Consider the following 56,222-nt stretch of genomic DNA (forward strand, 5'->3'; position numbering starts at 1 on the left):
TGGACCAGTTCAGTTGGGGAGGCTCAGTGAGACGGTTTACGTCAACCAATTCTACATCACCCGTGGCGTCCCGACGGCGCGTAAGTATTATTTTGCAGGCGCGAAGCACGTGGCTTCGAAAATGGCGTCGCAGCCCTATGCGGCCAGCGCGGGCCCAACATCTGGCTCAATCACAGCCAATGGCACCTTAGCCCGGCCAATTTTGCCTATTTCTTCAAGGTAATTTACCGTTCATGACGCGCCAAAGGATTAATCGTGCTTGAGCGGGATCTGCGGCTAGAAACGAGTTTTAGCAGCAAGTACACGGCTGCGGCTGCGACAACCGTCGCATGAAAAGGCGCGAAGCTGACTTTCACTACGGCTGAAAATTGTTCTTCACAATGTGGGGAAGCCGTCATTCATAATTGATTAGGTGCGCGGGCTTTGGCGTTTGGCGGGCCTAGTTAACGCTCTGGCTGAAACATTAAACCCGACTTTACTCATGCACTCACTTTTATGCTGTGGTGATTTCCCTGATGATACCGTCCAATTGGTAACATCAAGGGTTTTTGTGATACAGGATCGACAATGATCTCGCTGTTAAGTGCGAAAACCTCGCGGATGGTTTCAACCGTCAGGACCGCCCCGGGTGCGCCGGTTGCGTGAACTTGCCCCTGCTTCATTGCGATCAGATGATCGGCGTAACGTGTCGCGAGGTTCAAATCATGCAACACCATGACGATCGTTGTCCCCAGATCGCGGTTCAGATCCGTTAATAAATCCAGTACCTCAACCTGATGGCTGACATCCAGAAAAGTCGTGGGTTCATCCAGCAGCAAAATGTCAGTTTCCTGGGCCAACGCCATGGCAATCCAGGCACGTTGCCGTTGACCACCCGATAGCTCATCCACCGAGGATTCGGACAAATTCGCGGTTTGTGTCACATCAAGGGCGCGCGCAACGGCCGCATCGTCGCTGCCCCCCCACCGGCTAAACAGTTGATGATAAGGGTGCCGGCCCCGCCCAACCAAATCGGCCACAGTGATACCGTCCGGAGCGATAGGCGATTGGGGTAATAGTCCAAGCGTTCTGGCCAATTCTTTGGATGGAATTTGATGAACCGCTTTGCCATCTAAAACAACCTGCCCCGACATTGGTGACAATAGTCGGGACATGGCCCGCAATAACGTTGATTTTCCACATGCATTTGCCCCGACAATCGCCGTGATCTGGCCCATCGGGATCTCTATGTTCAGGCCCTTGATCACGCGATGCCCATCATAGCCAACATCAAGGTTTTCGGATTTTAGGGTGTGATCTTGGGTCAAAACAGGCTTCCATTCTTTGCGGATCGGACAATTAAGAATACGAGGTATGGCGCGCCCATGGCCCCGGTGATCACCCCCACCGGATAGCGCGTATCAAAGCCGAACTGGCCGACAAAATCGCCTAAAACTACCAAAACTGCGCCGACCAAAGCCGCTGGTATCAGCAGCGAACCACGCGAGCCTATCAACTTGGCCGCGATCGGGCCAGACAAGAACGGCACAAACGCAATCGGCCCCGCAGCTGTCGTCGCAAAGGCAATCAGACCAACCGCGCAGGTGATTACAATCGCGCGGGTTCTACCGACAGAAACCCCTAGCCCCGCGGCGGTATCGTCTCCGAGCCGCAATATCTCTAGGGATCGTGTTTGCCCCAACAGTGGCATGCCAAAAACGGCGAGCGCAGCAGCCACTGGCGCAGCCTGATGCAGTTTGACGCCGTTCAGGCTTCCGGCTAACCAGCGCAATGCCTCTTGTAGATTCCAAACAAGCGCTTGCGTCAGCAAGTAGCTTGTGACGCTATCAAGCATCGCAGAAACGCCGATCCCGATCAAAATGATACGGGTTCCAACGGCGCCACCTTTCCGAGACAGCAGATAGATGGTGCCAGCAACCAACAAGCCCGCGATAACGGCAAAGGCCGAAACCTGTACGCCTGTCATCGACAAGACCACAATCGCAAAAACGGCTGCAGTTGTCGCGCCAGATGTGATCCCGATAATATCTGGGCTGGCGAGCGGGTTTCGCAACATGATTTGAAACGCAACGCCGCCCAACCCAAAACTCAGACCGGTCAGTATCGCCACTGTAACCCGCGGCAGGCGCAATTGCCCGACGACAAAGGATGCTCCGGCGACGTCTTCCCCCATGATGACGCGGATAACATCACCTAGCGGCGTGATCGATTGACCGACCATCAACGTCATTAAGAAAAGCCCAGCCACCAAAACCATCAACAGCCCAACACGCAATCGGTACCCTCGCTGTCGCGACATACGCCCTTGCGCAAGCGTCGCGCCGGTCATAGCGCGCGGACCTTTTGGCGCCGGACGATCCAGATAAAGAAGGGCGCACCAATAAGCGCCGTTATGATCCCGACCTCCATTTCCGTTGGCCGCACGACAATGCGACCAAGGATATCAGATCCGATCAACAAGCCTGCACCTGCAAGCCCCGAAACAGGCAACAGCCAGCGGTGATCAACACCCACCAGCAAACGACAAAAATGCGGTACAACAAGGCCAACAAAGCCAATTGGGCCGCAGATCGCCGTTGTTCCACCGCACAACATAATCGCACCGAGGGCTGAGAAACCACGCGATATCGCGATCCGTTCGCCCAATCCAGCGGCGGTCTCATCACCTAACGATAACACATTTATTTTACGTGCGGATATCAACGCGATCGCAGCGCCAACCGCCAAAAACGGAAGCACCTGCGCGATCCTTTCAAAGGATGCACCACCGACGCCGCCGATATGCCAGTCTCGTATGCCTCCGGCAATGTCGTTACGCGATAGAACGATCCCAGTGATCAACGATGAAAATGCGACAGAGGTAGCCGCGCCAGCCAATGCCAACTTTAATGGGGTTGCACCCCCAACACCCAACGACCCAATGGTGTATACGAATGTCGCGGTCACGGCGGCGCCACAAATGGCGACCCAAATAAATGCAGTGGCAGAGGTCATGTCAAAACTTGCGATGCCAATCACAACCGCCAGTGCGGCACCCGCATTCACGCCAAGGATCCCCGGATCTGCCAGTGGATTACGCGTGATACCCTGCATAATCACACCAGACAGCCCAAGCGCAGCCCCTGCTATGGCTGCAAGAACCGTACGCGGCACGCGGCGCGCAACAGCGGCCTGAGAGATTGTACCCGTTTCACCGCTGACACCCGCCACAATATCAGCCCAGGCAACCGACCGGTTCCCAATTGTGATAGAAAGAAAGCAAAGCACCGCGATCACAACGATCAAGGCAAGCATCCACATAGCGCGCAGGTTCCCCGGACCGCGAAAAACCACGATCCGGGATGGTCTTAAACCCATGACGGTTTACTTCGCTTTATCAGCGGCAGCGGCCAGGACCGACACATAATCGTCCAATGCGTATTCCAGCACCAAGGCCGTTGGATTGGCTGCGGCCCCCAGCGGGCTGTTGTTCAACAAGGCAAAAGCACCATTGGCCACGGCGGGCATTTTAGACACAAGTGGATCGTCCTGCATCGCATCAAGCATTTCCGAACCAGCATAAGTGACAACGAGTGTCACATCGTCAAACGTGTCAATTTGTTCAGCGCTGAATTCCCCCCTAAAGGTGTCATCGCCAACCGTTGCAGCAACCGCATTCGACAATTCCATACCCAGTTCTTTGAAGAACTGAACACGTGGGTCATTCCCAGAATAGAACCGGACCACGCTAAGATCCGATGCATCCGTGTGAGACACCAACATCGCCTTTTGGCCATTCAACTGCGGATAGTTCCCAGCAACCTCAGAGATCTTCGCTTCCAGTCTCTCGATCAAAGCGTCGCCTTCTTCGGCCATGCCCATTGCGGTACTGTTCATCTGGATGGTCGTACGCCAATCCGTGGTCCATCGCGATGTAGGATAAGCCACAACCGGTGCGATCTGGCTTAACGTGTCATAATCTTCTTGGCTGAGACCAGAATAGGCCGCAAGAATGACGTCGGGATTGCTCGCGGCAACCGCTTCAAAATCGATACCATCGCCTTCGTTAAACAACGTCGGCACCTCGGCTCCAAGTTCGTTCAGCTTGGTTTCGACCCACGGGTGAATGCCGTCGCCATTGTCATCACCCCATGACATAAACGCCATACCAACAGGTACAACGCCCAAGGCTAAGGGAACCTCATGATTCCCCCAAGTCACGGTTGCAACGCGGACCGGTTTGGCATCAATCACCGTCGTACCGAGGGCATGTTCGATTGTGATCGGATAGCTTTGTTCTGCATTGGAAAGCGTGGGTGACATGGCTGTCACAGCTAACACTATCGCGGTAGAACAAGATGTATTTCTAAATGGCATTACTGTGTTCCTCATTAGGTGCCAGTCTGACGCCACAAGGAATTCAGTCACAAAACGGTAGGGTTAAAGTTCGTCAATGATCACACGTGCCGACGGCAACATGCACACCGAAGGGTGTGCGAAACAGCCAGCGCAAAGCTCATTTGTCACTAATGTTCTACGTTTCTAACGTCGTTCCCTGTCGCTGATGACGTCGGTGGCTAGTGTAAGAAACGTGCTGCCTTGTCTTATGATCGCTTTCCTGATGCTTTTAATCAGAGAAGTCAAGATCGTTGCTACGCCCCACTGATCGTAGGGGGGCCAGTACCTGATCGGACGAGGCTATGCGTGAATTCCCGCTCAATAAAAGGGGTGTATTGAAAGGCGTGTCTAGCATCTACCCCCTTAACGTTGACCTCGCCGAACGGGATTTCTTGCCCTGCGCATTGATCTAACCCAAGCGCAAGCCGCTGCCGCCCGAACTGCCCCGGATTGATCAGGTTCTGACGCCTGGCGAAGCCTGCACGTGCGGCGGCCAGCTGCGGGCCATTGCCGAAGATGTGACGGAAGAGCTGGAATATCTGCCGGGCCGGTTCGTGGTGAACCGTATTGTCCGCCCGCGCATGCCCTGCCGGGATTGCGACCTGATCGTTCAATCAGCACTGCCATCACGCCCGATTGAGCGCGGCCGTCCTGGACCCGGCCTTTTGGCCTATGTGCCGGTCGGAAAATATGCGGACCACTGCCCTCTGTACCGGCAATCGCAAATCTACGGACGGGACGGGATCGATCTGGATCGGCCACATTTGCAGATTGGGTCGGTCACTCTGCGGCACTGCTGGAACCGCTGGCTGACGCGGTTGGCCGCCGCAGGATCGTGTCCAACTGCGCCAATCCCGGTCAAAGCCACTGCTTGATGATTTGGAGGCTTGGCTCGCATTCCGGGCAAATCCGAGCTGGCCAAAGCGATCCGCAATGCCCTGACGCGGATGAAAAAACTACGACCATATCTGGATCATGGCATCCTGGACATCGACAACAACACTGCGCAAAAAGCGATGAGGCCGATTGCCATAGGCCGCAAGAATTACTTTTTTGTCGCTCCGAAGGCGGCGAAAAAGCCGCTGCCATTGCATATACCCTGATCGAAACCGCCAAGATGAACCGCGTAGATCCCCAAGCCTGGCTCTCATGAGGCCTCGCCCAGACCGCCGACCACAAGATCACACGCCTGAACGAGCTCATACCCTGACGCGACGCTGCTAACGCAGCGTAGCTAGGAGCACCTTCACCAAACGGTCACGCAATTACACCGAAGCGGCACTGTCAGCGGTGACGCCACGATTGATGACCACACCTCCGGACATCCGATTACACATAGGCGTGTGCGATACAGTCTTGTTCGATGGTTCGAGCTTGCTGCCATAGCAGAATCCACGCCCAGTGGTGAAACATACCGAGTTGAAGCCAGACGCCACCTCTTGAGTGATTAGAGTGGAGACATACTCGGAGGGGTCAACAAATACGATACCCTTGGCCTTGACCTGCTCGCGTATTTTTAGCCCTCCTGATGGACTGAGATATTGGCTGGAGACGCACAAGCCTTCGCACATCTGTGAAGATAAAAAGTCTGCTTCAGTCGCAGAACTGGTCAGCTATCTTATCCCAAAGCGTGTTCAGAGCAGGGAAACCAGCGCTACTACGGCGGGCTGCGCAAATATTCCATGTCAGTTCTTCCACGCTCTGAATCTCTTTAAGCAAACCCATGCGTCGATACTGCTCGAAATCTTCTGGCATACCTCCGCAGATAAGGTCCGTGCTACAGGCAATGTCATTCAAGAGAGAATAGTCATCACTTTCAATTTGCGGCATCCTGCTCACGCGTTCATAGGCGTCTTGGTTATCCCCCAGAAGCCGTGCAATCAGGCTCCTCCAGTAATCTGGCAGGTATGGGGTTGCGACAGGGTAACTAAAAATCTCAGCAACTGTTGCCGGTGCTTTTCGGTGCAATGGGTGCTGCGGCCGGGCCCAAAAGGCAGTCTTGCGCTTTTTTAGAACCAGCACCTCAATACCACTGACGTCCGGTGTGTGTGTGAGGTCGCTAATAGCAACGTCCAAGATCCCGGTGCGCAAAGCGCTCAGCGGTTCTTTTGAAGCACGGACGGCAATGCGTGATCGGAACTCTGGATGTTCTTCCAGCATCTGGGAAACCAGCGGCGAAACCACCGCACGCGCTGCAAGGGGTCCACACCCAATTTTAAGGAGGTTGGCCCCGTCCTGCTGTAGACGCTCGGCACCTTCTTCAAACTGAGAAATTGAGTCTTCAAGCGTCACGAGCATTTTCAGGAATGCTTTTCCGGCAGGTGTTGGCAAAACCCCTAACCGACTACGCTCGAAGAGAGACTGCCCGGCATATTCTTCGGCTTGCTTGATGTATCGCGAAAAACTGGCCGCTGACGTTTCCATGACCTCTGCAGAAAGGCTGAAACTTCCATGTTGCGCCAAGATAAGAGCAGCTTTGGCAGCCTTTCGATCAATCACAGTTCGCATCCCCTTGGGTTGTTTTTTCGGTGAAAACTACAAACTTGTTATGGCAACTATATGGCAATTACCCTACATTATCAGACAGATACGCATATCAAAAGCAAAGAGATACCGCTGGAGATTTCACAATCTGGACAACCCGTTCCAACAACTGAAAGTTACGTAAAATTTTGTAGAACTGATTTCTTTTATGCTTCTACAAGGATCTCGACATATGTGCGCCTCAGGCGTGAATTGGACGATATGGCTCAATCACTGGGTGACCGGCCTCCTTGATCCCCCATCTTCAAGTGCGGGACAAACCCGTACGCTGGACGCCTGATGAGAAATCCGTATTGGCAGAGTATCAAGTGGTAGGTTTGTGATTAGAGCACCTCTGCCTGACGCACATTTGTCGCCTAAGCCTGGTGGCAGTCGAGAGGAAAAATGGCGTCAAACATCTAGAATAGCCCTCAAGTGTAGTTTGAGCGCATACCTGAGTATTGACTGAGGGAAAGCCCGGCAGAAGATCGGTCCGTGCACCCATCACAATTCGCCCCACGTATGCACGAGACATCAGTCGTACAAGCAACGGCGACCAGAAGCTCAAGTGGCGCATAGTCGGGCACATAGGCCGCAAGGTCGATCAATTCAAACGCTGCTGCAACCGTGGAACGTTTCCCGGAAAAGCTCGGAATTTGCATTTCCGGGTCGCGGCACAGCTATGCAAAATAGGGATTATTATTCATGGTTCAAATCAGCTTCCAGACATTGCTGGCAAATGGGTCGCAAACGATCACCGATGCGGATGGCGATGAGGTCACCGTAACCGCCACGTTTAACGGCGGGTTTATTCCTTCATCTTCAGGAAGTCATATTCTTTCGGATTGGAGCTGGCGAACCCGAGGTATTGATCTCGATCCTGACTCGTTCACCTTATCCTTCTCGAAGCCCGTAAAAGATTTTACTTTCGAAATTAACGATCTGAACTCCGGCTCATTTTGGCAGGATTCCTATGAAATTGAAGCGAACCTTGATGGAGCACCCGTCGTCACCGACGTAGCGCTTGGAACCAGCGGCACATCGGCCACTTATACTTCATCTGCGGGCAATTCGCCCGAGACAGAAAGCGTCACAGTTCAAGGGCCGTTTAATGAAATTACGGTTACAAGTGGGGCTGCTGGGGGGTATCATGGATACCTATTTTTCGACACCGCAGATATCGGTAACGTTGTATGCCTTACAGCAGGGACGCTTATTGAAACGAAAAATGGCCCGGTAGAAATCGAGCATCTGTCTTCAGGCGATCTTGTGGTCACAAAAGATAATGGGCTTCTGCCAATACGATGGATTGGTAAGAAAAAGCTCTCGAAACCGCAGCTCGAAAAGAACGAAAAGCTGCGACCCGTTCGGATTCAGGCGGGCGCTTTGGGGAACGATCAACCTCAGCGCGATCTGCTTGTTTCTCGCCAACATCGAATGCTTGTTGACTCCAAAGTTTCTGAGCGCATGTTTGGTCGACCAGAAGTACTGGTACCTGCTATCAAGTTGACGGCATTGCCAGGTGTTTTTGTCGACGACACTGTGGAAGAGATCGAGTATTTCCATATCCTCTTTGATACTCATGAAATCATCTACGCCGAAGGAACCCCGACTGAAAGCCTGTTCACAGGCGAAGAGGCCCTGCGATCACTTCCCCCAGAGTCCCGAGAAGAAATCCTGGCAATCTTTCCTGAGATCTCTGAAATCGATTACACCCCCCGCCTGTCTCGTTTTGTCCCAGAAGGTAAGCTTCAGAAACAGTTGGTCGCAAGGCACTTAAAAAATAATACTCCAGTTCTCAGGAGCTGCCGGGCGTGATCGCCGAACGCCTCTGATGATAAAATTGACCCTATGTGAGCTGGGTGAGGGTTAAGGGTGCCACCTTAGCTCACTATGGCAGATGGTTGGCATAGATAGCGATGCTCTGACGATGGCAATCAAGTCTTGAAGCTTAAGCGTTGGCGCCATCGGCCAAATGCCGCCCTGTATCTAGGCGGAGCTGTGTCTTTGATTGTCCAACCGATGTTCGAACACTCCGGCCAAGTTCCGTTCACATGATGTAAATCGAGATACCCGCCGAGTATCTGTCCACATCGCAGCGCGTCAAACGCCACCTTTGCCGTGAATTTCGGGGCTGACCATTGTGGCTGAGACGTTGCGCCCCATCAAATGCTTATCGAAACCCGTGGGCCAACTGTGCGTCCAAGATGCGATGACGCACGGCGCAGACACCAAAGGGTAACCACCCACAATACGACCGATCCATAGACTCGAAACCATACAAAAGGCCCTAAGAAATAGGCGCCAGTTTGTAGATAACTAACAATGTAAGATATCTGGTACAGGGCGAGAAAAGCAGCCAGTGGCGCAAACGCTCGCGCGACAGATACCGCTCTTTCATCCCGAGAAACTGCCAGTATCCAAGAATATAGCGCGATCCACGAGACATAAAACTGCACATGCCCTACTTTGTAGGTCATGAAGATCACCAAGATTCCAAATAGGCCAGTGATTTCCCATCCTTGGCGCGTAAGCCATCCCCAAACTGATACCACCGCTGCAGCAGAAACAACCGCCAGAGAATTCACGCTCAACAAGTAGTCGACATAGATCTCAATCGACAGCTTGTCCTCAAACGTATTCAGAAATTTTAGAATCGATAGCTGCTTCGGGCCACGTTCGTCTCCGAAAAGGAACGGCGTGAAGATGGAATCGCCCCACTTCAACCAAGCCAGCCCCATCCCAGACGCAAATGTCGCAGCAGCCGCAAACATAGTGCGCAGCTTGACCGTTCCGCTCCGGCTGACTGCAAAGAATGGTGTGAAAAGTATGGGGTAGAACTTCAAAAGTGCCGCGAGACCCAACATGACCCCCGTCCAACCATAAGCCCGCCGCACGCGCAGCAGGCAGGTAACTAGGAACAGAACGCCTACCAGCGCGTCATTGATTCCAAAGACAAAAACAGTCACGACAACCACGGGTGACAGCACATAAAGCCAAAGCAGTTTTGACGCCGCCTGACGCCGATCCCTAGTGGTTGCGTTCAGCCCAAACGGTATCCAAACGACACCTAACGTGAGGGCCGCCATGGCGAACTTCGGTAATAGCGGGTGAAGCGGAGCCAACTCGGCAAGCAAGGCATGGACTGGACCATAGGCATTTTCTGGAATTCTGCCAACCGCATCATATGTAGCATCCCAGGGATCAGCGCCGGTAAGAATGCTCTGCCACTGGCGCGAATAGGCGATGTAATCATGCATGCTGCCAGAGGTATAAACCAGCAGAAGAAGTACAACCGAAATTGCCGCAAAGATTGAAACACTGCTTTTTGCCATTCCGACAGTCCTGTCCTCCAGACATGGCCAACCGTTACATCTTCGACGCTCAGCTTTTCTAAGGCCGTAAACAAGGTGTTCTCATAACCTCTAGCGCATGTTAGTGCACAAATATAGTCACAGGGCAAACACGCGTAAGCACTCAATCATGTCATTCCACGAAGCGGCGCCGCTCGCGCGCATTTCAGTTACAGTTCCGATCAGTATTGTCGTACCAACCTATCGGGAATGCGAGAATATTCCGCACATTTTCAATAGGGTGCGCGCGCTCCGCGACAGCCAAAACATCGAGATTGAGCTCATCTTCATGGATGACAAAAGCAACGACGGAAGCGTCGAAGCTGTTGCCGCCATCGGGGAAGACTGGGTGCGCATCGTCGAGCGGAATGGCGAAAGAGGTTTAAGCCCCGCTGTCATCGACGGCTTCCAACTTGCGCAGCACCCGGTTCTTATCTGCATGGATTGCGACCTAAGCCATCCTCCGGAAGCCATTCCGCAGATGGTTCTGGCGCTGGCCAGTGGGCAGGAGTTTGTCTTAGGGTCGCGCTATGTGAAAGGTGGATCCACAGATGACGACTGGGGCTTCTTTCGCTGGTTGAACAGTCGCATTGCAACACTTCTGGCGGCCCCATTGACGTCAGCCCGCGACCCAATGTCAGGATTCTTCGCCCTCAGGAAAGAAAGCTTCGACCACGCACGTGATTTAAGCCCGGTGGGTTACAAGATAGCGCTAGAGCTGATCGTCAAATGCGATGTCGACAATGTTGCCGAGGTACCGATCCATTTCCAGGACAGGATGCACGGTGAAAGTAAGTTGACGCTGAAAGAACAACTCAACTACCTGAAGCATATCCGCCGCCTATATATTCACCGCTTTGCCAATGCGATGTACTTCCTGCAGTTCATGATAGTTGGTGCGTCTGGAGTCGTGGTCAATCTTCTGACTCTATCGCTTCTGCTGTGGCTTGGTGCTTCGGACTCTGTTGGGCTCGTGGGCGGGATTGCGGTAAGCGTGGTCTCAAACTTCCTGCTCAATCGACGCTTCACCTTCAGCTATGCACGCGACCGGAATCCTTGGAAACAGTTCGTGGGATTTGTGTCCGCGTCGGGCCTTGGGATGGCGGTCAATTACAGCGTGGCACTTTATCTTTCCAAATACGCCTTACCGGATGGCCAGGGCTCTATCTATCTCGCGGCCTTGGCTGGGATTGGGTCTGGAATGATATTCAACTTTTTGGGCAACCGTTTTGTTGTATTTCGGAAGCGATTTATCAAGGATAACGCCAAGAATATCTAAGGTATACGCCACTTAAATGGCAGAGGAAATGAGCATCGTTCCTACTGCCTGCGGCGAGATCTCCAATAAAAGGCAGCCTTACAACCGTTATGCCACGACTTTGCTGCAACATATTTCGTGCAAATTGTAGTGGTGCCGCTGATAGGACTTGAACCTACGACCCCATCATTACGAATGACGTGCTCTACCAGCTGAGCTACAGCGGCCCACATGTTGCTGGGCGGCATGCGCCCCGCAGCGTTGGGGGTTTTAGACCCGACATGATCATTGCGCAAGCGAAAATGGTGCGTTTCGCACCGGGGCCGGGTCATCAGGCGGCACCCTTGGATCACCGCCTGATGTGTTGGTTATGCAGCAGGTTTGTCGTCCGCTTCTTTCACGACTTCGCCATCCAGAATGGGGGCTTCGTCGCTGATGGGTTCTGCATCCTCGATCTCGGCCACAGGGGCGTCGCCAACCACCAAGGGCAGCATTTCCGCCCCTGAGGTGACCGCACCTTCAGCTTCGGGCGCCGAGGTCCAGGCCAGCGTGTCAAACCCATCACAGTTGTTACAGACGGGCAGCCATGCCGCGTGCACGTGGTTACAGCTTTCGCAAACCCATTGCGGCCCGCGCGGCGCGGTCACTGCGCGCGCCAGAACGGCCCGCACATCGTGATCCGATGCACCTTCGCCGCGTTCAATCGCCGCCAAAAGCGTCAGGGCCCGTTGCGTCGGCAATGCGTCGGGCAGATCGCCCAGCGCCTTACGGGCGGCGGGATAGTCCTCGGCTGCGACGTTCAGCTCGGCCAGAAGCATCCGGGTCTCGGGATTACCGTCCTGATGTTTGGTCAGCGCACGGAACCGCTTGATCCGCTCGGCCGGGCTTTCCTCCGGGGCGATATCCGCAAAAGCTGCAGCCAGATCCGGATGGGGTTGCGCCGACCACGCTTTGACCAATACACGCGCGGCATATTTCGGCTTGCCATCCGCAATATACCCACGCGCGGCCATCACCGCAGCAGGCACCAGATCCGGCGACAGGCGGTTGGCCTCGATCGCAGCTTCACGCGCCTCGACGGGGTTGCCGTCTTTCATCACGCCTTTGGCTTCGGACAAGGCCAGCACGGCATCGCGGCGCTTGTGCACGTCACGCGGCAGGGCGCCGTATTTCAGCTTGGCGCCCAAGGTCTTGCGCGCGCCAGCCCAATCATTGTTCTGCGCTTGAAGACCCAAAAGCACATCCTGCGTTTCCGTATGACGCGGCTTCAGCGCGAAGGCTTTCTCGGCCAACTTCATCGCGGTCTCGGTGTCACCCTCTTCCAGCTTCTGCTTCATGATGCCGCGCACGCCAACAAATTGCGTGCGCTCATCCTTCAGCAAACGCTTATAAACCTGAGCCGCCTTGCGCTTGTCCCCTGACATTTCCGCGGCCTGTGCCGTCAGCAAATTGGTCAACTCTGGGCGACGCAAATATTTCTCGGCACGGGCAGCTTTGGACATCGCGGTCGTGCTCTCACCCGAGGCAATCGCCATCATACCCTCGGCCAGCGCCTCGTAACCTTTGCGTTCCCGCGAGCGGTCGAAATAGCGCGAAATCGCCGTTTCATCGCCGTTCACAAAGCGCACAAAAGCGATAACCAAACCGATCACGATAATCGCCAGCCAGATCGCAGCCACCAGAAGCACCGCCGCGATAACAGCCTGCAAGGGCTGCATGTTCAGCTCGGTCCCACCGACGGCAATGCGCACCCCGCCATCCGTTTCCATAAGGACCCCGGCGCCGAGTGTCAGAAGCGCAATTCCGGCGATGAACAGGACAATCTTAATCAAAGACCAAAGCATCGGCGTATCCTCAGTTCGAATTCAGTTGCGTGGACAGGTCGGTGGCGGCGGCCAAAGCATCGCGACGCTGAGTCGCGCGTGCAATCCAATCAGCCAACGCTGGCTGTCCGGCGTCAGGCATTGCTGTCAGCTCGGTCAAAGCGGTGTTCACGTCGCCGGTTTTCAACGCTGCTTCGGCACGCGACAGGATGGCGTCAGGGTCGTCGCCCTCTTTTGGTTCCAACGACCGCGTACCCAACTGCGTTCGGAAGAATGCAGATACCCGATCCATTTCACCCGCTTCAACAGCCGCCCGTACGGATGCATCCAAGGCCGCGCGCGCAGCATCTGGGAAGCTTGCCTGCAACCCTTGTTGCGAAGCCACACCATCAGCGGCAATGGACGACAAAGCATCCGGTGCAGCGACGCCTGCATTCTCGGTCAGATCAAACAGCGCATCCCCAAAGGGCTGGCCGGTTTCAAGGGCTGCATGCACCCGCGCCATCGCGGCACGCGCCGCCGCCGCCTTGGCGGTTTCAGCGGCCGAGACCTGAAGCGTCTGGGCATCCTCTTTCTGGCTGGTGATCCGCGCAAGCTCGTCATCCAACATCGCGCGCATTTGCTGCAACTCACGCTCATAGGCCGCAGCCGCGGCAGCAGCAGCTTCCATTCCCGATCCCTGCGGCAGTTTTTCGACCGTCAGCAGGCGGCCCTCAAGCGTGGACAGTTTCACGTTCATCGCGTCAAACTGCGTGCGCAGCTGGTCCAGCGTCGCCGTCGTATCGCCGCGCAACTGATCGACCGACGTATCGGATTGCAGCGCCTTCAGCGCATCCGATTGGCTGGCCCCAATGCTTTCCAAAGACGACACGCGATCAAGCAGTGACAGCACCTCGGCCTCGATCGGATCATCGTCTGGGGCTTGAAGATCCACAAACCGCGCGGCACCGAACCCAAGCGCCGCCGCAACGGCTCCGCCCAGCAGCATCGGCACAAAGACCGACCCACTTTTCCGAGCAGGCGCAGGGGCCGGTTGGGCGGGTTCAACGTGCTGGGGTTCGTCTTCGGCCTCTGCGACATCATCAGTCGCCGCATCTTCGGCACCATCCGTGATCGCGTCTTCTTGGTCATCAGACGCGTCAGCGACAACCTCGGCTTCCGTCGGCAAATCTTCGCCAACATCGTCCTTGGCATCAGCAGCCGAGACATCATCCAGCTGTTTGACCAGCGGTTCAGAGCTTTCTTTCGGCGGTTCGTCCGGCGTTACCTCGGGTTCCTCATCCAGCTTGGGTTCTTCGACGATTTCGGCATCTTTCACCGGCTCAGTCTTTTCCTTGGCTGTTTTAGGGGTCTTGGCCAATGTCACGGACCTCTCGAATCTTGCTAAAAATGCTGCAGCTGCGTAACAGCCTACCGCCTGCCTTGTTGCCGCTCAAGCGGCGTAACCGCGCAACGCTGCGACAATCCCTCTCACCATCGCGTGACCCGTGGGTTGTTCGACAGCCTTGCATGGGGTGCCGGCAAAGGTCTGCCACTGGTCCGCAATCGCGTCGCTCATCGCCAAAACGGACAACTGTGATCCAGGAGACGTCAGCGCCCGGCCAATCAACCGTGCTGAGCGGGGCGAGAAAAGGGGAAGCAACGCGGGGTCTTCCCCTTCCAATGCTGCGCGGGCTTGATCCGAAAGCGGGCGGGCGACCTGAGAATAGGTCTGATGCTCGTCGCAATTATACCCCATATCCGAAAGGCGGGCGGCAATATCCACGGCCTTGTGCGACCCGCATATGTGAAGAAACCCCTTACCACGCGGACAATCGGTCAGCGCCTTGATCAGATCCTCTGCATCGACGCCCGTCGTGATGACGTTGGCACCTTTGGCAGCTGCAGCTTCGGCCGTACGTGTGCCGACACAGTGCACATGTATGCCCGACAGATCACCTCGCACCGCATGTTCCGAGGTCAAAATAACATCTGTTCCATCGGGAATGGCGGGCCAATCCCCCGCTTCGACAATCTGAAGCACGGGTGAAATCACCGACGCAACAGGCTGCCCCAAGGCTTGCTCGACCTGCTGCAAAACCCGCAGCGCGGCGGGCTGGGGTCGGGTCAGAACAAGGATCGGGGTTTGGTGCATATGGTGGCCGGGATTGTCTGCGAACTGTCTTGGTGTTACCCGAGTGTTACCCTGTGCCACCCCATCCCCGCAACTGATCGCGTGACCGATGCTGAATACTGATCGACCTCTTACTGTTTTAGGACTGGAAAGCTCGTGCGATGACACCGCCGCCGCCGTGGTGCAACACACGCCCGGCCAGATGCCGCAGGTGCTGTCATCCGTCGTTGCAGGCCAGACCGAGCTGCACGCAGATTTCGGCGGCGTCGTCCCCGAAATCGCCGCCCGCGCGCATACTGAAAAGTTGGATAGCTGCGTGGAACAGGCTCTAACACAGGCCAAAATGGCACTTTCAGACGTGGACGCCATCGCCGTCACCGCGGGTCCCGGCCTGATCGGGGGCGTGCTGGCAGGCGTCATGTGTGCCAAGGGCCTGTCGATTGGATCGGGGAAACCTTTGGTCGGCGTGAACCATCTGGCGGGCCACGCCCTGACCCCGCGCCTGACGGATCAGGCGGCGTTTCCCTACCTGATGCTGCTGGTGTCTGGCGGGCATTGTCAGTTTCTGATCGCGAAGGGATCTGACGAATTCACCCGCCTTGGCGGCACAATCGATGATGCACCGGGCGAGGCCTTCGATAAAACCGCCAAGCTGCTGGGCCTGCCACAGCCCGGCGGTCCCTCGGTCGAGGCCGAGGCGAAGAACGGCGACCCCCAGCGCTTCAAATTCCCGCGTCCGTTGTTGGATCGTCCGGGCTGCGACATGAGCTTCTCGGGTTTGAAGACCGCGCTTCTGCGTGAACGCGACCGTCTGGTGGCGGAACATGGCGGATTACGCGTGCAGGACCGTGCTGACCTGTGCGCTGGTTTCCAAGCCGCCGTGCGCGACGTTCTGGCCGAGAAATCCCGCCGCGCTTTGGCGGAATATCTCGCTCTGAACCCCACGCACCCCACCTTGGCCGTGGCCGGGGGTGTCGCCGCCAATATGGCCATTCGTGGCGAATTAGAGACTGTTTGCGCCAAGGATGACACCGCGTTCCTTGCCCCACCTCTGGCGCTGTGCACTGACAATGCAGCCATGATCGCATGGGCTGGGATCGAACGTTTCCGCGCGGGCCATCAAGACGACATGTCGCTGCAGGCCCGCCCCAGATGGCCGCTTGACCGCAGCGCGCCTGCGATGTTGGGATCCGGGAAGAAAGGGGCAAAAGCATGAGCATTTCCGTTCTGGGAGCAGGCGCATTTGGCACGGCTTTGGCAATCTCGCTGGCGCAAGACGGGCGCGCCGTCAGCCTGTGGGCCCGCGATCCGGGCGACATGGCAACCGCGCGTGAAAACACCCGCCGCCTGCCCGGCTTTCCCTTTCCGAATAGCCTGATTGTTCTGGATCGCATCGAGGATGTCGAAACGTCTCAGATCGTGTTGCTGGCGGTTCCAATGCAGAAGCTGGCCGCGTTTCTGGCCCAACACGCCGCGCTTTTTCAGAACAAAACGCTTGTCGCCTGTTGCAAAGGGATCGACCTGCAATCCGGGCGCGGTCCGGCCGAGATCATCCGCCAGACCTGCCCCACCGCAACGCCTGCCATTCTGTCCGGCCCCAGCTTCGCCGTCGACATCGCCGCCGGTTTGCCCACCGCACTGACACTGGCCTGCGAAGACGGAGAGGCGCTGCAAGCCGCGCTGTCGACCAAGAATATCCGCCTGTACCGGACCGCAGACCTGACCGGGGTCGAGATCGGGGGCGCATTGAAAAACGTCGTCGCCATCGCCTGCGGGATCGCCATCGGTGCCGGTCTGGGTGAAAGCGCCCGCGCTGCCTTGATGACCCGCGGCTATGCCGAGATGCAGCGCTATGCCGCCCTAAAAGGTGCGCAACCCGAAACACTTGCCGGCCTGTCCGGTTTCGGAGATCTGACGCTGACCTGCTCGTCCGAGAAATCTCGGAATTACAGCTTTGGCCTGACGCTTGGGCGCGGTGATCCCCTGCCTGAAGGGACCACCGTCGAAGGACGTGCGACCGCCAAAGCAGTCTCTAACCTGGCGCAAAGCGCCGGGATCGAAATGCCCATCGCCCAGATGGTCGTTGCCGTGCTGGACAATCGACTGACGATAGGACAGGCTGTTGAAAGCCTGCTATCCCGACCCTTGAAGGAAGAATGAATGCTCGTAGCTGTCATCTGCACTGACAAAGCCGGTGCAATTGAGACCCGCAAAGCCAATCGCGATGCGCATCTGGCCTATATCAAAGAAACCGGCGTGGTCGCGCAGGCTGGTCCGTTTCTGGATGCAGATGGCATGATGTGCGGCTCACTTCTGGTACTGGACGTTGATGACATGGCCGCAGCGCAGGCTTGGGCCGATGGCGATCCCTATGCGAAGGCCGGGCTGTTTGCCGATGTGCGCATTGAGCAGTGGATCCGGGTGGTGGGCTAATGACGTACTGGCTGTTCAAATCCGAAGTCTCGACCTGGAGCTGGGACCAACAGGTCGCCAAGGGTGACACGGGCGAGGAATGGGACGGCGTACGCAACTATCAGGCGCGCAACCATATGCGCACGATGAAAGTGGGCGATCTTGGCTTTTTCTACCACTCGCAGAAAGAAAAAGAGATCGTCGGCATTGTCGAGGTCATCGCGGAAAGCCATCAAGACAGCACCACAGATGACGAACGCTGGGATTGCGTGGACATCAAAGCCGTACGCGCGCTGCCAAATCCGGTGACGCTGGCCATGTGCAAAGAAGATCCGCGCTTGACCGAGATGGTGTTGGTGAACAACACCCGTCTGTCTGTACAACCGGTTGCTGATGCCGAATGGAAGATCATTCTGGAACTTGCGGGCGACGCTTGACAACACCCCTGCTTGACTGATCGCATAAGACCAGTCGAACAGGAGGAATTTTCATGTTGGAAGTCATACTTGCCGCCATCGCAGGCTATGCGTTTGGCGCAATCTGGTACATGTCACTGGCGAAACCATGGGTTGCCGCGTCCGGCATTCAGACGGATGCGGACGGGAAGCCGCTAAACGCATCTGACCCGAAACCCTATATCATTGCCTTTCTGGGCGCGATCGTTGTCGCAGGCATGATGCGGCACATGTTTTCGATGGCGGGCATTGATGGCGTCGGAAAAGGGTTTGTCACCGGGCTGGGCCTTGGCTTGTTCGTGGTCGCCCCGTGGATGATCAACAACATCATGTTTAGCGACCGGTCGAAATCTCTGATCTGGCTGGACGGCGGCTATGCCGTTGGTGGTTGCACCGTGATCGGCATCGTTCTGGGCTTGATGTAGCGAAAAACAAGAAGGGGCCCGACGTCTCGGACCCCTTCTTCACCCCACGTGCTCCCTCAGCACCACACGTGTCTCTGAAAATATAAGGTCCGGCCATCCTGGTCCGTATGTTGAAGCTAGCGCAGTTGCCGCTGCCCCGCAATTGAATAGCCCGTAAAATACCATTCAATTGCAACGTGTTACACTTAATGAGTGGTTAAAAGAAAAGCGCGACCAAGGGGCCGCGCTTTCAGCATTCTGTCTGTCGGGCAGATCAGCCGTATACGGCCTCTTTCCCGAAATGCTTCACCAGCATGTAATAGACAACAGCGCGGTACTTGTTGCGCTCGCTGCGGCCATAGGTGTCGATGACGGCGTTGATCGCATCCATCAGTTGGGGACCATCAGCCAAACCCAGCTTCTTGATCAGGAAGTTTTCCTTAACGGTCTCAAGTTCGCTGTCTTGCGTGGCAGCAACGGTCGAGGCGTCGTCGTTATAGATCGCAGGACCACATCCGATGGTCACTTTGGTCAGCAGGTCCATATCCGGCGACATGCCACATTTGTTCTTAAGATCGTCCGCATATTTCGCGATCAGATCGTCACGCTTTCCCATTTCTGTCTCCCAATTTTCTGGTGGTCCAATTTAGTCTTCGAAACTCTAGGCGGAAAAAGGGCGTCCACAAAGGAAAAGTTTGCGCCAGCATTCCCCCTAGGTTTTTTCGCCTATTTGACGCAGGATGACTGCGACACATACTACTCAAGGAGAGAAAAATGGGTCTTTGGAATTTTGTTAAAGGCGCAGGTAAGTCGCTTTTTGGTGGCGGTGATGAAACCGCATCCGCTGACACCCTGAACAAAGAAGTGGCCGATCTGGGCATTGATACGTCTGGTCTGGACATTCAGGTCGTAGGTGAAAAAGTCACCGTCAAAGGCGGCGAGAACCTAAGCGCGGAAGATCGCGAGAAGGTCATCCTGGCCGTGGGCAACGTCGAAGGCGTGGCCGAGGTTGAAGCCGACCTTGAAGCCGATCCTACGTTCCACACTGTCGAAAAAGGTGACACGCTTTGGGCGATCGCTGAAAAGACGCTGGGCAACGGCGCGCGCTATGAAGAGATCTTCGAGGCGAACAAACCGATGCTGTCGCACCCCGACAAGATCTATCCGGGTCAGAACCTGCGCATCCCCGCGTAATCGCGACCACACGAAACAGTTGAATGCGGCCTTGCAGATGCAGGGCCGCAATTTTATTCCGATATTTCTATGTGAACCGCAATTTTCGACTTGTGGCACCTGCCAATTCCCTGTCTCATCTCGTGGATAATATAGACACGAGGGAACACAGGAATGGCGTCTTATCTTAAATCCACACCGACACGCGACGGGTTCTTTGGCGAATACGGAGGCGCAATGCTGCCGCCCCCGCTGGAACCGCATTTCAAAGAGATCCGCGAAGCCTATGACCGGATCTCGAAGTCGGCGGATTTCATCGCCGAGCTGCGCCATATCCGCAAGCACTTCCAAGGCCGTCCGACCCCTGTGTCCTATCTGAAAAACCTGTCCGAGCAATGCGGTGGCGCCCAGATCTATGCGAAACGCGAAGACCTGAATCACACTGGCGCACACAAGCTGAACCACTGTATGGGCGAAGGCCTGCTGGCCAAGTTTATGGGTAAGAAAAAGCTGATGGCTGAAACCGGCGCCGGCCAGCACGGCGTAGCCTTGGCCACCGCCGCGGCCTATTTCGGTCTGGAGTGTGAAATCCACATGGGCGAGATCGACATCGCCAAAGAAGCCCCCAACGTCACCCGCATGAAACTGTTGGGCGCCGAGGTTGTTCCCGTGGGCTTCGGGGGTCGCTCGCTGAAAGAAGCCGTGGACAGCTGTTTCGGCAGCTATATGGAGCAGGCTGACAATGCCCTGTTCGCCATTGGTTCGGTCGTGGGTCCGCACCCGTTCCCGATGATGGTCCGCGACTTCCAGCACATTGTGGGCGTTGAAGCACGCGAGCAATTCCTTGAAATGACCGGCGGTCTGCCCGACATGGTTGCCGCTTGTGTAGGTGGCGGTTCGAACGCAATGGGCCTGTTCTCGGGCTTTATCGACGATGAAGACGTGTCGTTGCATGGTGTTGAACCCATGGGCACCTCGTCGAAACTGGGCGAGCACGCCGCGACGATCACGTTCGGCGAAGACGGCGACATCCACGGCTTCCGCACCATGGTCCTGAAAGACGAAAACGGCGAACCCGCGCCGGTGCACACCGTGGCCTCGGGTCTGGATTATCCGGGCGTTGGTCCAGAACACGCGCACCTGCACCGCACCGGCAAGGCAAACTATACTGCCTGTGACGACAAGGAGGCCCTGAACGCCTTCTTCACCGTCAGCCGCACCGAAGGCATTATCCCCGCACTGGAAAGCGCCCATGCCGTGGCCTTCGCCATGCGTGAAGCACCAAAGCATCCGGGCAAGTCGATCCTGATCAACATGTCGGGACGTGGGGACAAGGATATCGATTACGTGACCGAGAATTTCGGGTTCGGCGAAAACCTTTAACCCTTGTGGGCTAATGCGAAAGGGGCCATCACGGCCCCCTTTTTTGCTCTGTTGCCAGCGCTTAGAAGTTCAGGCCAACACGCAGACCCAACTGGTTCGAGATCGCCTCGCCACCGCCGGGAAGGCTTTCATAGCGGTTGTGGCTATACTCGGCACCGACGAACATGTTGTCCGAAACTTTGTGGTCATAGCCAACGCCAAGCAGATAGCCTGTGGCATGACCGCCGGTTGAAACACCGCTGCGAAGATACCCGACGGTACCATATGCCAAACCAGCGTCGCTCAACTTAAGACCGTAGCGGGCTTTGACTTTGATCTGGTTTTTCAACTCAGCACCCGAGCTTAGCGTCTGGTCGGGGTTCGAGTAACCCAATTCAGCACCGGCGACCGAGCCACCCATATCTAAGTTGTAACCAACGAAGCCGCCATAGGTTGTACCATTGCCGCTGCTCAGGCCTGACGCCGGTTTGCTGATACCGACTTCGGCACCACCATAGATTCCTGACCAGTCTTCCGCAGTTGCTGCCAAGGGCAGAGTGGAGGACAGGGCCAGTACGACTGCTGCAAGCTTTTTCATATCTTTTCTCCTTACTCGTCATCGGGAGTGTGCAGCCATCCGCGGCACCTTGCCCGATCTGTGCTAACGCTAACGCCGGGATGTGTCGGAGAACAATCCCGGAAAATTCCCGCCTTGCGCGAGCTTGGCGTATATTCGCCGCCCAATGCGCGACAGCGTGCCTATGAAAGAAATGTTTCAACAAATTGTTCGCCGGAAGCCTTGAAGAAGCGAGCATCGAACACGACGTAGGGTAAGGATCATCCCATCTGATGAAAATCAGTCATTTCTATCAGTATCTTGCCACGTGGATGGTGGCCGACTTGTGAGCCCCGGCGCGCGGGTTCACCGGCAAAGACCCCAGCCCGTTGTCTGGAGGTGAAAATGGTCCGCGTGCAGCCTGTTATATTCCGGACCCAGCACCAAACGGAACCACCGACAGGATCCACGCCAGATCTGGCGCATGAACGCGGCCTCGGGACCTGCCCCCTCCCAATCCTTCAACAAGGTCAGCCGACGTCCGTCTGACAGACGCACCCCGGTGATGTCGAAGGACCGCGCGGTTGCATGGCTGCTCCATCCACTCGACGTTCCGCGCGAGGTGCGCATCTTGCGGCAATTATAGCTGCCTATATGCAGAAGCTGCGAAACATCCGTTCCAAGATGCGCCTTTGCCGCAGGCTGAAGCTCGTGATGTTCCCACATGGCAAGGCGCAGCGCGGTACTGCAACGTGTCTCGACTGGGGCCACTTGCGCCCCGATCAGGGTCGACAGGCTGCCCCGCTGCGCAATCCCGCAATGTTCGCCCGACGTAAACTCCTTAAGCTGCGAAAAGCCGACCCCCGCCCGCGCCAACACATCGCGACAGGCGGCCTCGTCCCGCGCTGCCAGAAACAGCTGCCAATGCGTCACTGGCGTGACCGGCGCGGTGATCGACAGCGGGCGTGTCGGGTTCCAATGGTCTGGTAACACGCTGTCGGGCCGCACCAACAACCACATCGCGAAAAGCGCGAAAATGCACAGCGAACACAGTGCCGAGAATAGAAAAAGCGCCGCCCGTAAGACGAACGGACGGCGCTTTATGAGGTCTTCTTCCATCACTGAACGATCAGTAGCGGTAATGTTCCGGCTTGAACGGGCCTTCGGTTGAGACACCGATATAGTCCGCCTGTTCTTTGTTAAGCGACGACAGTTTCACGCCGATACGATCCAGATGCAGACGTGCGACTTTCTCGTCCAGATGCTTGGGCAGGATGTAGACGTCGTTGTTGTACTCGTCGCCTTTCAGCCACAGCTCCATCTGCGCCAGAACCTGGTTGGTGAAGCTGGCCGACATCACGAAGGAGGGGTGCCCGGTGGCGTTGCCAAGGTTCAGCAGACGGCCTTCCGACAGCAGGATGATGCGGCTGCCCGAGGGCATCTCGATCATGTCCACTTGGTCCTTGATGTTCGTCCATTTGTGGTTCTTCAGGTTCGCCACCTGAATTTCGTTGTCGAAGTGGCCGATGTTGCCAACAATCGCCATGTCCTTCATCGCGCGCATATGCTCGATGCGGATCACGTCTTTGTTGCCGGTGGTTGTGATGAAGATGTCGGCGTCAGAAACGGCATCTTCCAACGTCACAACCTCGAACCCGTCCATGGCGGCCTGCAGCGCGCAGATCGGGTCGATTTCGGTCACTTTCACGCGGGCGCCAGCGCCACGAAGCGACGCGGCCGAGCCTTTGCCCACATCGCCATAGCCACACACAACAGCAACCTTACCGGCCATCATGGTGTCAGTGGCGCGGCGGATGCCGTCGACCAGCGATTCCTTACAGCCGTATTTGTTGTCGAATTTCGACTTGGTGACCGAGTCGTTCACGTTGATCGCCGGGAAGGGCAGCTGACCGTTCTTCACCAGATCATACAGGCGGTGCACGCCGGTGGTGGTCTCTTCCGAGACGCCTTTGATCTGATCACGCATCTTGGTGAACCAACCGGGGCTGGCCTCCATACGCTTTTTGATCTGGGCAAACACCGCGATTTCCTCTTCCGAGGTCGGTGTTTCGATCAGGTTGGTCTCGCCGTTTTCGACGCGCGCACCCAGCAAGATGTACAGCGTCGCGTCGCCGCCATCATCCAGGATCAGGTTCGGGCCTTCCGGGAATTGGAAGGACAGGTCCAGATAGTCCCAGTGTTCTTCCAGCGACTGGCCTTTGATGGCGAACACCGGAACGCCAGCTTGCGCAATCGCGGCAGCCGCGTGGTCTTGGGTCGAGAAGATGTTGCACGACGCCCAGCGCACATCCGCGCCCAGCGCGACCAGCGTTTCGATCAGAACCGCGGTCTGAATGGTCATGTGCAGCGATCCCACGATGCGCGAACCGGCCAGCGGCTTCGAGTCACCATATTCATCGCGCAGAGCCATCAGGCCAGGCATCTCTGTTTCAGCAATATCCAATTCCTTGCGACCGAATTCGGCAAGGGTAATATCTTTTACGATAAAGTCTTCGGACATGATGCACTCCAATAAATCACGTTTGCCGGAGGCCTAGCATTCAATTATCAAGCAAGCAACACGTTCCAAATCAGAAAGCTTGGTCATTGACAGACGCTTCATCAAACACCAGCACTTCTCGGCACCGACACGCAGTGTTCATCACCTGCGACGAAAACTATTTTCCGTATACGCTGTTTCTGGCATCTGAAATCGCGATGGCGTTTCCGCAGCGACGGTTTGATATCTGCATTATTCACTCCGGAGAAGCCCCACACCATCCGCTTGCTGCCCAGCACGATCTACGGCTGATACCCTTTTCGCAGCAAGATCGACTGGACGGCCTGCAAACCAATCGCCACCTCAGCATCGCCGCATTTCAACGCATCGCTGTGCCTGAAATGCTGAAAGATGACTATGATCGCTTGCTGTATCTTGACGTGGACATCCGCTATCAACGCGGCGACCTGCATAAACTGTTCGAGATTGATCTGTCTGGCCACCCGGTTGCTGCGGTTCTGGACCCGTATCAGCACCGAAAAATGGGCCGCTGTATGACCGAATTCAAAGCCGCCGGTCTGGACAACACCCGCTATTTCAACTCGGGTGTCATGCTGATTGATGTCAAAGCCTATCTCGAACAGGACATTTGCGAGCGGGCGCTGGAATTCGCGCAACGCAACGATCCGAAACTGAGCGTACAAAATGATCAAAGCGCGCTTAACCTTGCGCTTTACGATAATTGGGTCGAGCTCGGCCCGGTATGGAACTGGCCCGCATGCCACCACTACATTTCATATCGGCATTTTGTTGATCCATGTTTCCTGCATTATATGGGCAAACGCAAACCCTGGAACGATGTCTCAGGATACCACGCCGCTATCGACGTGAACGCCTATTCCCGGTTTATCAAAACACACTTCCCCGAGCGTTTTTCATCGCTTCCCACGCGTCATGTACATGACAAACACGCCTGGAAGTGGCCGTTGCTGTTTTTACGGCAGGTGAAAGACTACTACCGTATCCGCCCCTATCTAACGCGGTTCTCAGAGGACGATTTTGAACTGAAATGAGCAAGCAACCCCGCGCGTGGCAACGTATGCTTTCTGGTCGGCGGCTGGATCTTCTGGATCCAACCCCCGTGGATATCGAGATCGAGGACATCGCCCATGGCCTTGCCTTTGTGGCACGCTGGAACGGGCAGACCTTTGGCGATTTCCCTTATTCCGTGGCCGAACATTCGCTTCTGGTCGAAGCACTTTATTCCCGAATGAACCCCAAAGCCCCTGTAAAATGGCAATTGGCAGCGCTTCTGCACGACGCGCCGGAATATGTGATCGGTGATATGATTTCACCCGTGAAAGCCTCGGTCGGTGCAGGGTACGGAGAGCTGGACGACCGGCTAACAGCCGCCATCCATATCCGCTTTGGCCTGCCCGCGAAGATCCCTGCCACAGTGAAGAAGGCGGTCAAACGCGCCGATAAGGTTTCGGCCTATCTGGAAGCCACTCAGATCGCCGGGTTCAGCGCTGAGGAAGCCGGAAAATTCTTTGGCATACCCGATCCAAAGATCGTTGATGGGCTGGACATCACGCTGCGCCCACCTGCCGAGGTCCGCGCCGATTTTACGGCCCGTCACAACAGCCTGTTAAAGCAGATGTCATGATTACCACCCGCGAAGCCACCCCGGACGACGCCCAAGCAATGAGCAATCTGATCACGCCCATTCTGGAAGGGTGGAAAAGCGCCCGGCGGCGCGATCCCGACCATATGCTGGCAAACTATATCCAGAACCCGGACAATATTCGTTGCACCGTTGCCCTTGATGACGCCGGACGGCTGGTTGGGTTTCAGTCCCTGATCCTGCCCAGCGCCACAAACCCCTATAACACCCCGGAAGGTTGGGGCGAGATCGGAACCTATGTGGCCCTCGATGCTGGACGTGGTGGAATTGGCCGCGTGTTGTTCGCCGCATCGGTTCAGGCAGCGCAGGCCGCTGGGATAACGACCATCGAAGCCTCGATCGGGGACGATAATGACAATGGGTTAGGTTTCTACAGCGCGATTGGATTTATCACCTATGCGACCGAACCCGGCGTGATCCGCAAGCGATTTGAGGTGGAATAGAGACTATGTCGATCACAACACGCCCAACGCAGCCCCAAGACGCTGACGCCATGTGCGCGCTGCTGAACCCGATTATCGAAGAGGGTGCGACCACTGCACATCGCCGCCTGTTTGATGCTGACCGAATGCGCGACACGCATATCACAGCCCCGCTTTTGATCCGCACCACATTGGCGTTCGAAGGCGACACGCTTTTGGGTTTTCAACTGCTTGAATGGGCCGACCCGAACTATGACGGACCAGAAGCCTTGCCGGAAGGCTGGGCCGTCATCGCATCCTTCGTGCATATGGGCGCGCAAGGCAAAGGCGTGGGACAAATCCTGTGGCGCGATACGCTGCTTGCCGCAAAGCAAGCCGGAGTTTCCGTCATCGACGCAACCATCCGCACGGACAATACTCCGGGGTTGGCATACTATTCTGGGTTGGGATTCAGAGACTATTCCAGTGTAAATGGCTTTGAGCTGTCCGATGGAGAGCTTGTCGACAAGATCCGAAAACGTTTCGATTTCGCCTAGGTACAGACGCGCCCATGCTGGCCTTCGCCTTGTTTCCAGCCCACGAAACGCTCTGACGTGAAGGTCAGTTCAAGATCGCCCCACCGCATGCGCTGTGCAATGCCGGTCGGGCAACCTGTAAGCGGAAGAACGGCCGGACGGCCAAGTTCACGGGTCAGCGCAGGGATCACACCCTTGGGCGAACGTCCGAAATCCACCCGCTGCGCGCTGGGCTGAACGGCCAGCCCCTGTGCGTCGGGCAGAAACGTCGCACCTTTACGGGGTTGGACCTGTGCGCTGGGTTGCACGCAGGCCGACAGCGCCACAACAACGCCAAATGCCGCGCAAACGCACCTCATTTCGGGCTGCGTTTGGCCAGAATGCGCTGAAGCGTACGACGATGCATGTTCAGACGGCGCGCTGTCTCGGACACATTGCGGTCGCACAGCTCGTATACACGCTGGATATGCTCCCACCGGACACGGTCGGCGGACATTGGGTTCTCTGGGGGTGGGGGAAGCTCGTCTGGAAGGGCCAGAAGGGCAGCGGTGATGTCATTCGCATCGGCAGGCTTGGACAGGTAATCCGCAGCACCTAGCTTGACCGCAGCGACCGCCGTGGCAATCGCACCATACCCCGTCAAAACCACAATCCGGGCATCGGGGCGTTTGTCACGGATGGTTTCCACCACATCCAACCCATTGCCATCGTCAAGCCGCAGATCAACCACTGCATAGGCGGGTGGACGGGCGGTGGCGATGGCCCTGCCGGCAGCGACTGACCCTGCTGTTTCGGGTGCAAAACCACGTTTTTCCATTGCCCGCGCCAAACGGCGCAGGAATGGTTCGTCGTCATCTACCAAAAGCAGGGATGCGTCTTCACCAATCGGCATGAGTTCCTCATCGGTCATCGCAGCACCTCCGGATTTGCATCTGCTTCATGTTACCTAGGTATTTTGTACCGTAAGGTCAATTTTGACGCTGCGATGCACTCTATGCACCGGCATCAATAAAACAGCCCACGCGCTGGGCCATAGAGGCTGCAGTTTCGTCACGCTTGAAGAAATCTGCAAAGCCGCTTTCGGGGAACATCAGATAGGTAAAGGTCGAGTGATCCATCAGGTAATACTCTTCCATCCCTTCTTCGGGCTCCTGCTTGCGGAAATAGGTCTTGTAGGCCTGACTTGCGGCTTTGACCTGTTCGGGCGTTCCGGTCAGACCAATCATGTTCTCATGCATATAGCTGGTGAAATCCGCCAGATGCTCGGGCGTGTCGCGTTCCGGATCGACTGAAACAAAGGCCGACTGCACATCATAGCCCTGACCGTCCAGAATGCGCATCGCCTCGGCGTTGCGGGCGTTGTCCAAGGGGCAAACATCGGGGCAGAACGTATAGCCGAAATACACAAGCGTGGGCTTGGTGATCACGTCTTTCTCGGTCACAGCGGCGCCAGTTTCATCCACCAGCTCAAACGGCCCCCCGATCGAGGCAACGCCGGTTCCCACAGCGCCCGCACGACATTCCGCAAACGCATCTTCTTCGCCACTGGTGACAAACCACGTCACCCCGACAAGCGCCACAATCGCTGTGGCCGCCGATACTGCATAGATGCGTTGCATAGAATTTCTCCGATCTGTTCGCGCAGGCATTGATCCCGCCTTTCTTCAGGACTAGCAAGAGAACACAATGACGCAACCCAAAAGCGGATCTGGGTGATCACAATTGGCGGAACAACAGACAGACCCGGCCACAGATGCCTTACCCGCCACCCAGCAGCGCAGCTGGGTGCGCCTGCGCACGCTGATCTTACTGCGTTGGGCTGCGATAGCGGGGCAAATCGCAGCGATCGCCGTGGCGGTGTCTTTCTTTTCGGTGCAGATACCCTTTGGTCTGGTGGCAGCAGTCATCGGTGCTGCGGTCATCGCCAATCTTGTTTTCTCGGCGCTTTTTCCGCGTAACACACGGCTGAACGAACGCCGTGCCACCGGCATTTTGGTCTTCGACACACTGCAATTGGGCGCGATGATGTTTCTGACGGGGGGCATCCACAATCCGTTCATGGTTTTGATCCTTGCCCCTGTGACTGTCGCCGCGACTGCGTTGTCGACGCGATCAACCGTGATTGTGGGCGCTATTGCTGTGGCCGCGACCAGCTTTGTCACCTGGATCAACCTGCCGCTGCAAACTGCATCTGGCGTTCTGCAGATGCCCAGCTTGTTTGTCTTTGGCCTGTGGGCGGCGGTCACGATATCTGTTGGATTTATCGGGCTTTATACGCACCGGATTTCATCCGAGATGCGATCGATGTCCGAAGCGCTTCTGGCCACACAAATGGCCCTGTCGCGGGAACAGAACCTGACCGATCTTGGCGGCGTGGTTGCTGCGGCCGCCCATGAGCTTGGCACCCCCCTTGCCACAATCAAGCTTGTATCGTCCGAGCTGGTAGAAGAACTGGAAGGTCAGGACGAGCTGCGCGACGACGCGCGCTTGATTGGCGAACAGGCCAACCGATGCCGCGACATCCTGCAATCCATGGGCCGGGCGGGCAAAGATGACATGTTGGTCAAACATGCCCCACTGATTGCGCTGATCGACGAGGCTGCAGAACCCCACCGCGAACGTGGAAAATCGCTTGAGATCGAAATCGCCTGCGTCGAGGCCGACCCGATGCATCAACCCGTCATGGTGCGACGTCCCGAGATCATCCACGGGCTGCGCAACTTGATTCAGAACGCTGTGGATTTCGCCTCGACCAAGGTGTGGATCGAGATGTGTTGGAACGACGAACGTATCACCATTCGCATTCTGGACGATGGCAAAGGGTATTCTCCGCAGGTTCTGGGCTGGATCGGTGATCCATTCATTCGCCGCCGCAAGTCACAGGCAGAGCGTGGTCAGCGTCAGGCGTATAAAGGCATGGGGCTGGGGCTGTTCATCGCAAAAACGTTGCTAGAACGCACAGGGGCGACACTAAACTTCGCTAATGCATCGTCACCTTATACCGGTCGCCCGCATCCGCGCGAAAAATCCGGTGCTATAGCGCAGGTGGAATGGCAGCGGGGTACGCCCGGACTCGAGGCGACAGACACCAGTGCGGCCTTGGGCGAGAACACCCATTTCACACATCACGACGGCTAGAACCCCTTACGACACAGGGCGTTCAGCACGATTAAACCTTCATTAACCACACTAGCCTAGGGTTAATCCGTTGATAACGCGGGAGGCAGCCCGCTGAAACGACAGGTGTGGACATGCTGAATACTCTTTATGCAGTGGCTTTGGTGCTGACAGCGCTTACGATCTCGATCGCAGCGCTTTATATTCTGGCATTGCTGGATCCGGCACGGGACCGAAAGCTGGGCAGTCAGACCGCGCGCGAAAAAGACAGCGTGGTGTTTCTGTTCGACGATCAAGTGCTGACAGATACAACCCCGGCGGGGCGCGAAATACTGGATGCTTTGCCGCGCGACAGATCCGGTTCCGACTGGCTGCATCTATCGCAAATTCTGGACGCTCGTTTTCCCAACCTCACCGAACAGGTTGGCGATCTAGCCGAGCTTGGAACGCTCTCGATCCCATCAGCGGACAACGCGCATCAGATTGATGCGGAATGGCGCGATGGGCTGGCCCGGATCGAATTGAAAAGCATCCACACCAACGAAACCGCCCCCATCGTAGATCGGATGAGCTTTGACGCAATGCGGTACGAACTGGACGGGCTTCGGGCCACGGCGCAGCATGTTCCAGTGATGATCTGGCGCGAAGATGACAACGGCAAAATCACATGGGCGAACAAATCCTATCTTGATCACGCCATCGACCCTAACGCACCTGACGGCGTGGCCAGCTGGCCCCCGCAGAAGCTGTTTGATCGCCCGCGACTTGAAGACGTCAAAAATCTTGAAACACCCCGACGCGTCGCGGTGCAGCTTCCCGCTGATGGCAAGCGCCATTGGTTCGAACTGTATGACGCCCCATTGGGGGATGAAACCCTGCTGACCGCCATCCCCGTGGATCGCGTTGTCACCGCAGAAAAATCACGGGCCGAGTTCGTGACCACCCTGACCAAGACCTTCGCGCATCTGCCCATCGGTCTGGCCATTTTTGATCGCAAACGACAGCTTAGCCTGTTCAACCCAGCGCTCACCGACATTCTGGCGATGAGCGCATCGTTTCTGGTTGGCCAGCCCACGCTGTTCACGTTCCTGGACCGTCTGCGCGAAAAACGGATGATGCCAGAGCCGAAGGACTATGTCTCGTGGCGGCAACAGATGGCAGATCTTGAAAGCGCGGCTGTGAACGGCACTTATGAAGAAACGTGGTCATTGCCGACCGGCCAGACCTATCGCGTGACGGGGCGCCCGCACCCGGATGGCGCTGTGGCGTTCCTGTTTGAAGACATCACTTCGGAAATCTCGCTCACCCGCCGCTTCCGTCGCGAGCTTGAGATGGGCCAGTCCGCGCTGGACTGTATCGAAGACGCCATTGCAATCTTCTCGCCCGGTGGGGTGCTGTCCATGTCGAACGCGGCCTATACCAAGCTTTGGGGCAATGATCCCTCGACCACGCTGGAAGACATCAATCTGGGCGACGCGATCCGCACATGGCGCGGAACGGCTGGCGATACACCCGTTTGGCGGATGCTGAAAGAATTCGTCGCCGCACACGGAGAGCGCCAGACCTGGACCGACCGCATCGCCCTGCTGGATGGGCGTCAGATCGATTGCCAATTCGTACCCATGGTGCGTGGTGCCACGATGGCCCGATTTAGCATCAACCCCGCCCAGCGTGACCTGCAACCAGAGCCGAAAACCGCCCTGTCGTTGACGCCCTAACCCACCATCAGGTGATCCGGTCTTGCACCGACGGTCAGGGCGTCTAAAACTCGGGTCATGACGCACAGCTTTCACCTTGATCTTGCTTTTCCGACCCCAGATCACACCACTGCATTTGCGGCCGCGCTTGCCGATCAGTTGGCGCCCGGAGATGTGATCTTGCTGTCTGGCGGGATTGGTGCCGGGAAGACTCATTTTGCACGGTCGGTGATCCAGCACCGTCTCGCCGCGCAAGGGCGTGCCGAGGACGTCCCATCGCCCACCTTCACCTTGGTGCAGACCTATGACGATCCCGTTTGCGAGATCTGGCATTCTGACCTCTATCGCCTGACCCACCCGGACGAGGTGGAAGAACTGGGCCTAATCGACGCCTTCGATACGGCGATTTGCCTTGTTGAATGGCCTGACCGTTTGGGCGCGCTAACCCCGCAAAACGCGGTGCACATCGAATTCTCGGCGGATGCGGCTTCCGACAACCCGGATCTGCGCAATGCTCAAATTTCAGGGCAGGCCGACCGCTGGGAAACCCGCATACAAAAGGCGCTGCAATGAGCGACCCGCGCGCACAGGCCCGCAACGCGTTTCTGGCCACAACCGACTGGGCGCATACGTCGTTCACAGCGCTGACCGGGGACGCTTCTGCACGACGATATTTTCGCGCCGATCAACAGGCCCCTGCGATCCTGATGGACGCACCACGGCAAAGCTGCGGCTCGATGCAGCCTTTTGTCGATATGGCGCGGCATCTGTCTTCCCTTGGATTGTCTGCCCCGTCAATATTTGCGGCAGATCTGACAAATGGGTTTATACTGCTCGAAGACTTCAGAGATGACGATTTCGCTTCGCTGATCGACAGCGATCCGCAGCTTGAGAACAGTCTCTATTCAAGCGCAATTGACGTAATCCATACAGTTTTGGACGCCCCGCCGGCACAGGTTCCAGACTATGGTATTTCAGATATGGCGCGGGCCTGCGATCTTGCGTTTCTGCACTACGCTCCGCAGCCCCACACGATCGTGGACGAGGCCCTTGCCACCATCGAAGATGCCCTATCCCCGTTTAAATCGGAGCTGCGCACGTCCTTACGCGACTTCCATGCGCAGAATTTGCATTGGCTGCCCAGTCGATCAGGCGTTGCCCGCGTGGGGCTTCTGGATTTTCAGGACGCTGTGAATACGCTGCCCAGCTATGACCTAGTGTCGCTGCTGCGCGATGTCCGGCGTGACGTCTCGGACGATCTGGCGCACAAAGCCCGAAAGGATTTTGCGATACGCCGTGGGTTGGATCATGATGGATTTCAGGACGAATTCCACCTTGTCGCCGTACAGCGAAACCTGCGCATCCTCGGCATTTTCGCGCGCCTATCGAAGGAAATGGGGAAACCGGGATATGTCGACTTGATCCCCCGGGTTTGGAACCTATTGCAAGCAGATCTGGCCCACCCGCCACTGACCAAACTGCGCACGCAGCTGAATGCAATCCTGCCAGAACCCGACACAGCGTATCTTGAAAGGCTCAGACAGCCATGCCCGACACCGTGATGATCTTCGCCGCAGGCCGCGGCACCCGCATGGGCGCATTGACGGACGCACAGCCCAAGCCAATGGTATCTGTCGCGGGCAAGCCACTGCTGGATCACGCGTTGCAGGTGGTTGATGGCTCCGAAGCCATCTCGAAGATCGTGGTGAACACGCATTATCTGGCAGATCAGATCCACACGCATCTGGCAGATCGGGATGTTCTGTTTTCGCACGAAGAGGAACTTCTTGAAACGGGTGGAGGTCTGAAACAGGCTCTAGCCCTGCGCAATATGCCTGAGCTGGTCACCCTGAATGCAGACGCAACGTGGTCTGGCCCAAATCCAATAAACGCACTTCTAAAGGCATGGGATCCGTCGCGAATGGACGCTTTGTTGCTGATGGTTCCACCTGAGAATGCCATTGGCCACCTTGGAAAGGGTGATTTCACGATGGCCCCCGACGGGCAACTAACGCGTGGCCCCGGACTGGTCTATGTCGGGTGCCAGATTATCAAATCATCACGTGTGGCGCAGGTGACCGATGACGTGTTCTCGTTGAACGTGGTGTGGGATGTCATTCGTCAATCCAGCCGCCTTTTCGGGTTAAGCTACTCTGGTCGCTGGTGCGATGTTGGGCATCCCGGCGGGATCGAGCTGGCGGAACAGATGCTAGGCGACACCCATGTTTGATCCCACCCCTTCTGCCCGCGTATTCGGAGTTTCCTTGGGTGTTGATTTCCCCAAAGCACTGGTCCACGGGCTGCGCGCACGGATGCGGAACCGACCCCCACATGAAATGGCGCAGGTCGAACTGTTCGTGAACTCTCGCCGGATGCTGAACCGCGTTCGTGATCTGTTTGATGATGAAGCGGGATTTGTTCCACGCCTGCGCCTGATCACCGACTTGGCTCAGATGTCTTTGGACGACACCGTTCCAGCCGCCGTTGCCCCCCTACGCCGTCAGCTTGAGCTGCACCAACTGATCCTTGCCCTTCTGGAAAAAGAGCCCGATCTTGCGCCAAAAAGCGCAGCTTTTGATCTGGCTGAAAGTGTTGCCCAACTAATGGACGAAATGCATGGTGAAGGTGTAAATCCCGCCGCGTTAGAGACACTTGATGTCCAGGATATGTCCGAACATTGGGCGCGAAGTCTGCGGTTTTTATCGTTGATCAACCCATTCTTTGACCCCAGCGCCGGACATGCGCCGGACGTTGAAACCCGGCAACGAATGGTGGTGTCAAAGATCATCGAAGGCTGGCAGGTGACGCCCCCGCAACATCCAATCGTGATTGCCGGTTCAACCGGATCACGGGGCACCACGGCGCTGTTGATGCAGGCGGTTGCCAATCTGCCTCAGGGCGCATTGATTCTTCCGGGCTTTGATACTGATTTGCCGAAGCAGACCTGGAACGATCTGGACGATGCATTGTCGGCAGAAGATCACCCGCAATACCGATTTGCCGCCTTGCTGAAGCGATTGGATCTTACGCGCGGGGACGTTCAAAACTGGACGGATCTGCCCACGATCGCGACGGAACGGAACAAACTCATATCGCTTGCGTTGCGGCCTGCACCTGTAACCGATCAATGGCAGATCGAGGGCCGACAGTTTGAAGGCATCGCCCAAGCCACCGAAGGCCTGACGCTGATCGAAGCTCAGAAACCGCGAGACGAGGCGCTGGCGATTGCCGCGCTTCTGCGTCGATCCGTCGATGATGGGATCAGCACCGCGTTGATCACACCAGATCGAAATCTGACCCGTCAGGTTGCTGCCGCTTTGGATCGCTGGAATATCGAACCTGATGACAGCGCAGGTCGCCCGCTGGCCCTGTCCGCGCCGGGCCGCTTTTTGCGACAAATCACCGTAATGATGAGCGAGGGGCCAGCGGCAGATCGCCTTTTGGCGCTTCTAAAGCACCCGCTGACCAACACCGGCGGTGACGCCCGCGGGAACCATCTGCGTTGGACACGTGATCTGGAACTTCAGGTGCTGCGGGGCGCTGCCTCGGTGCCGGACCGTGAAGAACTGACGCAGTGGGCACTGAAATTTGAGGAAGAGCCAGATCGCGCTGTCTGGGTTGATTGGGTCGCCACCATTTGTCTGGCGCCACCGCTTGGCAACGACATGCCCCTGACAGAACTTCTGGAACATCACTTGGAACTGGCCCGCGCCATTGCACGTGGCCCTTCAGGTGATGATACCGGCGAGCTTTGGAACCGTGCCGCGGGGCAGATGTGCCACGAAATCGTGTCTAATCTAGCAGAAAATGCAACATTCGGCGGGGAACTGTCACCGCTTGCCTATCGCGATCTCTTCCGGTCCATCTTGTCCAAAGGAGAGGTCCGTGACCCCAACACACCCCATCCCGAGGTGATGTTCTGGGGCACACTCGAAGCACGCGTGCAAGGCGCAGATCGTGTGATTCTTGCCGGTCTGAACGACGGGGTTTGGCCCGAACTGCCCGGACCGGATCCGTGGCTTAACCGTCAAATGCGCCTGCAAGCGGGGCTTCCCTTGCCCGAGCGCCGTGTCGGTCTGTCCGCGCATGATTTCCAACAGGCCGTCGCCTCGAAAGAGGTGATCCTGACCCGATCGGTCAAAGACGAAGACAGCGAAACCGTCCCGTCGCGCTGGCTGAACCGCATATGCAATCTGATGGCAGGCATGTCAGACGCGGGCGAGAAAGCGCTAGATGATATGCGTGCGCGTGGGGCTAAATGGCTTGAGTTCGCCAGCACGATCGACCAACCGACAGAGACTATTGCGTCTGAGAAACGTCCATCCCCCGCGCCCCCCGCGTCATCCCGGCCACGCCAATTATCGGCAACGGGTGTTTCAAAGCTGATCCGTGATCCGTTTGCGGTATATGCCGACAAGGTTTTGCATCTGCGTGCACTGGATCCGTTGCAGCGCGGGTCCGACGCGCTAATGCGCGGGACAGTTTTGCACGATGTGTTCGAGAAATATGTGGATTCTCCGCCAGACGATCCCGATCCAACGCAAGAACAAGTTCGTTTGCGTGACATCGCAGATCAGGTTTTGGCCGATCAGGTGCCGAACCTTGCAACGCGCATTCTGTGGAAAGCGCGGATCGACCGGATCGCACCTTGGTTTGTCGGGCAAGAACTGCAACGACGCGCATTCTCTCGTAACCAAGCAAACGAAGTTTGGGGGCGTGTAAGATTTGAAGATCCGGAGTTTGAACTGGTTGCCAAGGCGGACCGGATCGACCGGCACCAGAACGGGTCTTTGTTGATTTATGATTATAAAACCGGCTCTCCCCCGAACGAGAAGCAACAAAAGCACTTCGACAAGCAGCTGCTACTTGAGGCCGTGATTGCCGAAATTGGTGGGTTTGAAGATATCGATTCTGCATCTGTGTCGATGGTCAGCTATATCGGCCTGACCCCGCAGAAAGAGGTCGCAACCAACCTGTCCAGCGCTGACATCGATACCGTCAAAGAAGAGCTATTGAGCCTTATTAGTGCCTATTCCGACGAAAATCAGGGCTATACATCACGCCGCGCCATGCACATGCAGCGCTTCGCCGGTGACTATGATCATCTGGCGCGATTTGGCGAATGGGATGACAGCGACACCCCTATGGTAACCGAGGTCGGACGATGAAATTTAACGATGCGACCCTTGCGCAGATCCGCGCGGCTGATCCGACGGCCTCGACCTGGTTATCGGCGAATGCGGGATCTGGAAAAACCCGTGTTCTGACCGACCGGGTGGCCCGGTTGCTGCTGGATGGCGTATCGCCGCAGAACATCCTGTGCCTGACCTATACAAAAGCTGCCGCAAGCGAGATGCAGAACCGCCTGTTCAAGCGCTTGGGTGAATGGGCGATGAAGGATGATGACAGCCTGACCAAAGCACTGGCCGAACTGGGCGTCGAGGGCACGCGCGATCTGTCACTGGCCCGACAACTGTTCGCCCGCGCAATTGAAACGCCCGGCGGTTTGAAAATTCAGACGATCCACGCCTATTGCGCCTCGCTTTTGCGCCGTTTCCCGACCGAAGCGGGCGTGTCGCCGCAGTTCACCGAAATGGACGACCGCGCAGCAAATGATCTGCGCGCGCGCATTTTGGAGCAACTCAGCGACGGGCCGCATAAGGGGTTGGTTCAAGATCTGGCGCAGCTGTTCACCGGTGAAGACCTGACGCGACTGACTGCGGGGGTGACCTCGGCCCGGATGTTGTTTGGGGATGCAAAGGACGCTGCGCAGATAAACAATTGGTTTGGGCTGGCCGCTGGGGATGAGCTGCAAGCCGTGCTTCAGGATTGTTTTGCGCCCGAGGATCTGGAGCTTCTGACCAAGTTCCACGCAGGTTCGGCAACCGGAAGTGCACAAGATCAGAAGCGGGCGGACGCCCTGCAAGGCGCAGACCTAAGTCAGCCAAACTTGGATCTGTTGCAGCGTTTGGAAAAGATACTCCTGCTGCAGAAACCGCCATATTCCGCCAAGATAGGCTCTGTTCCAACCAAGTCTCTGCAAACTGGAGCTCTTGCGCCCATCATGGATCAGTTGAACGATCTGATGACGCGGGTCGAAGATGCGCGGCACAAACGGCTGGCCCTGCACAACGCGCGGCGCACGCAGGTTCTGTACCGGTTCGCGCATGTCTTCGTGCAAGAATACGAGGCCGCCAAGCTGGCGCGGGGTTGGCTGGATTTTGACGATCTGATCCTGAAAGCCGGCGGGCTTTTGACCGATCCATCCGTGGCCGCTTGGGTGCTGTTTAAACTGGATGGTGGCATCGACCACATTCTGGTCGACGAGGCGCAAGATACCAGTCCCGTGCAATGGCGCGTGATTGACAGTCTGGCGCGTGAATTCACCACCGGATCGGGCGCGCGGGATGATATCGAACGCACCATTTTCGTTGTGGGCGACCCGAAACAGTCGATTTACTCGTTCCAAGGCGCGGAACCGGCCGAGTTTCAACGCATGCAACACAGCTTTGCAGATCGGTTGCAGCAGGTAGGGCGGGCACTGGCGGTGCAGCCGCTGGAATATTCCTTTCGGTCCTCGCCCGCCGTGCTGGGATTCGTGGACATGGCGCTTGAGGGGCGCTCGGGCCTTGGTGGCAGCTTCAAGCACCGGGCGTTCTTCGGGGACAAACCGGGGCGCGTGGATCTGTGGCCCCCGATCGAGCCGGTGAAACACGAAGAAGATCGCGACTGGAACGATCCGGTCGATCGACCCTCGCCGCGGGATCATCGCGTGCAACTGGCTGACAATCTGGCGGATGAAATCCAACGGATGATCCGCGAAGAGCGTTTGCCCGACGACAAAGGCGGCTCGCGCCCTGTTGATCCCGGCGATATTCTGGTGCTTGTCCGGTCCCGCAGCGAGCTGTTTCACGAGCTGATCCGCGCCTGTAAAGCCCGCGATATTCCGATTGCCGGGGCGGACCAGCTGCGCATTGGGGCCGAGCTTGCGGTGAAGGATTTGACCGCGCTTTTGTCTTTCCTCGCCACGCCCGAGGATGATTTATCGCTGGCCACCGTCTTGCGTTCCCCCCTGTTTGGGTGGAGCGAAGATGATCTGTTCCGGCTGGCACATTATCGCGACAAGAAGACCTTCCTGTGGCGAGCGTTATCTGACGATGAAGACCAATACTCCGCGACGTTAGAGACACTTCATGACCTAAGGGACCGCGCGGATTTCTTACGTCCTTACGAGCTCTTGGAACGTATCCTGACGCGCCATGGGGGGCGCAGGAAACTGCTTGCCCGCTTGGGGCAAGAGGCAGAGGACGGGATTGACGCGCTGTTGCATCAGGCAATGAATTACGAACGGTCAGAGATCCCCAGTCTGACCGGCTTTATCAGCTGGTTGGAAAGCGGCGACATCACGATCAAGCGTCAGGTGGACAGCAAAGGGCATCTGGTGCGTGTGATGACAATCCACGGGTCGAAAGGGCTTGAGGCACCGATCGTTCTGTTGCCGGATCTGGCAGCGCGGCGCGCGTCTGACCCGCCTCAGATCGGGAAGCTGGCGCAGGATCGCCCCTTCTGGTTCCCGTCAAAACCAGATCGGACCGAGGCGATTGAGGGCGTCGCCGAAGACCTGAAAGAAGCCGAGATCGAAGAGCGTACGCGGCTGTTATATGTCGCCATGACTCGGGCCGAGCAGTGGTTGATCCTTGCAGCGGCAGGTGATCTGGGGAAAGCCGACACGGGTTGGTACCGCGTCTGTGAAACTGCGATGGAGATGGCAGGCGGGGCCACATGCGAGTTTCCGACTGGCACAGGCAAACGGTATGCGACCGGAGAATGGCCAGATTTGGGCGTAAATGACCCAACCGCACAGGCCATTTCCCGGAACCCGTTGCCAGAATGGCTGACGACGCAGGCCGCGCCGCCGGTCAACACCCCCAAACCGTTGTCTCCGTCCGATCTGGGGGGCGCAAAAGCGTTGCCCGGCGAGGCTGAACTGGCGGGCAGCCATGATCCGCTGGTGCGCGGTCGGCAAATCCACCTGTTACTGGAACATCTGCCAACCACACCCGCAGACAGATGGGAGGCATTGGCGCAGCATCTGCTGTCCTCTGGCCCCGATGCGGCGGAACCCGATGTGATCCGCACCCTGACGGACGAAGTTTCAGCCCTGTTGACCGATCCCGCCCTGACACATCTGTTTGACGGAAACAGCATTGCCGAGGCGCCCATCACCGGGCGTTTACCAGACGCGCCACATCAGATCTTGCATGGCTATATCGACCGATTGATCGTCACAGATGATCGCGTGCTGGTGGTGGATTTCAAATCCAACCGCCTTGTCCCGACCCATCCAGACCAAACGCCCGAAGGTCTGTTGCGGCAAATGGGGGCTTATCGCTGGATGTTGCAGGCGATTTATCCGCATACACCGATCCACACCGCAATCCTGTGGACACAAACGCGTGAGCTGATGGCGTTAGACACGCAACTTGTCGATGACGCATTTGGTCGCCTTGACGCTGGGGGTCTGGCTACCTAGGTTCTGAGCAACCAAATTTTAGGAGAATGCTAATGGCAACCGTCGCTGTCACCGATGCCACCTTTGACGCAGAAGTCCGCAACTCGGACATCCCTGTCGTTGTTGATTTCTGGGCCGAATGGTGTGGCCCTTGCAAACAGATTGGACCAGCTTTGGAAGAGCTTTCGGTCGAATATGAAGGCAAGGTCAAGATCGTAAAGGTAGACGTGGACAACAACCCAAACTCACCTGCTCAGGTAGGTGTACGCGGCATTCCTGCCTTGTTCATCTTCAAGGACGGTCAGGTGATCTCGAACAAGGTTGGCGCAGCTCCGAAAGCAGCCCTGCAGTCGTGGATCGACGAAAGCGTCTGATCCGGCACATTGCCAGAAATAAAAAGCCCCGCATTTTGCGGGGCTTTTTTGTTTCAATGCTGATCAGTGGTCAGATCAACAGAACCTGTGCGCCATTTTTCGTCAGCGCGAAAAGCTCGGCGATGTGTTCATTATACAGACCAATGCAACCATTCGACGACTGACGCCCGATCTTGCGCGTGTCATGCGTGCCGTGGATCCGGTAGTATTTCCAGCCCAGATACAGAGCGTGCGTTCCCAGCGGGTTGTCCGGACCGGGACCAACAAAGGCGGGCCATTCCGGGTTGCGCTTACGCATCGCCGGGGTTGGCGCCCAGGACGGGCCTTCCACTTTACGGATCACACTTGTGCGGCCGCGACGGGTCAGATCTTCGCTTAAAGGAACCGACGTTGGATACAGACGATAATCCGTCTGATCCTCGGACCAATAGTGCAAACAGCGCGAACTGATATCCACCAAAAGCACACCATTCTTCGTATTGCTGAAATAGGGTCGCCAATCCAGCGTGCGGAAGCTTGAAATATTGCGCTTCACAACTTCGGTCAGGTCACGCTCGACTGCGGTCGAGTTATCAAACTGCGCAATGGCGGGCGTCACGGCCCCCCCTGCAACTGCAGCGGCACCACCCAAAAAAGCGCGGCGCCCAAGTGTCAATCCTGCCTTGTCCTTCATTTCGCCACTCCAAACAATTTACGTCTATTCCCCATTTCTATATTGCGCGTTCGCATCAGTCGCAATTCAAACCACTGTGAAATCGGCAAGATCACGCCCCCTTTGTTTGAATTCATCGCATTCTATCTATAGAGAGGCTTGGAAACACGTATTTATTGGTGAGATACAAATGCGCGCGATTTTGTTGGCATTGGCTGCTGCCACCGCTTTGACAGCATGTACGACAAGCACAACCACGACCGGAAACGGCGTCAGAGTGTATCGGATTTCTGCGGTCAAGACCTCGACCATCCAGTATCGCATGCTGGATTCGGTGAACGAACTGCGTGCTGCTTCTGGTATGGGACCCATGCAGTTGAACAGTCAACTGAACGCCGCAGCCAAAACCCACGCCCAAGACATGTCGGTTCAAAATCGCCCATGGCACTTTGGTTCTGATGGCTCATCGCCGGTAGATCGCGCCCGTCGCGTAGGGTATTCAGGGCTGTATATCGGCGAAACGATTTCCGAGACCTTTGAAAGCGAACTTCAGACCCTCTCGGCTTGGATGGCAGATCCCTATACACGCCGGATCATCATGGATCCACGCGGCCGCAACATGGGTTTCTCGTGGCACCAAGAGCGTAACGGCAAGATCTGGTGGGTGCTGGAAGTTGGCGCATAACGCCGGATTAGTGACTGATGTGAAAGACCCAACCAACCAGGTGGGTCTTTTCTTTTAGGGATTTACGTCAATCACTGTGCCCAACCGAACCATGGTGTAGATCTCTATCATCTCGCGATCCGTAACCGAGATACAGCCCGCCGTCCAATCAGGTCCATCCGGATCTTTAGGGCGCGGCCCACCATGGATGAAAATCTCGCCTCCGGGCTTCTTTCCCTGGGCCTTAGCATATTCCACATCCTCGCGGTTGGGATATGAAATGCCGATTGACAGATAGAACGCACTATTGGGATTGCGACGATCGATGACATAGCGCCCCTCGGGCGTTTTCCCATCTCCTTCGAACTGCTTGTGTCCCTCCGGCGCAAAACCCAGATCGACATCATAGCTTTTTAGCACTTCGGTCCCGTGCAGAAGATACATCTTACGGTCACCCTTATTCACGACGATGCGCGTCACCTCGGGTCCGTCATATTGATGGACCTTGTCCCCGCACGAAGCGGTAAAAAAAAGGGCAAGCACTGCTGCGATTGCGACGACGGTTCTCATTTATCACCCGTATTATTATTTGGCCTCATGGTATCCAGCGCGAAAGGTGACTCAAACCTGATTGAGCCCACGCCACGGATTAACGCGATTTCCAGCTTACCTGCGCCGGAAACACGCCACTTGCTCGGTATGAGTCGACCAGCGGAACTGGTCCACGACTTGAATCCAGTCCATTTCGAACCCTGCATCAAGTAAAATCTTCGCGTCCCGTGCAAAACTGACCGCGTTGCACGACACCATCGCCACCACAGATAGAACTGACGCCGCGATCTGTTCAACCTGAGCTTCGGCACCAGCCCGTGGCGGGTCGATAACGGCTGCGTCGAAACGGTTCAGGTCTTCTGCATAAAGCGGATTGCGGAAAAGATCGCGCGTTTCGGTCGTCACGTCGCGCAATCCTTGCGCGTGACGCCAGCCAGTATCCAGCACACTCAGCATGCCATCGACGCCTTCAACCGCATGAACAGCTGCATTTTCCGCCAACGGCAACGTGAACGTGCCACATCCGGCGAATAAATCGACGATGCGCTCCGATCCCCCGACGGCTTCGCGCACAGCGGCCAGCAGGGCAGCCTCGCCCTCGCGGGTGGCCTGCAAAAATGCACCGGGCGGAGGTGTTACAGCCGCGGGACCAAAGGTTTGCGTCGGAGGTGTTTCCATCGCGATCACCTCGCCATCCCACGACAGACGCGCAAAGCCAAATCGGTGCACCGCCTGCCCAAGCTGCGCCTGAAGCGAGGGATCCAGCGGTTTGCCACCGGTCACCGACACATCCAGCCCCACGTCCGAAACAGTCGCATTGATCGCCAGCTCGCCTTTGCGCGACCCGCCCAGCGCGGTCAGCTCTCCCAGTGCAGGTAGGGCTTGCAGGATTGCAGGGTCGATCAGATGACAATCGCTCACATCGGTAATCGCGCCGGACCGGCGGCCATGAAAGCCCACAATCGGCGTCTTCTTCCCGCGTTTTGCCGACAAAACGGCGCGCCGGCGCGACCGGGTGGGCGAGGTATGGATCGGTCGAAAATCAGTCTCTATTCCATGGGAAATCAGCGCATTTCGTACGATCCCGGTTTTCCAATCCGCGACGAAATCATCCGAGGCATGCATCAACGCACAGCCCCCGCAGCTGTTATAATGTGCGCAGACAGGCTTGACCCGATCGGACGAGGGCGTGACGATCTTCGGCGCTTCAATCCGGTCACCCACGACGTCACCACGCACGACTTCCCCGGGCAGAGTGCGGGCGGCAAAGATCGGCCCATCGGCGATGCCATCGCCCAGATGCCCCAGCCGAGTGATTGTGTGTGTCTGATCGCTCATGTCAGCAACTCCTCGCGGGTCAGGGTAAAGTCCGAAGCGATCCAGCGTGCTTCAAGTTCGCGCAGCCGCGCACCCAGCGCGGGGCCGGTCAGGTCTGGCAAAAGGTCGGCGGGCTTGATCGGGAACGTCGCGGCCGCACCCGTCGCAATCGCATCGTCCACATCAGCCGGCAGGGGTGTTTCAAACAAGGCCGCACGCAATAGCGCGATATTGCGCGCGTCATCTGCGCCCAGACGATAGGCCAGTTCGCCCGGATTGACGGCAGATCCCATGCCGTCGCGCAGATCTTCCAACCGCTTTGCCTGTTTCTTCGACAGACGCAGAGCCGTCGGCACGTCCTGCCCACCCAAAAGCGCCAGACGTCGCAGCGGATCGGCTGGAAAAACGCCCTCAAGATGCACAAGAAGCGCCAGTTTTGACGCATCCGCACCGGGCAGGATCTGCGCCAGAACGCCAGATTGCGCCATCGCCGCCATGGCTGGCGCCGGGTCAGGCGCAGACAGGATTTTCAGCATCTCTGTGCCGATACGCTCTTTCGAAAGCGTCTCTAATCCAGCCAAATTCGATGCACAGGCCGCAAGCCCGTCGGGATCGATTCCCGCCGCAACATTCCCGTACCATGCATGAAAACGGAAAAACCTAAGCGTGCGCAGATAATCCTCGCGGATCCGCTCGCCCGCGTCATCGATGAACCGCACGCGGCGCGCATCCAGATCCGGCAGCCCACCTAATGGGTCCAAAACCCGACCCGACGAGGCGGCATACAGGGCGTTCATCGTGAAATCACGGCGCCTTGCGTCATCCTCGATCCGATCCGAGAACGCCACAACTGCGCGGCGCCCATCGGTTTGGACGTCTTTACGGAAGGTGGTAATTTCGTAAGGTTCGTGGTCGATGACGATCGTCACGGTGCCATGGTCGATCCCTGTGGGAAGCACGCGCAGCCCGGCATCCTCGGCCAGTTCCATCACGCGGGCCGGAAGCGCGTCACTGCACATATCCAGATCCGATATCGCAACACCCAGCAGATCGTTGCGCACACATCCGCCCACGAAATAGACCTGATACCCCGCATCCGTCAGCAACGCGCAAACCTGTTGCGCACCGGGATCGTTGATCCATTCGCCCCGCACGCTGGTCATTGCTCCAGCCTTTCGGCAAGTCCGCGCAGCATCCGCGCGGTCGCGCCCCAGATGTAATAGGGGCCAAGAGGCACAGTGTCATACCAGCGCATCTGGCCCTGCCAATACCGCCCTTGTTTGCTGAATTTCGCAAGGTTAGAGACATGTTTAAAGGGAACGCGAAACGCTTCTTCGACCTCGCCGGGGTCGACCGTGGGCGTGAATTCTTCACGGATCAGCCCCAGAACTGGCGTCACTGTAAAGCCCGTCACCGTCTCATGTTCGGGAAGCTGGCCCAGCAGCTCGACCTGATTGGGATGCAGACCGATTTCTTCATACGCTTCGCGCAGGGCGGTAGCGCGGATATCAGCATCCGCATCGTCACGTTTTCCGCCCGGAAAGGCAATCTGACCCGGGTGGTGTTTCAGCGCGGACGAGCGTTGAGTCAGCACCAAATCCAGCCCTTTCGGCGTCTCGATAAAGGGCATCAAGACGCCCGCAGGACGCAGTTTGCGCCCGGCAAGAGGTTTCACGCCGGGCGTCAGGTCAAAATCCGAGCTGCCCGGCCCTGACTGGGACAAAGCCGCCCGAAGCTGCGCAATTTGCTTAGGCGCTGTCACCATCCGCACCCTTCGCATCCTTGCCAACCGTGGCCGGATCAAGATCGTAATGCGCGCCGCAGAACTGACAATCCGCAGTTATGCGGCCGTCATCATTGGTCATGTGGCCAATGTCACGCTCGGAATAGATCGACAGGCTTTCGCGCACGCGCTCTTCCGAACAAGGGCAGCCAAAGCTGACAGGCTGCGGATCATACACACGCGGCGCTTCTTCGTGGAACAGACGCACCAGCAAATCGGTCGGTTGCACCGAAGGGCCAACCAGCTCCAACTCTTCCACCGAATCCAACAAGATGTTGGCACGGTTCCAGTTTTCAGCGTCGTCTTCGGTCAGCAGATCGCCCGGAGCCAGAAGGCCGCCTTCGCCCGAGCCACCTTCGCCGGTCACTTCGGGTGAGGCTTTGGGCATGTGTTGCAACATCACTCCGCCCGCGCGCCAACCTTCCTGCCCGCCAGCCCAGACCGATTTCCCAAAGGTCAGATGGAAACGGGTCGGCAGCTGTTCGGATTGCGCAAAATAGGCTTGCGCACAGTCGGACAACGAGTTCCCAGCAATTGGCGTCATCCCCTTATAGGGTTGCTGGCCTTCGTTTTGCTGGATCAAGATTGCAAAAATACCCTTGCCGATCTGCGGAAAGCTGGGTCCGGTGGGGTCCAGCCGCTCGTCATCAAAGCTGGCATAGGCACGGATTTCGGCGGGCTCGCCCGCCACTTTCGGCGCATAATAATCAGTGGCAATCAAACGTGCCGGACCATCGCCGCGAATTTGCAGCGACAGTTTCCAGTTTTGCTTAATCGTCTGCCCGATCATCGCGGTCAGCATAGCGGCTTCGGCCACCAGCGCTTCGATTGCAGGCGGGTAGTTGTGTTGGGACAGGATCGTGTCTAGCGTTCCATCCAGGCGCAAAAGGCGGCCGCGGATGTCGCTATTGTCCAGTTGGAATGGCAGAATCGTGTCATCCCAGGCGATTTGAGATCCAAGGGTCATGGGGCTTTCCTATCGGCGTTCAGCTTGGCATACCGCGTCTATATGGTGGCAGCAACCGAATGGAAAAGGGATGATGCGAAGATTTGGAGCGCCAAAGCAGCGAAATCAGCGCTATATTCCGCGTCCGGGCGCCTATGCGATCCTTGCAACGGGGCAAGATGTGCTGATCACCCATCAAGGCGGAGCCTTTGACGAATATCAGCTTCCAGGTGGTGGGATCGACATGGGCGAAAGCCCGATTGCGGCCCTTCATCGCGAGGTGATGGAAGAAACCGGCTGGTCAATCCGCAATCCGGTTCGGCTTGGCGCGTATCGACGTTTCACCTTCATGCCTGAATATGATCTGTGGGCCGAAAAGATTTGCCACATCTTTGCGGCGATCCCGGTACGCAAGGTCTGCCCACCGCTAGAGCCCGATCACTCGGCAATCTGGAGTGATGCGCGCACGGCGTCAAAGATCCTGCACAGCGCAGGCGACCGGCATTTCGTTCAGACCTATGTTCGAGACTTATAGGTCAGCATCACGCAGGACAGATCATCGCCGAAATCTTGGCCGCCCGCGAACCGATCCAAATCCCAAACCATTGCATCAAACAGCATTTCATTTGTCAGCCCGCTGTTCTTTTCCAAGATCTCTCCAAACCCATGTTCTTCAATCTGTTTTCCACCAACGTCTTCGCATTCAGTGAAGCCGTCGGAATAGAAGATCAGCCGCTCGCCGGGTTGGAGCTTCACGGTTTGACGTTCGAACTCGGCCGCCGAAATCAGCCCGATCGGCATCCCGCCTTCGCCGATAAACTGGGTGCGACCGGATTGGTCCAGAATGACTGCGCTTGGGTGACCACATTGCGTGAATTCAACCTGGCCAGTGTTCATATCAAGATAGCCAAACAGCATGGTAAAATAGTGCTCGGACAGCATATCTTTGGTCAGCAACGTGTTCAGCTGGGCAGCGACCATTTCCGGTGGTTGGCGGCGGTGATCTCCATCCGCGCGTTCAATCAAGGCAATGTTGTGCGTTGGCGATCCTTCCGACAGGTACGACGCCAGACGCGCCGTCAACAAGGCGGACGCAATCCCGTGGCCCGACACATCAATTGAATAGAATGCAATATGGTCTTTTCCGGCATCAAAGAATCCAACCAGATCCCCGCCAACATGACCGCATGGTTTCAGCATCAATGACACCTCGGCCCGGCCCCAGTCGCGGAAGGATTCACGCACCAAAGACTGCTGCATTTTCCGCGCTTCGACCAAATCGCGGTCTAGCGAATCATATAGCGTTTTCAGCTCGGAAAGCGCGGACGTCACCAGCCGGTTAGTTTCTTGAAGCTCTCGCTCCATCGACAGGATGCGGCCCCCGGCAGCGATCCGTGCACGCAATTCGTCGGGGTTAAATGGCTTGGATAGAAAATCATCCGCACCAACATCCAACCCGCGCGCCACGGCGTCCTTGTCAGAATTTGAGGTCAGCAGAATGAAGTAAACATATCCACTTGCCTTCCGCGCCCGAATGGCTTGGCACAATTCTAACCCATCCATGCCCGGCATCATCCAGTCACTTAGGATTAGGTCAAAATCTTGCGCAGCAAACACTTGCAACGCTTCAATCCCAGAACCCGCTTCAGCCACGTGATAACCCTGACGCGCCAAGGTTTTGGACATCAGACTGCGTTGTGCGCGGCTGTCATCCACCACCAGAATCCGCTGAATAGAATCAGGTCTGACCGCGTCCTCTTGCGTTGGCTCGACGCTGATCGTTCCTGCGTTATATGGTCTTGCAACACCCAATTTGACCTCGAAACTGTGTTTTCAAACTTCGTTCCGACCCATCCTTAAGGCAGCCAATTTAACAGGCCTTTAAAGTTAAAATTCAACATTATCTGTACTGATAACAGTATTTTAACGTGTTTCAGTGATTGTTGCCCGAGCTAGGTAGGAGGCATTCATGATCGACTGGGGTCGCGTCAATGAGCTGAAGAATGAAATTGGCGAAGATGATTTTGGGGAAATTGCCGAGATCTTTCTTGAGGAAGTGGACGAGGTGATTGCGCGCCTGAAATCCAACCCCGATCCCTCGCAGTTCGAACACGATATGCATCTGTTGAAGGGATCTGCTTCAAATCTTGGCTTTCAAAGCCTATCTGAAATCTGCGATCAAAACGAAAGAACCGCAGCCAGCGGGCAAGGCAGCCAAATCCAGCTGGACCCGGTGTTTACAATCTACGACCAATCCAAGGTCGAATTTCTGGCAAAGCTTTAGACGACGAATTCAGCAATTGTGTCGTCATCGGTGATGTCCGAGAACGCAAATCCGTGCTCATCCAACCGTTTTTCAAGCAGGTCGAAGTTCTCGGGGCGGTTTGTTTCAATGCCCAAAAGAACGGACCCAAAGTTACGCGCACTTTTCTTCATGTATTCAAACCGGGCAATATTGTCGTCCGGCCCTAGGATCTGAAGGAAGTCTTTCAGCGCGCCAGGGCGCTGAGGCAGGCGCAGCAGGAAGTATTTCTTCAAGCCCGCGAACCGCTGCGCGCGCTCTTTCACATCAGGCAAACGTTCAAAATCAAAATTTCCGCCCGAGGTCACACAGATCACGGTTTTCCCGCGAATATCGTCCTGAAGGTCTTTCAAAACGTCGATGGACAGGGCGCCAGCAGGCTCTAACACAACACCTTCCACGTTCAGCATATCCAAAATCGTCAGGCAAATCCGATCTTCAGGAACGGATAATACGTAGGCCGGATTGATATCCTTCAGCACGTCGAAAGTCATCGCCCCGATCCGCGCCACCGCAGCGCCGTCAACGAAATTGTCCACATGGGCCAGCGTGACCGGCTGTCCGGCACCAAGGGCTGCTTGCAAGCTGGCTCCGCCGACCGGCTCTACATATCGCAACGCTGTTTCCGGGGCAGTTTCACCCAGATATTTTGTGATACCAGCTGACAGACCGCCGCCACCGACAGGCAAAACAACAAAATCCGGCGCGCACCCAAGCTGCGATACGATCTCGGCCGCGACACTAGCCTGTCCTTCGATCACATCTGCGTCGTCGAAGGGCGACAGAAAGTGCCCCCCTTCGGCTTCGCAATATTCCTGCGCCGCCTTCAAAGTGTCATCGAAATAGTCTCCGACCAGCCGGATTTCGATACTATCCCCGCCGAAAATGCGTGTTTTTTCGATCTTCTGTTGGGGTGTCGTGACGGGCATAAAGATCACGCCGCGCACGCCAAAATGACGGCTGGTATAGGCCACACCTTGCGCGTGGTTGCCCGCAGATGCGCAGACAAACAGATCGCGCGATGGGTCCGCCGCCAAGGCCTTGCCCATCGCATTCAGCGCGCCACGAATTTTATAGCTGCGCACAGGACTGAGATCTTCGCGCTTCAGCCAAATGTCAGCCCCATACAGTGCTGACAGGTGATCATTGCGTTGAAGTGGCGTCGCGGGGAAAAGCGCCCGCATCTGCTGTTCGGCCACGCGGGCCCGTTTCAGGAAATCGCTCATGCGCTATGTCTGACCCAAAGCGCATGAGCTTGGCAAGGCAGATTTCGTCAGGCGACCAGTTCGCGGCCTTCGATGTAGTACCCGTATAGTGTCGTCATGATGCTGACCTGGAAGATCATCAGGAACCAAGTAAGCAGCAAATATGCGGGGACAACGATAACGAACGCCGCGACACCAACAACCGCCATCAACAGAGAAACGATAATGCCCACAACAAGCATCACCGCAAACATAAGCAGCAGATAGACGACAATCGGCCAGCTTGAACCCCGCGTTGCATTCCATGCCTGCGCAAGGCTTAGCCGCTGCGAAACGGCGCGAGAAACGAGGCAAGTGGACAGACGGGTGAGAACGATCACAGCGGCAATAATCGTCGCGAAGCCACTGATTACGAATACAATAATCAAGCCTGCACCCGCGGTACCTCCACCTTCCAACCCGGTCGCGGCAAGGGCAGCCACCGCAATGAATGGTAGGAGGATAGCAAAGTAGATCACCATCATCAGAAGTAGCCACAAAATATAACCAAGGATCTCACGCCCATTGAAATTGGGAATCCAACCGCCCGGATCCTCTTCCAGCAAGACATAGCGGTGCCACGCGACCGCAACCCATGCGCCAAGAACCATGGTCACAAGCCCCGGCAGGTAAGAAATGACAAGGAAAGGAACGGTTCCAAGGCGATAAGAAAGCTGCGGATTGAATACGGTCCAAAAGGTAATCGCTGCCTGAAAAGCAAGCGAAAGTACGAACAAAACCAACGAGATCCGCATAGCAACACCGAAGTTACGCTCGATCATGCCGTAGGCATGTTTAAACAATTCAGTTCCGGTCATAATGGCCTCCGTTAACAATGTTTTCGCTTGAAAATCACAGATCTGACACGCGCGCAACTTTAAGTGGCTTACCCCTGCGCCACGCAAAGCTTGCCCCGCCTTTAAATAAAGGATAATCGGCCCGTAACCGCGCCGTTTTTCGTCGTGTGACACTCTGTGAAAGGGAAACTGATGATTTCGTCCAACACCGCGCCGCAGGCTGCGCCGAAGAAAGTTGTTCTGGCTTATTCGGGTGGCCTTGATACTTCGATCATTCTGAAATGGCTGCAGACCGAATATGACTGCGAGGTGATCACCTTCACCGCCGATCTTGGTCAGGGCGAGGAACTGGAGCCGGCGCGTGCAAAGGCCGAAATGCTGGGCATCAAGCCCGAAAACATCCATATCGAAGACCTGCGCGAAGAATTCGTGCGCGATTATGTCTTCCCGATGTTCCGCGCCAATGCGCAATACGAGGGCCTGTATCTTCTAGGCACCTCAATCGCGCGTCCGCTGATTTCGAAACGTCTGGTCGAGATTGCGGCGCAGCACGGTGCCGATGCGGTGTCCCACGGTGCAACCGGCAAAGGCAACGATCAGGTCCGTTTCGAGCTGGCCGCTTACGCGCTGAACCCTGAAATCGTTGTGATCGCGCCTTGGCGTGAATGGGATCTGGGCTCGCGGACCAAGCTGCTGGAATTCGCCGAGCAGAACCAAATCCCGATTGCCAAGGACAAACGTGGCGAGGCCCCGTTCTCGGTTGATGCGAACCTACTGCACACCTCGTCCGAGGGCAAAGTGCTGGAAGATCCGGCGGAAGACGCACCGGATTACGTCTATCAGCGCAGCGTCCACCCGGAAGATGCACCGGATACGCCTGAATATATCGAGATCGAGTTTGAAAAAGGCGATCCCGTTGCGATCAACGGCGAAAAGATGTCGCCCGCAACCATTCTGACCGAACTGAACGAATACGGCCGTAAGCACGGCATTGGCCGTCTGGATCTGGTGGAAGGTCGCTATGTCGGTATGAAATCGCGTGGGATCTACGAGACTCCCGGCGGCACCATCCTGCTGGACGCCCACCGTGGCATCGAGTCGATCACTATGGACCGCGGCGCGATGCATCTGAAAGACGAGCTGATGCCGAAATATGCCGAGCTGATCTATAACGGCTATTGGTTCTCGCCCGAGCGTGAAATGCTGCAAGCCGCCATCGACCTCAGCCAAGAGCACGTCACCGGTACCGTCCGCATGAAGCTGTACAAAGGTCTGGCCCGCGTGGTTGGTCGTTGGTCGGATCACTCGCTGTACTCGGAAGAGCATGTGACCTTTGAAGAGGACATGGGGGCCTATGACCAGACCGACGCCGCTGGCTTCATCCAATTGAACGCACTGCGTCTGAAGCTGATCGCGATGCGAAACAAGCGCGTTAAGTAAGTCGCCACGTCACTGTGGACCGAATTCAAACGCCCCCGTATCACGCGGGGGCGTTTTTCATGAAAGGATCACCATGCCCCTGACGCCCATCGTAGAAAAGATCGAACGCGGCCTGACCAAAGTGTCGTTCGACGAAAGCCTAAAGTTGGATTGCGGCGAGGATGGCGTGATTGTTCTGCAAGATGGCGCCCTGTCGCGCGAAGACGCGGACACGGACTGCACGATTTCAATGTCTCGCAGCAATCTGGAGAAGCTGATGAAGGGCGATCTGAACCCGATGACCGCTTTCATGATGGGTAAAATCAAAGTGTCAGGCGATGTATCCGTGGCGATGCGCCTTGGGCAGCTTCTTAAGGGCTAGATAGGCTCTAACCTGCCAGAAAACGATCCACCTCGTCGCGTGACGGGATGGCATCAGCCGTGCCGAACCGGGTTACTTTGATCGCAGATGCAGCTGCGCCCAGCCGCATTGCATGTTCCGGCGTCATGCCCTGATCCAACCCGGCGGCAACATAGCCGATAAAGCAATCCCCTGCGCCCGTGGTGTCAACGGGCGTCACAGGGAAAGCAGAAACCTGCGCGGTTTCGACGCCGCTTTCAATCCAGACCGCACCCTCGGACCCTTTGGTGATCAGCACCACCGGCAGGTTCAGATCTGCGATGGTTTTGCCCAGCGCATCGGTTAGTTGCTGAGCCTCAACCTGATTCAGCACCAGCATATCTGTATGGGGCAGCATGGCTTTTGCATCCGCAGCCACGAAGGGTGCTGCGGAATAGATCACACGCATCCCACGCGCCCGCGCCACTTTCGCCGCCTCGACAATCATGTTGGTTTCGTTTTGCAAGATCAGCGTGTCTGTCGGAGTGCCATGCGCCAAAGCCGCATCAATCTGATCCACCGTCAAAGCATGATTTGCGCCGGAATAGAGAATGATTTGGTTCTCACCACTTGGATCCACAACGATATTTGCGTGGCCTGTTGCGACCGTTCGGGATGCGACTTGAGTGGTATCTACACCAGCGCCTTTTAGGGTATCCAAACACCACTGCCCGTCTGGTCCGACGGCACCGATTTGAACCACATCCGCCCCGGCGCGGGCTGCGGCAACGGATTGATTGGCCCCCTTTCCACCCAACCCAACCGCGTGTTCCTGCGCGGTCAGCGTCTCGCCCGGCGCGGGCATATGCGGTACGCGATAGAAATTGTCGATATTGATAGATCCGAGATTGAATAGGGTCACGGGCGCCTCCTTGCTGGGATACGTTAGCGTCCTTGCCCGTAGGTGCAAGTCATGCGTAACGTCGGGGGGGGAACTGTCCGGTTCTATTCACCTTCCGGGGTCGAAAATTTTATTGTATTCCATTGTATACAGTATATACGGGCAACAAATACGCTCATCAGCATGGAGAAAACGACCATGACCAAGATCCAAGCCACTCTGATCCCCGGCGATGGGATTGGCCCCGAAATCACCGAGGCCGTCACCGCCATTCTTGATAAAATGGGCAGCCCCTTTGAATGGGATGTACAGCAGGCCGGCATGTCGGCCTTCGATGCAGAAGGAACCCCCCTGCCCGAGGCGACGCTGGACAGCATCCGCCGCACCAAACTGGCACTGAAAGGTCCGCTGACCACGCCCGTTGGCGGCGGCTTCAAGTCAATCAACCTTCAACTACGTCAGGCGTTTAACCTGTATGCCAACGTCCGTCCGACCAAGACGATCAAGCTGGATGGACGTTATGACAACGTCGATATGGTGATCTTCCGCGAGAATCTGGAAGGGTATTACATCTCGGATGAAGGCTATATCGAGCATAATGGCGACCCCGAGGGCAAGGTGTTCTCGACCGGGTATAACACCAAAGAAGGCGCCCAGCGCATTACCCGTGCTGCGTTCGAATATGCGGTGGCGAACGGGCGCAAAAAGGTCTCGATCGTGCACAAGGCGAACATCCTGAAGCTGCTGTCTGGCATGTTTCTGGAAGAGGCGCGCAAGGTTGCCCAAGAATATGAAGGCCGCGTCGAGTTTGACGAGCGTATCGTTGACGCCTGCGCGATGCAGATGGTGATGTACCCGGATGCGTTCGACGTGATCGTCACCACGAACCTGTTTGGCGACATCCTGTCCGACCTGGCTGCTGGTTTGATCGGCGGTCTGGGCCTTGCCCCGGGTGCCAATATTGGCGAGAACGCCGCGATCTTCGAAGCCGTCCACGGGTCGGCCCCTGACATCGCAGGCCAGCAAAAAGCCAACCCGTGCGCCTTCCTGATGGCCGCAGGCCTGATGCTGGAACATGTGGGCAAATCCGACGACGCCCAACGCCTGAAAAAGGCCGTAGTAGAGACTGTTCAGGCCAAAGACCGTGTCACCCCGGATCTGGGCGGCACCGGCAACACCATGTCGATTGCCGAAGCGATTATGGATCGTCTGTAAGGGTTTGATCCGCCGCAAAGACGTCTGACGCAATTCGTGCGAGCCTTCGCGAACGGAGGCTCGCATGACCAATTTGATCACCATCACCAACGACACCGTCGAAAAACACGGCTTCTTCTGCAAGATGTCGGCGCGGAAAACCTTAGCCTGGAGGCGGAAACGCGCTTGGCTGGCAGACCGTTTTCAGGAAGGTCTGCAGATGCGGCTTTTGGATGATGGCGAACGTGGCTTTATCGAATTTATGCCCGGACGCCATGCATGGCGCGGTATCGAAAACGCAGCCAATTTTATGATCATTCACTGCCTTTGGGTGGTCGGAAAAAGTAAAGGCAAAGGCCACGCCAAAGCCTTGCTGAACGACGCCGAATCCTATGCGCGCGCGCATGGTTTTCAAGGCATCGCCGCGCTGACAAGTTCAGGAAACTGGATCGTCGATCGCCATATACTTGAGGCACGTGGATATGCAGAGGTTGACACCCCCGCGCCCGGATACGCGCTGATGGCATTGCCATTTGAACATGATGTTTCGATGCCTCGGCTTGTCGGGAAATGGGACGAGAAAGCCAAAGCTTTAGGGGACGGCCTTACCGTTCTGCATTCAGCGCAGTGCCCGTATCTTGAAGATGCAACCCAACACGCAAAAGACGCCGCTGCCGAGGCTGGGATCCCTTTCAATGTCTCTGAAATCGCCAGCGCGCAGGACCTTCGGGATCGTGTTCCAAACCCTTACGGAGTGTTTTCAATGGTCCTGAACGGGCAGCAAATTGCATCTCACTATCTGTTGAAAAAGCAGATCATGCCATTGCTAGCGCAATCTTGACTGAAATCGGCACATCTGACCCCCAACTCCCTTTTTTTTCGTGCCGTACTTGTGTATGGGAAAGGGGAAATCCCACCTTTCGCCGTTCGGGGTGTCGACCCGTAGGCGAAGTTTTCCGCGAAAAAAGAGGTGTTCTAAAATGACCGATAAATCGCAAGCAGACATACTGTATACAATTGTAGACGAAGCGCCCGAGCTGGCCTCGGCCTCGTTCCTGCCGATCATCCGCAAGTTCGTTTCCGCCGCAGGAATCACCGTTGGCACGCCGGACATTTCGCTGGCCGGCCGCATCATCGCGACCTTCCCAGAAAACCTGACCGACGATCAGCGTCAGTCAGACGATCTGGCTGCTTTGGGCGAGCTGGTGAAGACGCCGGATGCGAACGTGATCAAACTGCCGAACATCTCGGCCTCGGTGCCTCAGCTGGTTGCCGCCATCGAAGAGCTTCAGGCGCAGGGTTATGACCTGCCCAGCTACCCGGAAGATCCCCAGACCGACGTCGAAAAAGCCATCCGTGCCCGTTATGACGCCATCAAAGGCTCGGCCGTGAACCCTGTTCTGCGCGAAGGTAACTCGGACCGTCGTTCGGCCCGCGCCGTGAAAAACTTCGCCCAGAACAACCCGCATTCGATGGGTGCT

The 56,222-nt window shown here is 56.6% G+C and carries 57 protein-coding genes, 1 tRNA gene and 1 pseudogene (1 of these 59 running past the window's edge); 31 read left to right on the forward strand and 28 right to left on the reverse strand.

Annotated features, from left to right (window positions below):
- On the forward strand, window positions 1-223 hold a 223-nt coding region (locus FIL88_RS16845; RefSeq protein WP_221931153.1), incomplete at its 5' end, for a hypothetical protein.
- Between the two features lie 256 nt (window positions 224-479).
- On the opposite strand, the gene FIL88_RS12400 is transcribed toward FIL88_RS16845, so the two are convergent.
- The 4 genes from FIL88_RS12400 to FIL88_RS12415 are packed head-to-tail and all read right to left on the reverse strand — an operon-like array spanning window position 480 to window position 4,302.
- The gene (locus FIL88_RS12400) at window positions 480-1,307 is read right to left on the reverse strand and encodes an ABC transporter ATP-binding protein (protein WP_142854195.1); all 828 of its coding nucleotides are present in this window, start codon (window positions 1,305-1,307) and stop codon (window positions 480-482) included.
- A complete protein-coding gene (locus FIL88_RS12405; protein WP_142854196.1) occupies window positions 1,304-2,329 on the reverse strand; it encodes a FecCD family ABC transporter permease in 1,026 nt (341 codons plus the stop codon). Before FIL88_RS12405 ends, FIL88_RS12400 begins: the two co-directional genes overlap by 4 nt.
- On the reverse strand, window positions 2,326-3,357 hold the full coding sequence (locus FIL88_RS12410; protein WP_142854197.1) for a FecCD family ABC transporter permease: 1,032 nt from the start codon (window positions 3,355-3,357) through the stop codon (window positions 2,326-2,328). The genes FIL88_RS12405 and FIL88_RS12410 overlap by 4 nt, the downstream gene beginning before the upstream one ends.
- Window positions 3,358-3,363: 6 nt before the next feature.
- On the reverse strand, window positions 3,364-4,302 hold the full coding sequence (locus tag FIL88_RS12415; RefSeq protein WP_246066715.1) for an iron-siderophore ABC transporter substrate-binding protein: 939 nt from the start codon (window positions 4,300-4,302) through the stop codon (window positions 3,364-3,366).
- Between the two features lie 488 nt (window positions 4,303-4,790).
- Here FIL88_RS12415 and FIL88_RS17175 point away from each other — a divergent pair.
- Window positions 4,791-5,527, forward strand: a pseudogene (locus FIL88_RS17175) (IS66 family transposase); the annotation flags it as partial.
- A 115-nt stretch (window positions 5,528-5,642) separates the two neighbouring features.
- Here the strand turns inward: FIL88_RS17175 and FIL88_RS17130 are convergent.
- Entirely contained in the window at window positions 5,643-5,948 is a 306-nt protein-coding gene (locus tag FIL88_RS17130; RefSeq protein WP_142854199.1) for a UxaA family hydrolase, read from the reverse strand.
- 22 nt (window positions 5,949-5,970) lie between these two features.
- Window positions 5,971-6,885, reverse strand: coding sequence for a LysR family transcriptional regulator (locus FIL88_RS12430; protein WP_142854200.1), 915 nt, complete (start codon window positions 6,883-6,885; stop codon window positions 5,971-5,973).
- Window positions 6,886-7,605: 720 nt separating this feature from the next.
- On the opposite strand from FIL88_RS12430, the gene FIL88_RS12435 reads away from it, so the two are divergent.
- Entirely contained in the window at window positions 7,606-8,718 is a 1,113-nt protein-coding gene (locus tag FIL88_RS12435) for a Hint domain-containing protein (RefSeq protein ID WP_142854201.1), read from the forward strand.
- Between the two features lie 347 nt (window positions 8,719-9,065).
- Here the strand turns inward: FIL88_RS12435 and FIL88_RS12440 are convergent, their stop codons facing one another.
- Window positions 9,066-10,235 carry a glycosyltransferase family 87 protein gene (locus FIL88_RS12440; RefSeq protein ID WP_142854202.1) on the reverse strand — a complete coding sequence of 390 codons (1,170 nt, stop codon included), beginning with the start codon at window positions 10,233-10,235 and terminating at the stop codon, window positions 9,066-9,068.
- Between the two features lie 148 nt (window positions 10,236-10,383).
- Here FIL88_RS12440 and FIL88_RS12445 point away from each other — a divergent pair, with 148 nt between their 5' ends.
- Entirely contained in the window at window positions 10,384-11,532 is a 1,149-nt protein-coding gene (locus FIL88_RS12445; protein ID WP_185960937.1) for a glycosyltransferase, read from the forward strand.
- Between the two features lie 130 nt (window positions 11,533-11,662).
- On the opposite strand, the gene FIL88_RS12450 is transcribed toward FIL88_RS12445, so the two are convergent.
- From FIL88_RS12450 to FIL88_RS12465, 4 genes are all read right to left on the reverse strand, one after another.
- A tRNA-Thr gene (locus FIL88_RS12450) sits at window positions 11,663-11,738 on the reverse strand.
- A gap of 141 nt (window positions 11,739-11,879) precedes the next feature.
- Entirely contained in the window at window positions 11,880-13,355 is a 1,476-nt protein-coding gene (locus FIL88_RS12455; RefSeq protein ID WP_142854204.1) for a heme biosynthesis protein HemY, read from the reverse strand.
- A gap of 10 nt (window positions 13,356-13,365) precedes the next feature.
- The gene (locus tag FIL88_RS12460; RefSeq protein ID WP_221931154.1) at window positions 13,366-14,694 is read right to left on the reverse strand and encodes a hypothetical protein; all 1,329 of its coding nucleotides are present in this window, start codon (window positions 14,692-14,694) and stop codon (window positions 13,366-13,368) included.
- A gap of 72 nt (window positions 14,695-14,766) precedes the next feature.
- Window positions 14,767-15,468, reverse strand: a complete 702-nt coding sequence (locus FIL88_RS12465) for a uroporphyrinogen-III synthase (RefSeq protein WP_185960938.1) — start codon at window positions 15,466-15,468, stop codon at window positions 14,767-14,769.
- An 88-nt stretch (window positions 15,469-15,556) separates the two neighbouring features.
- Between FIL88_RS12465 and tsaD the strand changes: the two genes are divergently transcribed.
- The 5 genes from tsaD to FIL88_RS12490 are packed head-to-tail and all read left to right on the forward strand — an operon-like array spanning window position 15,557 to window position 18,739.
- Window positions 15,557-16,663, forward strand: coding sequence for a tRNA (adenosine(37)-N6)-threonylcarbamoyltransferase complex transferase subunit TsaD (gene tsaD, locus FIL88_RS12470; protein ID WP_142854207.1), 1,107 nt, complete (start codon window positions 15,557-15,559; stop codon window positions 16,661-16,663).
- Window positions 16,660-17,607, forward strand: coding sequence for an NAD(P)H-dependent glycerol-3-phosphate dehydrogenase (locus FIL88_RS12475; protein WP_142854208.1), 948 nt, complete (start codon window positions 16,660-16,662; stop codon window positions 17,605-17,607). The genes tsaD and FIL88_RS12475 overlap by 4 nt, the downstream gene beginning before the upstream one ends.
- Window positions 17,608-17,880, forward strand: a complete 273-nt coding sequence (locus FIL88_RS12480; RefSeq protein ID WP_142854209.1) for a YciI family protein — start codon at window positions 17,608-17,610, stop codon at window positions 17,878-17,880.
- Entirely contained in the window at window positions 17,880-18,296 is a 417-nt protein-coding gene (locus FIL88_RS12485) for an EVE domain-containing protein (RefSeq protein ID WP_142854210.1), read from the forward strand. Before FIL88_RS12480 ends, FIL88_RS12485 begins: the two co-directional genes overlap by 1 nt.
- Window positions 18,297-18,349: 53 nt before the next feature.
- Entirely contained in the window at window positions 18,350-18,739 is a 390-nt protein-coding gene (locus FIL88_RS12490; protein WP_142854211.1) for a DUF1761 domain-containing protein, read from the forward strand.
- Window positions 18,740-18,992: 253 nt separating this feature from the next.
- On the opposite strand, the gene FIL88_RS12495 is transcribed toward FIL88_RS12490, so the two are convergent.
- Window positions 18,993-19,334, reverse strand: coding sequence for a DUF2853 family protein (locus FIL88_RS12495; RefSeq protein ID WP_142854212.1), 342 nt, complete (start codon window positions 19,332-19,334; stop codon window positions 18,993-18,995).
- Window positions 19,335-19,492: 158 nt separating this feature from the next.
- On the opposite strand from FIL88_RS12495, the gene lysM reads away from it, so the two are divergent.
- Together lysM and trpB are read left to right on the forward strand one after the other, a co-directional pair.
- On the forward strand, window positions 19,493-19,912 hold the full coding sequence (gene lysM, locus FIL88_RS12500) for a peptidoglycan-binding protein LysM (protein ID WP_142854213.1): 420 nt from the start codon (window positions 19,493-19,495) through the stop codon (window positions 19,910-19,912).
- Between the two features lie 153 nt (window positions 19,913-20,065).
- The gene (gene trpB / locus FIL88_RS12505) at window positions 20,066-21,274 is read left to right on the forward strand and encodes a tryptophan synthase subunit beta (protein ID WP_142854214.1); all 1,209 of its coding nucleotides are present in this window, start codon (window positions 20,066-20,068) and stop codon (window positions 21,272-21,274) included.
- Between the two features lie 61 nt (window positions 21,275-21,335).
- Here trpB and FIL88_RS12510 read toward each other — a convergent pair whose 3' ends face one another.
- The 3 genes from FIL88_RS12510 to ahcY all read right to left on the reverse strand — a co-directional run bounded on the left by FIL88_RS12510 (window position 21,336) and on the right by ahcY (window position 24,330).
- Window positions 21,336-21,851: a porin family protein gene (locus FIL88_RS12510; protein WP_142854215.1), complete on the reverse strand. Its 516-nt coding sequence runs from the start codon at window positions 21,849-21,851 to the stop codon at window positions 21,336-21,338.
- 324 nt (window positions 21,852-22,175) lie between these two features.
- A complete protein-coding gene (locus tag FIL88_RS12515; RefSeq protein WP_142854216.1) occupies window positions 22,176-22,928 on the reverse strand; it encodes an extensin-like domain-containing protein in 753 nt (250 codons plus the stop codon).
- A gap of 10 nt (window positions 22,929-22,938) precedes the next feature.
- The gene (gene ahcY, locus FIL88_RS12520) at window positions 22,939-24,330 is read right to left on the reverse strand and encodes an adenosylhomocysteinase (protein ID WP_142854217.1); all 1,392 of its coding nucleotides are present in this window, start codon (window positions 24,328-24,330) and stop codon (window positions 22,939-22,941) included.
- A gap of 134 nt (window positions 24,331-24,464) precedes the next feature.
- Here ahcY and FIL88_RS12525 point away from each other — a divergent pair, with 134 nt between their 5' ends.
- From FIL88_RS12525 to FIL88_RS12540, 4 genes are read left to right on the forward strand one after another with little or no spacing between them, the layout of a single operon-like run.
- Window positions 24,465-25,382: a glycosyltransferase family 8 protein gene (locus tag FIL88_RS12525; protein WP_185960939.1), complete on the forward strand. Its 918-nt coding sequence runs from the start codon at window positions 24,465-24,467 to the stop codon at window positions 25,380-25,382.
- The gene (locus tag FIL88_RS12530; protein WP_142854219.1) at window positions 25,379-25,975 is read left to right on the forward strand and encodes an HD domain-containing protein; all 597 of its coding nucleotides are present in this window, start codon (window positions 25,379-25,381) and stop codon (window positions 25,973-25,975) included. Before FIL88_RS12525 ends, FIL88_RS12530 begins: the two co-directional genes overlap by 4 nt.
- The gene (locus tag FIL88_RS12535; protein WP_142854220.1) at window positions 25,972-26,436 is read left to right on the forward strand and encodes a GNAT family N-acetyltransferase; all 465 of its coding nucleotides are present in this window, start codon (window positions 25,972-25,974) and stop codon (window positions 26,434-26,436) included. Before FIL88_RS12530 ends, FIL88_RS12535 begins: the two co-directional genes overlap by 4 nt.
- Window positions 26,437-26,441: 5 nt before the next feature.
- Entirely contained in the window at window positions 26,442-26,951 is a 510-nt protein-coding gene (locus FIL88_RS12540) for a GNAT family N-acetyltransferase (protein ID WP_142854221.1), read from the forward strand.
- On the opposite strand, the gene FIL88_RS12545 is transcribed toward FIL88_RS12540, so the two are convergent.
- The 3 genes from FIL88_RS12545 to FIL88_RS12555 form a co-directional block, all read right to left on the reverse strand.
- Window positions 26,948-27,289, reverse strand: a complete 342-nt coding sequence (locus FIL88_RS12545) for a hypothetical protein (protein ID WP_142854222.1) — start codon at window positions 27,287-27,289, stop codon at window positions 26,948-26,950. The genes FIL88_RS12540 and FIL88_RS12545 overlap by 4 nt on opposite strands.
- Window positions 27,286-27,840 (reverse strand): ActR/PrrA/RegA family redox response regulator transcription factor, encoded by a 555-nt coding sequence (locus FIL88_RS12550; protein WP_142854223.1) that lies wholly within the window; start codon window positions 27,838-27,840, stop codon window positions 27,286-27,288. Before FIL88_RS12550 ends, FIL88_RS12545 begins: the two co-directional genes overlap by 4 nt.
- A gap of 82 nt (window positions 27,841-27,922) precedes the next feature.
- The gene (locus FIL88_RS12555) at window positions 27,923-28,549 is read right to left on the reverse strand and encodes an SCO family protein (protein ID WP_142854224.1); all 627 of its coding nucleotides are present in this window, start codon (window positions 28,547-28,549) and stop codon (window positions 27,923-27,925) included.
- 103 nt (window positions 28,550-28,652) lie between these two features.
- Between FIL88_RS12555 and regB the strand changes: the two genes are divergently transcribed.
- The 8 genes from regB to trxA all read left to right on the forward strand — a co-directional run bounded on the left by regB (window position 28,653) and on the right by trxA (window position 40,630).
- On the forward strand, window positions 28,653-30,068 hold the full coding sequence (gene regB / locus FIL88_RS12560) for a sensor histidine kinase RegB (RefSeq protein WP_142854225.1): 1,416 nt from the start codon (window positions 28,653-28,655) through the stop codon (window positions 30,066-30,068).
- A 113-nt stretch (window positions 30,069-30,181) separates the two neighbouring features.
- Window positions 30,182-31,765, forward strand: coding sequence for a PAS-domain containing protein (locus tag FIL88_RS12565; RefSeq protein WP_142854226.1), 1,584 nt, complete (start codon window positions 30,182-30,184; stop codon window positions 31,763-31,765).
- A gap of 57 nt (window positions 31,766-31,822) precedes the next feature.
- Window positions 31,823-32,317 carry a tRNA (adenosine(37)-N6)-threonylcarbamoyltransferase complex ATPase subunit type 1 TsaE gene (gene tsaE, locus FIL88_RS12570; RefSeq protein ID WP_142854227.1) on the forward strand — a complete coding sequence of 165 codons (495 nt, stop codon included), beginning with the start codon at window positions 31,823-31,825 and terminating at the stop codon, window positions 32,315-32,317.
- Entirely contained in the window at window positions 32,314-33,306 is a 993-nt protein-coding gene (locus tag FIL88_RS12575) for an aminoglycoside phosphotransferase family protein (RefSeq protein WP_142854228.1), read from the forward strand. Before tsaE ends, FIL88_RS12575 begins: the two co-directional genes overlap by 4 nt.
- Complete coding sequence (locus tag FIL88_RS12580) at window positions 33,291-33,974, forward strand: nucleotidyltransferase family protein (RefSeq protein ID WP_142854229.1); 684 nt, start codon at window positions 33,291-33,293, stop codon at window positions 33,972-33,974. The genes FIL88_RS12575 and FIL88_RS12580 overlap by 16 nt, the downstream gene beginning before the upstream one ends.
- Complete coding sequence (gene addB / locus FIL88_RS12585) at window positions 33,967-36,912, forward strand: double-strand break repair protein AddB (protein WP_142854230.1); 2,946 nt, start codon at window positions 33,967-33,969, stop codon at window positions 36,910-36,912. The genes FIL88_RS12580 and addB overlap by 8 nt, the downstream gene beginning before the upstream one ends.
- Window positions 36,909-40,277: a double-strand break repair helicase AddA gene (gene addA, locus FIL88_RS12590; RefSeq protein ID WP_142854231.1), complete on the forward strand. Its 3,369-nt coding sequence runs from the start codon at window positions 36,909-36,911 to the stop codon at window positions 40,275-40,277. Before addB ends, addA begins: the two co-directional genes overlap by 4 nt.
- A 32-nt stretch (window positions 40,278-40,309) precedes the next feature.
- Window positions 40,310-40,630, forward strand: a complete 321-nt coding sequence (gene trxA / locus FIL88_RS12595) for a thioredoxin (RefSeq protein WP_142854232.1) — start codon at window positions 40,310-40,312, stop codon at window positions 40,628-40,630.
- A gap of 70 nt (window positions 40,631-40,700) precedes the next feature.
- On the opposite strand, the gene FIL88_RS12600 is transcribed toward trxA, so the two are convergent.
- Complete coding sequence (locus FIL88_RS12600; protein ID WP_142854233.1) at window positions 40,701-41,303, reverse strand: L,D-transpeptidase; 603 nt, start codon at window positions 41,301-41,303, stop codon at window positions 40,701-40,703.
- 169 nt (window positions 41,304-41,472) lie between these two features.
- Between FIL88_RS12600 and dalA the strand changes: the two genes are divergently transcribed.
- Complete coding sequence (gene dalA, locus FIL88_RS12605) at window positions 41,473-41,967, forward strand: divisome-associated lipoprotein DalA (RefSeq protein WP_142854234.1); 495 nt, start codon at window positions 41,473-41,475, stop codon at window positions 41,965-41,967.
- A 54-nt stretch (window positions 41,968-42,021) separates the two neighbouring features.
- Here the strand turns inward: dalA and FIL88_RS12610 are convergent, their stop codons facing one another.
- The 5 genes from FIL88_RS12610 to hslO form a co-directional block, all read right to left on the reverse strand.
- Window positions 42,022-42,516, reverse strand: coding sequence for a L,D-transpeptidase family protein (locus FIL88_RS12610; protein WP_142854235.1), 495 nt, complete (start codon window positions 42,514-42,516; stop codon window positions 42,022-42,024).
- Window positions 42,517-42,612: 96 nt separating this feature from the next.
- Window positions 42,613-43,836, reverse strand: coding sequence for a class I SAM-dependent RNA methyltransferase (locus FIL88_RS12615; RefSeq protein ID WP_142854236.1), 1,224 nt, complete (start codon window positions 43,834-43,836; stop codon window positions 42,613-42,615).
- Window positions 43,833-44,978 (reverse strand): CCA tRNA nucleotidyltransferase, encoded by a 1,146-nt coding sequence (locus tag FIL88_RS12620; RefSeq protein WP_142854237.1) that lies wholly within the window; start codon window positions 44,976-44,978, stop codon window positions 43,833-43,835. The genes FIL88_RS12615 and FIL88_RS12620 overlap by 4 nt, the downstream gene beginning before the upstream one ends.
- The gene (locus FIL88_RS12625) at window positions 44,975-45,580 is read right to left on the reverse strand and encodes a CoA pyrophosphatase (protein WP_142854238.1); all 606 of its coding nucleotides are present in this window, start codon (window positions 45,578-45,580) and stop codon (window positions 44,975-44,977) included. Before FIL88_RS12625 ends, FIL88_RS12620 begins: the two co-directional genes overlap by 4 nt.
- Entirely contained in the window at window positions 45,564-46,565 is a 1,002-nt protein-coding gene (gene hslO, locus FIL88_RS12630) for an Hsp33 family molecular chaperone HslO (protein WP_142854239.1), read from the reverse strand. The genes FIL88_RS12625 and hslO overlap by 17 nt, the downstream gene beginning before the upstream one ends.
- 70 nt (window positions 46,566-46,635) lie before the next feature.
- Here hslO and FIL88_RS12635 point away from each other — a divergent pair, with 70 nt between their 5' ends.
- Complete coding sequence (locus tag FIL88_RS12635) at window positions 46,636-47,079, forward strand: NUDIX hydrolase (protein WP_142854240.1); 444 nt, start codon at window positions 46,636-46,638, stop codon at window positions 47,077-47,079.
- On the opposite strand, the gene FIL88_RS12640 is transcribed toward FIL88_RS12635, so the two are convergent.
- Window positions 47,061-48,260, reverse strand: a complete 1,200-nt coding sequence (locus FIL88_RS12640) for a PP2C family protein-serine/threonine phosphatase (protein ID WP_246066718.1) — start codon at window positions 48,258-48,260, stop codon at window positions 47,061-47,063. The two genes, FIL88_RS12635 and FIL88_RS12640, sit on opposite strands and share 19 nt — an antisense overlap.
- Window positions 48,261-48,513: 253 nt before the next feature.
- On the opposite strand from FIL88_RS12640, the gene FIL88_RS12645 reads away from it, so the two are divergent.
- On the forward strand, window positions 48,514-48,828 hold the full coding sequence (locus FIL88_RS12645; RefSeq protein ID WP_142854241.1) for an Hpt domain-containing protein: 315 nt from the start codon (window positions 48,514-48,516) through the stop codon (window positions 48,826-48,828).
- Here the strand turns inward: FIL88_RS12645 and ilvA are convergent.
- Window positions 48,825-50,072, reverse strand: a complete 1,248-nt coding sequence (gene ilvA / locus FIL88_RS12650; protein WP_142854242.1) for a threonine ammonia-lyase IlvA — start codon at window positions 50,070-50,072, stop codon at window positions 48,825-48,827. The genes FIL88_RS12645 and ilvA overlap by 4 nt on opposite strands.
- A gap of 47 nt (window positions 50,073-50,119) precedes the next feature.
- A complete protein-coding gene (locus tag FIL88_RS12655; protein WP_142854243.1) occupies window positions 50,120-50,908 on the reverse strand; it encodes a hypothetical protein in 789 nt (262 codons plus the stop codon).
- A gap of 171 nt (window positions 50,909-51,079) precedes the next feature.
- Between FIL88_RS12655 and FIL88_RS12660 the strand changes: the two genes are divergently transcribed.
- Window positions 51,080-52,327 carry an argininosuccinate synthase gene (locus FIL88_RS12660; protein ID WP_142854244.1) on the forward strand — a complete coding sequence of 416 codons (1,248 nt, stop codon included), beginning with the start codon at window positions 51,080-51,082 and terminating at the stop codon, window positions 52,325-52,327.
- Between the two features lie 73 nt (window positions 52,328-52,400).
- Window positions 52,401-52,688: an SCP2 sterol-binding domain-containing protein gene (locus FIL88_RS12665; RefSeq protein WP_142854245.1), complete on the forward strand. Its 288-nt coding sequence runs from the start codon at window positions 52,401-52,403 to the stop codon at window positions 52,686-52,688.
- Between the two features lie 7 nt (window positions 52,689-52,695).
- Here FIL88_RS12665 and FIL88_RS12670 read toward each other — a convergent pair whose 3' ends face one another.
- A complete protein-coding gene (locus tag FIL88_RS12670) occupies window positions 52,696-53,568 on the reverse strand; it encodes a ribokinase (RefSeq protein WP_142854246.1) in 873 nt (290 codons plus the stop codon).
- 177 nt (window positions 53,569-53,745) lie between these two features.
- On the opposite strand from FIL88_RS12670, the gene FIL88_RS12675 reads away from it, so the two are divergent.
- From FIL88_RS12675 to FIL88_RS12685, 3 genes are all read left to right on the forward strand, one after another.
- A complete protein-coding gene (locus tag FIL88_RS12675; RefSeq protein WP_221931155.1) occupies window positions 53,746-54,762 on the forward strand; it encodes an isocitrate/isopropylmalate dehydrogenase family protein in 1,017 nt (338 codons plus the stop codon).
- Between the two features lie 64 nt (window positions 54,763-54,826).
- Window positions 54,827-55,582: a GNAT family N-acetyltransferase gene (locus FIL88_RS12680; protein ID WP_142854247.1), complete on the forward strand. Its 756-nt coding sequence runs from the start codon at window positions 54,827-54,829 to the stop codon at window positions 55,580-55,582.
- 139 nt (window positions 55,583-55,721) lie between these two features.
- Window positions 55,722-56,222, forward strand: the 5' portion of a protein-coding gene (locus tag FIL88_RS12685; RefSeq protein ID WP_142854248.1) for an NADP-dependent isocitrate dehydrogenase. It continues 1,716 nt past the right edge of the window; the window shows 501 of its 2,217 coding nt (coding positions 1-501); it begins with the start codon at window positions 55,722-55,724; its stop codon lies off the right edge, out of view.

The sequence above is a fragment of the Aliiroseovarius halocynthiae genome, assembly GCF_007004645.1.
Taxonomy (GTDB): Bacteria; Pseudomonadota; Alphaproteobacteria; order Rhodobacterales; family Rhodobacteraceae; genus Aliiroseovarius; species Aliiroseovarius halocynthiae.

Bases quoted from the DNA above. Each gene is read 5' to 3' on its own strand.
- FIL88_RS12405 (WP_142854196.1), bottom strand. From the start codon at position 2,329: ATGACCGGCGCGACGCTTGCGCAAGGGCGTATGTCGCGACAGCGAGGG.
- FIL88_RS12410 (WP_142854197.1), bottom strand. From the start codon at position 3,357: ATGGGTTTAAGACCATCCCGGATCGTGGTTTTTCGCGGTCCGGGGAAC.
- FIL88_RS12415 (WP_246066715.1), bottom strand. From the start codon at position 4,302: ATGTCACCCACGCTTTCCAATGCAGAACAAAGCTATCCGATCACAATC.
- FIL88_RS17130 (WP_142854199.1), bottom strand. From the start codon at position 5,948: ATGTGCGAAGGCTTGTGCGTCTCCAGCCAATATCTCAGTCCATCAGGA.
- FIL88_RS12430 (WP_142854200.1), bottom strand. From the start codon at position 6,885: ATGCGAACTGTGATTGATCGAAAGGCTGCCAAAGCTGCTCTTATCTTG.
- FIL88_RS12435 (WP_142854201.1), top strand. From the start codon at position 7,606: ATGGTTCAAATCAGCTTCCAGACATTGCTGGCAAATGGGTCGCAAACG.
- FIL88_RS12440 (WP_142854202.1), bottom strand. From the start codon at position 10,235: ATGGCAAAAAGCAGTGTTTCAATCTTTGCGGCAATTTCGGTTGTACTT.
- FIL88_RS12445 (WP_185960937.1), top strand. From the start codon at position 10,384: ATGTCATTCCACGAAGCGGCGCCGCTCGCGCGCATTTCAGTTACAGTT.
- FIL88_RS12455 (WP_142854204.1), bottom strand. From the start codon at position 13,355: ATGCTTTGGTCTTTGATTAAGATTGTCCTGTTCATCGCCGGAATTGCG.
- FIL88_RS12465 (WP_185960938.1), bottom strand. From the start codon at position 15,468: ATGCACCAAACCCCGATCCTTGTTCTGACCCGACCCCAGCCCGCCGCG.
- tsaD (WP_142854207.1), top strand. From the start codon at position 15,557: ATGCTGAATACTGATCGACCTCTTACTGTTTTAGGACTGGAAAGCTCG.
- FIL88_RS12475 (WP_142854208.1), top strand. From the start codon at position 16,660: ATGAGCATTTCCGTTCTGGGAGCAGGCGCATTTGGCACGGCTTTGGCA.
- FIL88_RS12480 (WP_142854209.1), top strand. From the start codon at position 17,608: ATGCTCGTAGCTGTCATCTGCACTGACAAAGCCGGTGCAATTGAGACC.
- FIL88_RS12485 (WP_142854210.1), top strand. From the start codon at position 17,880: ATGACGTACTGGCTGTTCAAATCCGAAGTCTCGACCTGGAGCTGGGAC.
- FIL88_RS12490 (WP_142854211.1), top strand. From the start codon at position 18,350: ATGTTGGAAGTCATACTTGCCGCCATCGCAGGCTATGCGTTTGGCGCA.
- FIL88_RS12495 (WP_142854212.1), bottom strand. From the start codon at position 19,334: ATGGGAAAGCGTGACGATCTGATCGCGAAATATGCGGACGATCTTAAG.
- lysM (WP_142854213.1), top strand. From the start codon at position 19,493: ATGGGTCTTTGGAATTTTGTTAAAGGCGCAGGTAAGTCGCTTTTTGGT.
- trpB (WP_142854214.1), top strand. From the start codon at position 20,066: ATGGCGTCTTATCTTAAATCCACACCGACACGCGACGGGTTCTTTGGC.
- FIL88_RS12510 (WP_142854215.1), bottom strand. From the start codon at position 21,851: ATGAAAAAGCTTGCAGCAGTCGTACTGGCCCTGTCCTCCACTCTGCCC.
- FIL88_RS12515 (WP_142854216.1), bottom strand. From the start codon at position 22,928: ATGGAAGAAGACCTCATAAAGCGCCGTCCGTTCGTCTTACGGGCGGCG.
- ahcY (WP_142854217.1), bottom strand. From the start codon at position 24,330: ATGTCCGAAGACTTTATCGTAAAAGATATTACCCTTGCCGAATTCGGT.
- FIL88_RS12530 (WP_142854219.1), top strand. From the start codon at position 25,379: ATGAGCAAGCAACCCCGCGCGTGGCAACGTATGCTTTCTGGTCGGCGG.
- FIL88_RS12535 (WP_142854220.1), top strand. From the start codon at position 25,972: ATGATTACCACCCGCGAAGCCACCCCGGACGACGCCCAAGCAATGAGC.
- FIL88_RS12540 (WP_142854221.1), top strand. From the start codon at position 26,442: ATGTCGATCACAACACGCCCAACGCAGCCCCAAGACGCTGACGCCATG.
- FIL88_RS12545 (WP_142854222.1), bottom strand. From the start codon at position 27,289: ATGAGGTGCGTTTGCGCGGCATTTGGCGTTGTTGTGGCGCTGTCGGCC.
- FIL88_RS12550 (WP_142854223.1), bottom strand. From the start codon at position 27,840: ATGACCGATGAGGAACTCATGCCGATTGGTGAAGACGCATCCCTGCTT.
- FIL88_RS12555 (WP_142854224.1), bottom strand. From the start codon at position 28,549: ATGCAACGCATCTATGCAGTATCGGCGGCCACAGCGATTGTGGCGCTT.
- FIL88_RS12565 (WP_142854226.1), top strand. From the start codon at position 30,182: ATGCTGAATACTCTTTATGCAGTGGCTTTGGTGCTGACAGCGCTTACG.
- tsaE (WP_142854227.1), top strand. From the start codon at position 31,823: ATGACGCACAGCTTTCACCTTGATCTTGCTTTTCCGACCCCAGATCAC.
- FIL88_RS12575 (WP_142854228.1), top strand. From the start codon at position 32,314: ATGAGCGACCCGCGCGCACAGGCCCGCAACGCGTTTCTGGCCACAACC.
- FIL88_RS12580 (WP_142854229.1), top strand. From the start codon at position 33,291: ATGCCCGACACCGTGATGATCTTCGCCGCAGGCCGCGGCACCCGCATG.
- addB (WP_142854230.1), top strand. From the start codon at position 33,967: ATGTTTGATCCCACCCCTTCTGCCCGCGTATTCGGAGTTTCCTTGGGT.
- addA (WP_142854231.1), top strand. From the start codon at position 36,909: ATGAAATTTAACGATGCGACCCTTGCGCAGATCCGCGCGGCTGATCCG.
- trxA (WP_142854232.1), top strand. From the start codon at position 40,310: ATGGCAACCGTCGCTGTCACCGATGCCACCTTTGACGCAGAAGTCCGC.
- FIL88_RS12600 (WP_142854233.1), bottom strand. From the start codon at position 41,303: ATGAAGGACAAGGCAGGATTGACACTTGGGCGCCGCGCTTTTTTGGGT.
- dalA (WP_142854234.1), top strand. From the start codon at position 41,473: ATGCGCGCGATTTTGTTGGCATTGGCTGCTGCCACCGCTTTGACAGCA.
- FIL88_RS12610 (WP_142854235.1), bottom strand. From the start codon at position 42,516: ATGAGAACCGTCGTCGCAATCGCAGCAGTGCTTGCCCTTTTTTTTACC.
- FIL88_RS12615 (WP_142854236.1), bottom strand. From the start codon at position 43,836: ATGAGCGATCAGACACACACAATCACTCGGCTGGGGCATCTGGGCGAT.
- FIL88_RS12620 (WP_142854237.1), bottom strand. From the start codon at position 44,978: ATGACCAGCGTGCGGGGCGAATGGATCAACGATCCCGGTGCGCAACAG.
- FIL88_RS12625 (WP_142854238.1), bottom strand. From the start codon at position 45,580: ATGGTGACAGCGCCTAAGCAAATTGCGCAGCTTCGGGCGGCTTTGTCC.
- hslO (WP_142854239.1), bottom strand. From the start codon at position 46,565: ATGACCCTTGGATCTCAAATCGCCTGGGATGACACGATTCTGCCATTC.
- FIL88_RS12635 (WP_142854240.1), top strand. From the start codon at position 46,636: ATGATGCGAAGATTTGGAGCGCCAAAGCAGCGAAATCAGCGCTATATT.
- FIL88_RS12645 (WP_142854241.1), top strand. From the start codon at position 48,514: ATGATCGACTGGGGTCGCGTCAATGAGCTGAAGAATGAAATTGGCGAA.
- ilvA (WP_142854242.1), bottom strand. From the start codon at position 50,072: ATGAGCGATTTCCTGAAACGGGCCCGCGTGGCCGAACAGCAGATGCGG.
- FIL88_RS12655 (WP_142854243.1), bottom strand. From the start codon at position 50,908: ATGACCGGAACTGAATTGTTTAAACATGCCTACGGCATGATCGAGCGT.
- FIL88_RS12660 (WP_142854244.1), top strand. From the start codon at position 51,080: ATGATTTCGTCCAACACCGCGCCGCAGGCTGCGCCGAAGAAAGTTGTT.
- FIL88_RS12665 (WP_142854245.1), top strand. From the start codon at position 52,401: ATGCCCCTGACGCCCATCGTAGAAAAGATCGAACGCGGCCTGACCAAA.
- FIL88_RS12675 (WP_221931155.1), top strand. From the start codon at position 53,746: ATGACCAAGATCCAAGCCACTCTGATCCCCGGCGATGGGATTGGCCCC.
- FIL88_RS12680 (WP_142854247.1), top strand. From the start codon at position 54,827: ATGACCAATTTGATCACCATCACCAACGACACCGTCGAAAAACACGGC.